Source organism: Bacillus cereus group sp. RP32 (assembly GCF_040459735.1).
Taxonomy (GTDB): Bacteria; Bacillota; Bacilli; order Bacillales; family Bacillaceae_G; genus Bacillus_A; species Bacillus_A wiedmannii.
On the sequence record NZ_JARVHO010000002.1, the window covers coordinates 288,358 to 346,028 of the forward strand.

Sequence of the window (57,671 nt, forward strand, 5' to 3'; positions counted from 1 at the left end):
AGACGCTAATGAAGAATTGGAAAGCTTCCAGATAAATTTACTGGGGGCAAACTACGAAGAATAGGAAGACTATCTAAATTAAGAAATGATCTACACTGAAAATAGTATCTAGTAATACTGAAGGCTCTCATCCATTCTTAATCTCTTGAACCAGTTTCTTCATTTACTTTAAAGAGGTGGAGAGAAAATAAGCTAGCCTTTTGTACATCCAAGCGGGGATGCTTAGAAAAATACTTCCTTTTTTTCATCACTTTATTTTGTCTTACCCAATATAATTGCTTAAGTATTAATATTGACCTTACTCTATTACAAATAAAAATTGCACCCTTCAATTATCCACTAATCCAAGAAACAGGATAATCGATATTTTTTGTTGAGTATCTATAATAAAAACTAGATTTTCACTCCTATATAATATTATCATAACATCGTAATATGATATAATATTGTTGTACAGCGGAAAAATAAAATATCTATTCAACTAGATATTTTATTAATAGATTAAAGAAGAAGCAATATAGCTCCATATACATCCCTTCAAAAGACAATTCATTTTAATTGTTTTATTCATTTTCCGTAGTTTTTACTCTATAAAATTTAAACTATGTAAAGGAAGATTTCTTTAAAAAAATTAATAAACCCGCTAATTTGTACTTTCATATTACTTATAATAACTAGTGTACTATAAGTAATACGTAATAAATTATATGAAACAGGAGTTAATATCATCACATGGACTTAACAAACATTTTTCAAACTTTAAATATTACATATTACGTTGCTGCAGGCCTACTATTATTAAAAACATGCACAATACTTAAGGCTTCTAGTATAGAAAAGCTTTTTTTCAATCAAGAGAAAATTTTACTTATCCAAATACTTCATATTATTATTTTCACAATATTCATAACACCAATCACGATATTATATTTCTATATATTTTCTGATAGATCGTTAAATATATCGGATATTAATGAAATTATAGGCTTTATTATAGTTTCACTTTTAGTAAGTACGATACTTGTGCTTGAAATATACATCCCTTACCTTTCTGATCCACTAGGTAAAGATGCATATTATATTAAACAAGATGATGATTCAAAAATATATCTAATAAAAAGTCTAAATAAACTTGAAATTTTAGGCTATAGTCACCCACGTTTAAAGAAAATAGACAAAAATAACCCTAACAATAACTACACAAGAATTCTAAAAAAAGAAGACGTAAAAAATACTGTGATATTTAGGGAACGCTATCAGGATAGTTTATTAGATAAAATTAAAAAATGGATAAGTTAATTATCAAAAAACTATCAAATTTATTTATAACTCTATTTACAATTTATTAAAAGCAGTATTAATTGCCCATTAAGTATTAAACTACATCTAACACTCAATGGGCAATTTTTTAGTTATTTCTTATGTATTAAATCATATATTGAAACACATTACTTTATGAAAAATACGGATTAACTCTTTCCTTATTCCAAACTAGTTATATTATTCCTTATAATAAGGATATACATATTTCTTAATACACCTCAAGGAGGCATTTATTTTGAACTATGGCTGGGCTGGAACTATTGAACAATTTAAAGAATTAGATTTAAAGTTTTTCATTAAACAATTGCAATATCATGTTTATAACACCAATGCAAATGATCCCAAAATAGCTTCTCAAAAGAGAGCATGGATTAATAGTTACAATAAACTACAAGATTTATTTAATCGATTTCCTAATTTAGATGCATCACTTATTTTTGAATATGAGATTTTACGCGGAGGTGGCCGTCGTCCAGATATACTTTTATTAATCAATGGTTATCTAATAGTCATCGAATGTAAAAGTTATAATCACGTTTCACCTTCTGAATACATTCAAACATCGCTTTATATGCGTGATCTCCAGCATTATCACTCAGCTATTCAGCAATCTAACATGCAAGTCATAGGTGTTCTACTGCTTACAAACTATGAAGGTGAACGATGGGAATTCCAAAAAGATTATCAAGTAACCCTTTCAACAGTTGATGGATTGGAAAGTATTATTAAACGAATATTAGATAAAACAGAAGTACCAACGTTGACGCTAGAGGAAATAATCAATGGTTTCTATGAACCTTCGCCTTCTATGCTTGAAGCTGCTCGTTCAATTTTACATAATGAACCACTCCCTGACATTAAAGCAATATCAAGCAGTAATTTTCCAAAAGTACAACAAACTATACGCACAATTATTCAGGAAGCACAAAATACAAATACCCATCACTTAATCTTAGTATCTGGTGAGCCAGGAGCAGGTAAAACATATTTGGGACTGACCATTGCACATGAAATGAAAAATGCAGTTTATTTATCTGGTAACGGGCCATTAGTAGACGTATTACAAGATACGTTGAAAAATAGAACGTTCGTACAAGGTCTATATGGATATAAAATGGATTTTCTGGAAAAGAAAATGATTCCAAAAGAACAAATTATCATTTTTGATGAGGCACAGCGAGCATGGGATACAAAAAAAGTCGACCAATCACTCACTCGAAGAAAGCGAGAAACCCAACACTTAAGTGAACCGGATATTATAATGAATATTACGACACATAATAAGCCGTGGAGTGTAACAATTGGCTTAATTGGGGAAGGTCAAGAGATCTATTCTGGGGAAGAAGGCGGTCTCCCTCTGTGGAATACTGCGATCGCTGGAAAAAACGTTAATGTTCACTCAAAACACCCTAATTCTGTATTTACAAATGCAGCACATTATAGAACTCATTCTCAGCTACATTTAAACTCATCTTTCCGTGCTCATGCAGCTTTAAAATACTATGAAATTATTAATACTTTATTAGATGTTAATTTTGAACAAACGAAACAGCTTATTCATAACCTACCAAAGGAACATTATCAGCTTTTTATTACGCGTGATTTAGACAAAGCAAAAATCACTTTAAATCAGCTTTATCAGGATGATACAAAAACAGTTGGTTTCGTCTGTGCTGGTGGCGCCGATCGTCAAAAAGAAGTCCCTGTTCTACCACGAGATGAACGATATGAAAGGCCTAGTAAGATCGCTCAATACTTTAACTATCCCGGGTCTCAATACTATTGTAAAACCCTCAACTACAGCTCAACTGAATTCCAAACACAGGGACTTGAACTAGATATGACGCTCGTTCATTGGGATGATGATCTTTATCTACAGAATGGGGCTTGGAAGGGGCAGCACTATCAATGTGGTGTCGAAGATCCGTTCCAAATTAAACTCAATGCATATAGAGTTATTTTAACAAGAGGTCGAGATGGAACAATTATTTACATACCACCAAAACCCATTCTAGATGAGACTTGGAACTTACTTAAAAATCAATTAAAAATCCCTGAATTAATGTTTTAAAATCTATAATGATAGACTATATTCTAGATTCCCTCAGAATATAGTCTATTATTTTTCTATTTCACAGCAACCAGGGAATTAGTCTTAAAAGACTTAAAACATTTGACTCTTATATGATAATAACGTTCTTTTAGAAGGGGTTTTCAAGAAAATATTGGTTAAAACAAAAAAAGCCGCCTCGATTAAGAGCCGGCAATTTCCTTAAATAATATAAATAAAGGGAGACTAGCATTCAATGAATATAGGAATACATTTTCACGCTCCAGAAGATGAAAACTTTAATTTGTCCATATTAAAATTACTAGAACTTTTTTAATTCTAACAATTTCATTTGGCAAATAGATACTGCCGAAATATACCTAAAAGACTCTGATGGTAACTTTACATTTGAACAATTACTCGGCGACGAACGTTCCATAACTGAAAATAAGTTAAAACAAACTTTAATAAACAAAAAATACTTTTTAGTCTTCTTAACAATGTGTGCTTTTCCTGACATGAAAAAGAACAGCCCAACATGGATAAGAACAGCATCAGATTTTAATACTAGTGATTGTGAATTTTTATTGAATATAGTTGATGGTTTTGATATTAGTATTTTATGTAAAGATGGGCACTTACTTCAGAAGTTACATCAACATGTTCAAGACCTAGGTTATTTAGATACTAAGTATTTAACAGAACGTACTGCAGGAACTTTTTAACTAGATCTTAAAAAGAAGGATTCAATACTCCTATTAAATCCTTCTTTTCCATTACTCACTACTTCACATATACATAATAAGAACTAGCTGTAATATAGAACACATTACCTCTACTATTCTTCACTTTATATTGTGGTGAACCATTTACAGATACTTTATCAACGATAGTGAACCCTAAACCTTCACCGATAGTTCCTACAACATCTCTATCAGCCCAGGAAGCTTTTGAATAGAATCGTAAGTCATTCACTTTAGAGACTACACGTTTTCCTTCCACAGATGAAGATTCTTCTTTATAGCGAATGTATGATGAATCGTTATAAACCCACTGATTCCCTCCAAGATTTAACCAGTTTCCTACTTTACCCCAGACTTTATATGATTCACCCTTTTGTAGCTTACGAATGACATCATTGTTTGTGGATGGTCCAGATCGAAGATTTACATTTAAACCATCGATATAAGCTACTCCTGTTACATCCGTTACACTTTCAGATGGTTGTTGTGGTTTTACTTCCATAGTGACAAAATGACCATTATACGCCTTTAAAACATCAGAACGGAATTGAGCTTCTGATACACCATGTGAAGCAAGATACCCCTGTGGATCCTCATGATCTGTACCGCCTAATTTGTATGTGATATCTTTATGAGTCCATAATCCAACACTCGGATGGATATTTCTATCTTTTAAAATTTTCGCAAGTAACTTTATATATCTTTCATATGATTTTTTGAATTTAATTGGGTCACTAGTCTCAGAAAGTTCTACATGTACAAATCTAGCATTTGCCGCTGGACCTGCACCCCATGCACGATATTTAGTAGAAGCGATTTGAATTGTTTCATCCCAATCCGTTGCATAATGAACGAATGCATTTCTCCATGTTCTAGCTTCATAATTTCTAATATTGATAGCAGGTGCTTCTGGTGTCGCTGTGGAATGTGCTACTACTCCCTCATATGCACCCACACCATATCTGTATCCTTGCTTAGGTAAATCTGGAATAATCATTTCTCTATCTGCAAAAGCACTTGCGGAAGAAGAAAATAAAATAATACACATGATAAATAACGCGCTACATTGTTTCATTAATTTTTTCATTTCGTATTTTCCCCTTTAATATTTGCATAAACAAAAAGAGCACCTCAATTGAGACTGCTCCTTTTGCTATCATTTTTTATATTTGTCTTTATTTAATTTTTTTCTTTTCTAGATTTTGATCTTCTAATTTTCGCTTCAATTTCAGAAGATACACTTTCTAACAACCAAGTAGGAATCCATTTATCCCAGCCAATCCGTACACAATTGGCTGTAAAGCTATTAAAAATATGATAAACTAAACCACCCGTTACCATAAAAAAGAAAAATTCTGGTAGTTTAAATGCAATATCAAATAAATGCGCTAAAGAAGGTAATAAAAAAAGCACCACAGTTCGTGCAATGCCCTCAATTCCATATTGTGATGAATACGTACCATCTAATTTTGAAGCCTTACTACCAGTTATCCAATCTAATACAACTACCCATACCAAAATGATAATCCAAATTAAATTAGATTTACCATATAAAAAATTAAATATAGTTCCCAATCCACCACTAATTACAGAAGCAACTTTAAATTGGGTGGTATTAATAACATCCAGTACATTTAACGTTTTTACAAGTTCATGAATCCGTTCCAAACTTTCACCCCCCTTTTTACACTTCAAAGCAAAATAAAAAAGCCTGCTTTGGCACGCTATTGTATAAAAGATTTACATATTCATTTTCTTCCACGCATACTCTAGTGGTTCAGTTCGTGGTGGCTTCATTACTTCTTTTTCAGAAGTTTTGCTTTCATTTCGGGAGAAGTTGAACATAACCCCTTTGCGTATAGAAGTTTTCCTAACCCCTGTAAGATACATGTCACTTATTCCTAATTTTGAACCTTTACGTATTTGTGGTTTACGTTGTACGGTTGGATACAGTGTTTTTGGTTGAATTACTATGCCTTTTATTGTCATAAAATCACCAGCCTTATTCTACTCTTAATGCAATGTTAAACTCCGGAAATGAACTCCATACATTTGAGTAGTAGGTGTTAAATAATTTATATTTCTGCACTTCTTCATCTTGAGAAATTTCAACTATATCGCCAGTGACAAAATTTGAACCCCTATATATGTAAACGCCATCAAATTTTGCTCTTAATCCATCTACGTTATCTCCCATAAAAAATGATGTAAATATTATATTCCCTTCTAAAGATGGTGCCCTTAAAAATACCTTATCCCAAATAAAAATAGGAACAGAAACATTTTTTAATCCCTCATATATAAATTTACTCCTAGCAGCCACCAGTGCTGAATAAGGGTCCCATTTTGGACAAGTGCTCACCAATACACTAAAAGGAGAAGATATAGGTGTGAATTGTTCTTGTTGATATTGTTCATCTGGAATACCAAATAATCCTATTACAGTCTTCCCTTTTCGTTCTGGAAGATTATCATCGTTTTCATAAACACAATAAATAACAATGTCTTTATCAACGTATAAATATAGATCCACCATAGCAATCACTTTACCAATAGAAGTAACATTAGTGGAGTTAGTTGTTTTCCCTTGATGAAAACATAATGGATAGAACGAACCAGGTCCTCCAAAAGTAACATCTTGCTCTTTATCATATCGTTCAATTAATCTAAAGGTTGCATCGGTAAAAGTACAACTAGGATTTCTTATATCATAGCCCTTATATGTACCTGCTATAATATCTTTGCTACTTGCAGTGGCGACATCAAATGGACGTAATTCTATAGAATGGTTCTTCATACCATCGTTACCATTTGAGTACATAACATAAATGGTATCCTTTGATGGTGCAGCAGCATTTAATTGCTGCCATCCAGCCTTTTTCATTTCATCAATAATCTTCATAAAGACTTCTCTTCGTTCTAGTCTGTGTAACTTACAAATTTTATTGGTCATTTTATATATTCCTCCTTAACTTAAACGTATTGCTTTCATGGAAATATTAAAAGTAGAGTTTGCTACGCCCCTATTTTCTATATAAAGATGTACCTTGTTTGTATGATCTTTATCCTCACAAGGAATAGCCAAAATATCATATGTTCTTTTTTCTGATAAGCTTTTATAGATTTGATTCCCATTCTCTTTTTGATCGTACATAAATAACATTGCTTCAACGTTTGAATCATTTATAACTTGAATGGTACGAATATCGTATTTGTTACAACCTACATCCAGCGGAGCATATAGAACTTTCCCTGGTTCAATTGTAATTTGTACATTCCTCTCAATAAGGATTGATGGCGTAATCTCACTTTCCGATGTATATCTATATAATTTCATTACAGTTCCCATATTGTATTCATCTCAATTATGTTTTAGATGAACATTAAAATAAATTGGTTCAAATGTTAGGAAATTTGTATCCTTCACAACCTTTACCCAAAAGTCACGCGTACTTTGTGCGGCTATTGAATCAATCTGTATTTCATTCAAATAGTTAGTACCATCTAATGAAATAAGTGCCCAGGTGTAACCAACTTTCTTCATATATTGCTGGATTGATAGTTTTATATTTGTAGCAGCACCAATGTTATCATTTACGATAGTCATTTTTACAATCCGCTCATTATTCAACATGTAGCCTAAATTCGTTGGATCAGTTGTATTTAATTCTTCGCTATTCATTTTGATTTGTAGGGATGAACCCATACAATACATATCTCCACCATAGAAGGTACCTTGTTTCTTTGCTAGTAGTTCGTTTTCCTCATCATATATTTCTATGATTCCCTCAAACTCTAAGGAAGGAAGTAAAATATCAATGCCTGTATGAGCTGCAGCTACGATGTTAGTAGAAAGGATATTATCTGCAGTATCTTTTAATACAACCTTATAATTTTCATATAGCTGGCGCAGACGCAACATGTTACTCGTTGTCATAATAATTTTATTGATGTCTAGCGGTACAAATCCCTCTGCAGTTCCTCTTTTTAAAACCACACCTATTCGTTCAGCTGATAATGAATCGTTATTCGCATAATCAAAGAATGTATCTGTCTTTATGTAGAAGTCCCATTGGTCTTCCTTACATATTGCCATCCACTCTGTATTGCTTTGAGAACTATTAGCAGAATAGGATTCCAGGAATTCAACCCTATTCTTTTCATTTTGATAGATTAGTAAGCCGCCTTCATCTCCTTCTTTTGTAGGAGCATAATCCGCAATAACTTGGATTGCAAAGTTACTTTGTGGTTTATCAATTAATAGCAGTACATCTTTATCTGCAGAATGATTCATCCGTAAAAATCCTGGTTTAACCACGTTGTTAAACGCAGTAAATGGAGACATTAGCCATTTTGGATTTAAGGAATCAAAATCATTTACAAATATTTTTCCACTTTCTTTTTCGTATAAGGATACTTTTGGTTTTTTTATTACATCTTGTGAAATCAATTCGCCATTCTGAATATCAACAGCATCAAATATAAAGGCTGGTGTGGAAACTTTAACGGTATGAACTCCATCTTTCAAATTTAATTTTTGGAATGCTAGTCCTTGAATGGCGTAGGTTGGATGATATCCTTTAAAGGTTTCAGATATACCGTCAATTGTTATAGTTGATTCTACGTTAAAAGCAGGGGTATTACTCAAAGTAGCTATAAGTCGAATACCAGTTCCTTTAAATGTGAATTTGAATTCGGCAGCTGCGCTATTAAGAGTGTCCTTAACATGAAGCGTCTTATTATAATTATCTAATGGATTATTAGTTGATATTATCCATGGACCGGCATAACTAATTAATGGATCTGCATCATCAAACCGTTTCCAACCAGGTTCGGGTTCTTTTAGTACATCACCCACTTTAGCGGGAGTGATAAGAAATCCGTCTGCATCAATGTCGAGTGCATCGAAATTTATATTGATCCCTGACAATACAACTGTATGAAAACCCTTAGTTAAATTAATTTTTTCATATACTAATGATTGGAATTGCGCATCACTTCGCTTATAACTAAATGTCTCCTGGGGTTGATTGTCAATTGTAATATTTCCTCTGTCGTATGAGGTGGATAATAAACCTATAATTCGTAAACGTGTCCCGTAAAACTGGAATTGTACAGTTGCTAAATCTTTATTGCTTGGACAATAGTGTGTAGAACCACCATAGTAATCAGATTTTGTATTCACACCCCATGCTCCGGAATACTGGAAATTAATATCTGTATCGTCAAATCGTTTCCAACCGGGGTCTGGCTGTGTAAGTACATCCCCGACTTTAGCAGGAGGTTTTACAATGTCTCCACCTAAGATATCAAATGCGTCCATATTCATTTTTGTACCACTTAATTTAATCTTATGGACACCGTCATTCAATCCTGTCTTTTCAAAAAGTAATGTCACAAATGTAGTTCTAGGCAGATTACCGATAGCCTGAGCATACTTCCCGACAGCTACACCATCAATTTCAACAGATACATCAGGCCAGTCACCATTGTTATACAGGCTAGATACTATTCGAATACCTGTCCCTTTGAAAGTGAATTGTAATGAACCAGGACTGTCAACAGTTCTAAAGTTATTTGTCTTATTATAGTAGTAAGCAGCTTTGTAACTTACTGCCCAACTGTCTCCGATATAAGAAATAAGCGGATTAACATCATCTACTCGATTCCAACCTGGTTCGGGTTGAAGTAATTGGTCCCCTATTTTTGCACTTAAATCTGCATAATCAATAGCAGATAACATTGTATAAAGTTGCTTATCATTTGAACCATCAGTGAAACCACCATAAGATACCTCTACCTTATGGGTGCCTTTAGGTAGGTCTAATTTCTCAAAACAGACCCTAAACATTAATGTATTATTTGAAATTACCGAGCCTTTAATCCAATTCCCACCATTTATTCTTACTTTTATGTTATAACGATGTGCTCCATAAGCCGTTTGCATTATTCTAAAAGCTGTTCCGGTAAATACAAATGAAAATATATCATCATTTGTATTTTGGGGTCCATAAAATGTAAGCCAACAGTTTTCTATAGAAGGATTATCATTTCCACCTACTATAGACCAACTAGCACTTGGGTATGTATCCGTATCTCTTACACCTTGAAAAAAAGTGTTAACGTTATCGAGTTGGCAATACTTGCGATTCCATCCAGATTCCGGTTTCAGTAAACTATTACCTAATTGGGTTGTTGCCATTCTATCACCTTCACTTTATCTCGTTTTCTTCCAGTTTGAATTTGTCCACCAAGATTGGCGGCTATGACGTAGCCATAACTTCGGATCATCATTCTCTTTTTCGATAACTATTAATTCATCTGGTTTTTCTGTATCAAGTACTCTCTCCAGTTTGAATTGTTCAGTATCCTCTAGAACTGATTCTCGTTCTGGTTTGCGTTCAAATCGCTCATATTCCTCTGTAACACTCTCTAATTCGTGTTCTCTATCAAATGTATCTGATTCGCTAGTAACAGCTTCTACAACATTCTGTCGCTCTAATAATTCATATTCACTAACGATTGCATATTGTTCAGATTCTCTTGCTAAATCTATAGTTTCAATTACTTCTTTATCAGCTGGTGTGATATCAGAGATAACTCCGCCTTCAAATTCACGTATACCAATAAAGGCTTCTTGTTCTGTAATAAGAGCTTGTTGTGTATTTTGTTTATAAGATTCGTCTAAATTGATACATTGAGCATCTAAGGTAACCGGAACGATGTTGGAATCTACTTCTTCATTTACTATAGTTATAAGTTCCTTTTCTACTTTTTCGGATACCGCTGTTTGATCTATTTGCGTTTGCATTATTCGTGATAGTTTAGAAGCATCTTCAAAAAGCGTAATGCGTGTTTCTAGTTCCTTGTGAATACGACCAAACAAATCAAATTCAGGCAGGTATACAGGAATCCCTATACCTTCAAATAAATCAAATTCTTCTATGGAAGCCGGTAATTCTTTTATTGTTTTATTAGCAATAACATCATGGTCTTCTATAGTAATGAGAATATCTTGTGCTTTTAATACGGATGAAATGCTTTCAGATACATCTACAAGTACTGGCGAATCTTCCTTTTCTGCACTAATTAATTCAATTACATCCGCTTGCGATTCATTTAATAAGCGATCAGCACCGTCTATATGTGCAATATTTGCAGTTGATTCGGTTAATCGTATAAATTCCTCTTTGCTGCTTTCTATCACTTCAAATGTATTTTGTATTTTTAGTGCAGTGGTACTTGCAGCGATATCTTCAACCGATAATATACGCGAAGTAATTTTACTTTCTTGTGAATTTGTAACTTCTGCTGTAAATACATTTTCTTTGCAGATACTTGTTTCGGTAAGTCTTGAACAATATTAGTACCCTATCGGAGAACGAAGCCGTAGCAAACGAAAATAAGAGCAATAGAGTCATAGATAATGAGCTAAATAGTTTCAATGTTTTTTCATTGTGTATATTCCCTTTTTAGCCAAACAAAAAGAGCACCGTCTTTTGACAATGCTCTACTTATGTAAGGCGTGTATTTTTTTCTGTTTTTCTTTTCTTGCATCAGACCTTTGGATCTTTGCTTGGATTTCGGATGCTATACTTTCTAACAACCATGCAGGAATCCATTTTTCCCAGCCGATTCTTGCACAGTTTGCAGCGAAGCTATTAAAAATGTGGTAACTCAATCCACCGACTACCATGAAGAAAAAGAAGTCAGGTAGTTTAAGAGCAATATCAAACAGATGTGCAAGAGCCGGTAATGATAAAAGCACTACGGTTCTCGTAATGCCCTCAATTCCGTATTGGCTGCTGTATGTTCCATCTAGCTTTGAAGCCTTACTACCAGTAATCCAGTCTAACATGATACTCCAGCAGTAGATTCCAATCCAAATTACATTCGCCTTACCATATAGCAAATTAATTAACGTCCCTAGTCCTCCGCTTATAATGCCACCCACTTTAAATTGAGTACTTGTAATGACATCAGATATATTCAATGCCATAATGAGTTCTTGAATTCTTTCCAAGTTCTCACCTCCTTTCAATTTTTGGCCAAAATAAAAAAGCCTGCTGCTGCACGCTTGGATTCTCTTGTTTACGTATTTAATTTTTTCCATGAATGTTCTAATGGCTCTTGTCTTGGCCGTTTTATGTCATGATTTTGTTGGTTATTAGGTATTTCTATTTTAGGTAAAAATGCCCCCTTCCGTGTATGTGCATTCCTATTGGCTACAGTTAGATAATTACGTAATATCATTCCTTTAAAAGTAGCCATAATCAAGAAACCCTTATTACAATATCTGATGGTAACGAATAGGTGTTGGCCACATTACTAACACAGGCTAAATATCTATATTTTTGTATCCCTTCATCGGTTGGAATTTCAATGAAGTCTCCTTGAGATAAATTCGTTGTTCCGCTTAAATAAAATATTCCATCTAATCGTCCTCGGACACCTTCATCCTTAGTCTCTACAAAAATAGGAGACAAAATATATGATTTATCAATTGTCGGGTTCTTCAAAGGCGTAAAATAACTTGTGGTGGACCTATATGGTTTAGTTGAAGAAGGAAATGATTCAGGACCCGCAAACATCCATCCTTGATTTTGAGCCGACACAGAACTAGTAGTTGCTCCAGAGAAAGCTGTTGATGCTGCATATATTGCCCTTGTAAATGGTTCATGTGATTCTTTTAAATACAGGTCATCCGGAACGCCTATATATGAAACAACGTTGTAACCGGATAGATATTCTGGTGCAATTGTAGCAACAATAACACGTTCTTTATCCGCAAAAATGTATAATTCAAAAATCGCATCCTTATCATAAGTTGGTCCTTTTCCCTTTGTAAAACCGGTGTTATATCTTCTACCAAAAAACCAGCCTAAAGGATTGGATTCAGTTATATTTATCCGGCTATTTGAGTTTTCGTCGTAACCTTCAAAAAAGCGAAAGAATGGATCTGCGTAGTCTGATTTTCTAATATCATAACTAGAGTTTGTTGACGGGGCAGATTCAGAATTTCTTCCATCAAACGGGATAAGTGCTAAGAATATATTTTTCTTATTATCATTACCATCTGAATACATATCAAAAAAGTTATTTTTAGAAGATGCTCCTTTATTTTTTTGTACCCATCCAACTCTAAGCATCTCATCAATAACTGTTTGGAATATGTCTTTTCGTGCAACTTCAAAGCGATTGAAAATTTTATTTGTCATTCTACATCTTCCTCCTTAATTTAAACGTATTGCTTTCATAGAAACATTAAAAGTAGAGGTTGCTACGCCCCTATTTTCTATATAAAGATGTACCTTGTTTGTATGATCTTTATCCTCACAAGGAATAGCCAAAATATCATATGTTCTTTTTTCTGATAAGCTTTTATAAATCTGATTCCCATTCTCTTTTTGATCGTACATAAATAACATTGCTTCAACGTTTGAATCATTTGTAACTTGAATGGTACGAATATCGTATTTGTTACAACCTACATCCAGCGGAGCATATAGAACTTTCCCTGGTTCAATTGTAATTTGTACATTCCTCTCAATAAGGATTGATGGTGTAATCTCACTTTCGGATGTATATCTATATAATTTCATTACAGTTCCCATATTGTATTCACCTCAATTATGTTTTAGATGAACATTAAAATAAATTGGTTCAAATGCTAGTAAATTTGTATCCTTCACAACCTTTACCCAAAATTCACGCGTACTTTGTGCGGCTATTGAATCAATCTGTATTTCATTCAAATAGTTAGTACCATCTAATGAAATACGTGCCCAGGTATAGCCGATTTTCTCCATATATTGCTGGATTGATAGTTTTATATTTGTAGCAGCACCAATGTTATCATTTACGATTGTCATTTTTAGAATTCGCTCATTATCCACCATGTAACCTAAATTCGTTGGATCTGTTGTATTTAATTCATCGTTATTCATTTTGATTTGTAAAGATGAACCCATACAATACATATCCCCACCATAAAAGATAGTTTGTTTCTTCGCTAGTAGTTCGTTTTCTTCATCATAGATTTCTACGATTCCTTCAAACTCTAAAGAAGGAAGTAGAATATCAATGCCTGTATGAGCTGCAGCAACGATGCTAGTAGACAGGATATTATTTGCAGAATCTTTTAATACAATCTTATAATTTTTATATAGTTGACGCAGACGTAACATATTACTCTTTGTCATAATAATTTTATTGATGTCAAGCGGTACAAATCCCTCTGCAGTTCCTCTTTTTAAAACAACACCAATTCTTTTTGCTGCTAATGAATCGTTATCCGCATAATCAAAAAATGTATCTGTCTTTGTGTAAAAGTCCCATTGATCTTCCTTACATATTGCCATCCACTCTTTATTGCTTTGTGAACCATTAGCAGAATAGGATTCAAGAAACTCAATTTTATTCTTTTCATTTTGATAAATCAGTAAGCCGCCTTCATCTCCTTCTTTTGTAGGAGCATAATCCGCAATAACCTGGATTGCAAAGTTACTTTGTGGTTTATCGATTAAAAGCATAACGTCTTTATCTGCAGAATGATTCATACGAAGGAATCCTTTTTTTACAGCAATGTTAAATGCATTTGATGGTGACATAAGCCATTTTGGATTTATGGAATCAAAATCATCTACAAATATTTTTCCGCTTTCTTTTTCGTATAGTGAGACCTTAGATTTTTTCTCCAACTCTAAATCTAAATAGTCTATTGCATATAGAAAAGTAAAACGTCCTGTATTACTTCCACTTGCACGTATTGTCACTGTATGCTCCTTATTTTGTAAATTCAAATCTTCATAAACTACTGTAAACTTTGATGTATAAGCGGCAAGGTTAACGGTTCTAGAACTGCCATCAACCGTAACCAAAAGATATGCGCTTTTTGGTACCGTATCATGACCCGTAATAATACGAAATCCTGAACCAAAGAATGTAAAAGATAGCACTGGAGAAGGTACTTCGGAGGTTGCGTACCACGCACCTCCTGTTTCTGCATATTCATCACTACCCACAGCGAACCAGCCTTTCGAACCATTAAGGTTCACCCCCTTAAAGAAAGTATCTATATTAGCTGGTTGACAATTTTTTCTTATCCAACCACTTTCGGGGTTAGATAAAATTTTCCCGATACTCTTCATTTTCTCCACTCCTTATCTTGTTTTCCTCCAGTTTGAATTTGTCCACCAAGATTGACGACTATGACGCAGCCATAACTTCGGATCATCATTTTCCTTTTCAATAACTATTAATTCATCTGGTTTTTCTGTATCTAGCACTCTCTCAAGCTTGAATTGTTCAGTATCTTCTAGAACGGATTCTAGTTCTGGTTTGCGTTCAAAACGTTCATATTCCTCTGTAACACTTTCTAATTCACATTCCCTATCAAATGTATCCACTTCATTAGTCGAAGCGTCTATAACATCCTGTCGCTCTAATAATTCATATCCACTAACAATTGCATATTGTTCAGATTCTCTTGCTGCATCTACAGTTTCAATTACTTCCGTATCTGTAGTTATAACTTCTTTATCCGCTGGTGTGATATCAGAGATAACTCTGCCTTCAAATTCACGTATACCAATAAAGGTTTCTTGTTCTGTAATAAGAGCTTGTTGTGTATTTTGTTTAAAAGAAGCGTCTAAATCGATACATTCAGCATCTAAGGTAACTGGAACGATGTCAGAAGCTACTTCTTCGGTTACTATGGTTAGAAGTTCTTTTTCTACTTTTCCGGATACAACTGTTTGATCTATTTGCATTTGCATAATTTGTGATAGTTTAGAAGCGTCTTCAAAGAACGTAATGCGTGTTTCTAGTTCCTTGTGAATACGACCAAATAAATCAAATTCAGGAAGGTATACAGGAATTCCCATACCTTCAAATAAATCGAATTCTTCTATGGAAGCCGATAATTCTTTTATTGTTTTATTAGCAATAACATCATGGTCTTCTATAGTAGTAAGAATATCTTGTAGTTTTAATTCGGATGAAATGCTTTCAGATACATCTACAAGTACTGGTGAATCTTCCTTGTCCGCACTAATTAATTCAATTGCATCTGCTTGTGATTCATTTAATAAGCGATCAGCACCGTCTATATGTGCAATATTTGCAGTTAGTTCGGTTAATCGTATAAATTCCTCTTTTCCGTTTTCTGTTGCTTCAAATGTATTTTGTGTTTTTAGCGCATTGGTACTTACGGCAATATCTTCAACCGATAAAACACGAGAAGAAATTTCGCTTTCTTGTGAATTTGTAACTTCTGCTGTAAATACATTTTCTTTTTTTACAGATACCTGCGTATCAGGAAGAATAGACTCAAGTTCTTTTACAATCAGTTCGGAATTATGAATTTGTACGATATCAGCATACTGGTCATTTATTCTTTCAAATGTATAAGGTTCGCTGCTTTCTGTAGCAAATACATCCATATGTTTATTTGAATCCTCTATCATAATAGAATCAGCATTAAGTTCCTTCATCCGAATAGAAGAGTCAAAATCTATACGAGTAGCATCTATAATAGGCTCTCTTTCTGCAGTTGTTAAATCTTCACTTGGAAGTAGATCGGCATTTTCTATTATTGTCTTACGTTCAAAATCATGCTGTATTTCGATATTCGTTGCCAATTCTCTTTGAATTCTAGCGAACAAGTCATAATCCGGAAGATAAACAGGAGTGCCCATACCTTCAAACAAATCGAATTCTTCTAAAGAAGCCTTTAATTCATGTTCAGTTGCAAATGTTTCGTAATCATCTGGGCAACGAGTCTCAATGCTTTCTCGTTTTGTTTCACCGATATCCTCTGTGTTAATTAATGCATCGATAGTTGGGGAAACGATATTTGATACAGCGCCCTCGTTATATTCTCCCTGTATTTCCCTAGTTACAATTGAACTTACATCTTGATAAAATTCTTCGCCATATAGAATACGAGCGACTTTTACCCATTCTGGTAATTCATTGATGCCAGCCGCTACGAACTCACGTAATTTATTTTTCAATACATCCTGTTCTATGATTTGAGCTGCATCGTGTTCTTTGGTTATAAGTTGTGATTCATTTGCATGATGCACAACTGCGTCGTTTCTTTCATTTGGTCTTTCGCTCTCTACCCCTTCGATATGGTCTATATCGAAAATTCGTTCATGTTGTATGGATTCATCTGCAGAAATAAGTTGCACTGACATACTATCAGTACGTTTAGATTGCTGTGTTTCCATTTTGGCCACTTCAATAATACGATTCAATTCAAAATCAGTTGAGTCAGAAATAGAAGCATCCATTTCATTTTGTCTTAGTGCTTCTTCAATGACTCTGGATAAGATTCCCTTAGCTCGTACTTTCGTACCAGTGACTGCTGCATTATCTTCCCTAACCGCCTTGTGCCTTGCGTAAGGAGCGATGCAAATCGGATAATAAACATCATTCTTATTTTCTGTGTTTGCTGGAGTAATAGAAAAAGAGTAGGTTCTCTCATTTCTATTGGGTCCAGAACCAACTGTGACAACATGACTTTTTTCTTTGGTACATATAGAAGGGGAAGCAATAGAATAAACTTTTTCACTCATTCTTCTGCTACCCCCTTATTTTTAGATATCTTCTTTGTAGATCGCTAAGCCAATTGGATTGAAAGGCGTTGCTTTTGCTTGCGTCATAGGTGAAACAGGTGTGGTCGGTAATGTATAGCGGTATAATTGCGCCATTTCATAATAAGCAATAATTTCAGCATCATTTACCGGTGGTTCATTAAATGTAATGGTTTTATCATCGGAATTGTACACATATTCTTCCTTTGGTACCTCTATACAAGATCGTAGTAACTTTAAGGTATCGCCTTTAGGTTTATGTTCTAAGTGAAACACTTTACGCGCCCCGTCACCTTTTCCTAAAACTTCATTAGAAACTGTTTTTTCAATTTCTAATTCATCAGCTTGCTGGATGTTTTTCGGATGAACTGCATAGACATCATCTAATTTACCTACATACCCATCATTAGGATGAACAATATACACTTGAGATAGATGATATTTACCACTATACACAGACGGATTAAAGCGTCCCTGACCATTATCAACATCCATATTATGAGTAATGAAAGAAAGATAATGATGTTGGTACATAGAGCCTGTATAAGATTGTGCTAATTGTACCGTTTCATTACCGTTACTTGTACTTTCTCCGTAATCTATCGTTGTATTTCCGACCTTTTTATTTGCAGAATATACAAATTGGTCACCAGTACGACAACCTGCTGCGATTATCATATTTCTTCGCGGAGCATTTTCAAATGTATACATTCGGCCGATATAAACAGGGACGAATAAAGCACGAACGGGAGCAGGTGTTGGATCTACACGCATAAACATGGCTATACGGTCTCTATTGGCATTTCCATACATATAAACAACAGAATCTCGTTTCCAGTCTCTTGTAAACCGCTTTTCTGGAGTGAAACTAATCGGTGTATATGGTGAAGGATTAGCGAAATTCAACGCTGAATACACTTCACTCATAATGCCTAACATATCTTCTGTATCAAAAGATTTAGTTGCTGTTAGTGTATCTATGGTTCCATCTGCTTTAGGTTCAACTGTATAGAAGCCAGCCATTTTAATATTATCCGTACTTGCAGGTGCCTTTTTAAACACAATTTTTGATTCGGTAAATGTGTATTCTTCTGGTGAAATAATGGCATCATTTTTATAAAAAATGGTGCGAGACTCATCGAAATTAGGGAATGGATATTGGAACTCTGTTTTTGTTCCATTCCCATTCCCTAATTTACTTGCTTGATCTGATAGTTTTATTTCTTTTTCGATAAAATACTGACTGTAGGTGAAGAAAATCATATCGTTAGAAGGTTCATAGGCATCACTAGCAAGTCTACATTCATATGTAATTTTATCGTTCTTCGCTGGCGCGTCAGTAAACTTAATTTGTCCAGTGCGAGCATTCACTGTATAGCCTTTTTTATCTTTTACGATACTATTTATATAAATAATAAGGGAGCTTTCTGTAACTGGAAATACAGGCATTTGAAAGTCTTTCTTTGTACCATCACCTATACCTAATTTACCTAATGGAGAATCCGCTGTAATGTATCGATTATCGGTAAAATCTGATAGATTCGTATCGTATGCATTTGCTACACCTAGTTTTCTACGTTCTCCATCACTTCCAACTGCTTCAAATAAACGAACATCGATAAACTTACTAATTCCACTACGAATCCTGAAAAATAGTTTTCTATCCCATCCGTTAGTAGTAAACATTTTTTCTAAGTCATTCGGTAATGTTTGCAAATACGTTATTTTATCAAACCACATTTATATTCATCCGCCTTTATCTTGTTTTTTCGTAGATTCCTAATCCAGCTGGTCGATAAGCAGTAGCAGGTAACTTTGTAATTGGTGAAATTGCATCGACCGTAAAGAAACGATAAATGTCATGGGTATCTGGACAAGTATTTTGTCTTACTTTCAATTTATCTCCATTTAATAAACCTAAAGGTGATAGTAGAACGATATAAGGCATATAACCGCGAACACCTTCCTCTGGATGAACAATATACGCTCGTGACGTATGGACTTTATTGCTGTAAACAGAAGGATTAAATTGATATTTATATTCATCATTCTCATGATTTTGCCATGCGTTTGGATACTGGCCACCAGTTGTACTTTTTCTATCTGGTGGCATCATGTTAGATGGAACATTCCACGCTAGATAATGAGCTTGATATCTTGCTCCAAAACGTGAACGTTTAATTATGATGTTATCAATACCGTTACCTGGGCTTTTTGGATATGCCTTCGTTCTCGGCATATATTTTTTTACATCCCTAAATGGAGTTTTACTTTCAAAGTTATAATTATGGGAAGACGCTTCTGAACCTTCATCGTAAGCGGTGCCTGCCCATAGAGCGTCGGCAATTGTGTCATCTGCTGCATAACTTTCTAATTTCCCCATATAAACAGGAATTACAGGAACAGAGTTATTATCGAAAGCAGGCGTTCTATCAGCTTGTATTAGAAGAACCACACGGGATTTATCTACTTGTCCCGTAATACGAACCATTGAATCCGGCCACCAATTCGAATCGACATTTATATTTGTTAGTTTAGGGTTTCTAAATGAACATTTTACCCAAGGGGACATCATCAATTGAGGTGAATCTTCATATTCGTAGGAATTTGTGTAATAAACTACCCCAGTATTAGGATTTACGTTTCTATTTGAAGTTACCTTTACTTCAGCTAATTCAACATCCATAATAGATTGAAATTCACTACCGTCTTGAGCGCCCATTTGAATTATGCTATTGTCTTTATAATTTGGAACCTGTTCTATCATGTATAGATACATACAAGAACGATCTTTATATCTTGGATTATCTTCTACATAAGATTGAAATTCTGTTTTGCCTTTATCTGTAGATAAATCAATATTTAGTTTTGTTTTAGTCTCCCAAGCCCAAGTTTGAACGATTCCGTACATGCCACCATCTGAATTTTGTAAGACAACATGTTTTGCACACCAATAATTATACAGCTTAGTAATGTTATCTTTGCTTCCTTGCTCTTTTTCCTTATCAATGTATTTATAAAAGGTTTTGACTTTCTTCCAACCGTTTTCAGTCATTAAATTTATGAGTGAATTATGAAAATCTGCTTCTGTAACTATTTTTTCAACGTATGCCATCTATTTCACGCTCCTAATCTCTTAATCTCTCAATAGTTGGTAATTAAGCCATATAGTTTTTTTATCTGCGGATGCATTGTGGTATTCGAACTTCACTTCAGCATTAGCAGGTATAGGTTTTACAACAGAGAAATTAAATCCCTCCGGCACATCTTTTACATAAACCTCTTTAAACACTTGTTGGCCATTAATAAATAAATTCCAGTAGTCCGAATCACTGTAATGTGAAGCAGCAACAGAAAAAGCAATCATTTCTGTTTCGAATGGCAATGAAAACTTATCTACATGAATGTCATCATGAATACCAACTCTTCGCCCTTGTATGAATGGTTCTGTTTTTGTCGGGAAGTAAGGCGCGTCGAATCTTCCACCAGCCATATAATTAATTGCAAAACTCATAAGTACGCCTCCTTATCTTAAAAAGTGCAATTCAAACCAAACAGTTTTAGCAAGAATTCCTTGGTTATGGAATCGGAATACAATTGTGTCTCCTGCTTTAACCGTTTTATAAACCATAAAGTGCATCCCTTCTGGAAGACGCTTTGTATAAATATCTTGGCAAACAGTTTGTCCATTCACGATTAAATCCCATTTATCATCTAATTCGTAAATGGAAGAACTAACACTAATTGCGTAAATCTCCATATCTGCAGGTAATACATATTTCACTTCATCCGTTTTATATGATGTAGAATCCATAATGAATCCAGGTACGAATGGTTCCGTTTTTGTTGGATGAAAAGGTGGATCTAATCGACCACCAGCTAAATAGGTTGTTTCAAACAAGAGTAATCACCCTTTTTCTTGTATTAAAAAATTCCCGTGCATCATTACGACACATCGGGAATTGCTAAATCAGATAGTATACCGTTACCTTTATTAAGAAGTCTCGGCTGCACACGCTCTAATTGCTTTTGTGCATTGTATATTAATTGTATCTCCATTTCTTTTCCTGTTACTTTATGAGAGACAAGAACCTTTTCTAGCATGCTGTGTGCATTAAAAGCTAAATCATAGTGTAAATATTTATCTCCATCGACTGCAGATAAACGAGCACCATCACGAATAAGCGTATATCCTTCGGTCATGCCTTCTTTAAATACGTCATTTGGATCATTACCAGGAATCGGTTTTCCACCGCTGTAAAATTCCCTATCAATTAACCCTTTCATTAAATACATAATAGGATCATATAAGTTCTTTTGCATTATCATTGAATCACCCCTAATTTACCCTCGTAACAGACCAAGTTTTTGCTGGTCGTTGGATATAATAGTGATCTTTGTTTTGATTTACCCTAGGAAATGATAAATCTGGTAACGAACCATAATCAAACAAGATATTATTTTGCGTATCCAATACTTGCAAACGTCCTGTAAGAATCCCTTTTGGGTTTCGTACTGCTTCAAATACGATAGTATTCACACCATATTCAAGTGGAATATCAACATATGTCGGATTGTTCCGGATAAAATAATTTTCTTCGATTAATTTATCATTACAGTAAATATTTAATAAATCGCCATCCTCTACATCCCAATCCCAAAGTTTTAAACGTAATGTATCTACATTTACTGTAATACCAGTTATATCTGTATATGGAGCTGGTTCATACCCATAGTTAACAGATAAATCTAAAGTTTGATAGAATCCATCATCTGCAGATATCATGGTATTAATTCCTTTAACAAAGTAATTCCATTGTTGACCAGAATCTCTATTGTAAACAGAAACCACATCGAATAATTGAATCCTTGGATCTCCAATGACTGCTACTGTTAATGTTCTGAACTTCTGGATTGCTTTTAAATGATAAGCAGCAGCAACCGCTCGCCTTGCAAAGAACGTTGTCGCCCAAGGAACTTCTATCATTTCCTCTCGTAAATCACCCTGCGATACATTTTTTAATAGAAACGAATTAAGAAATCCGTTTGCATAATCTCCACATTTAACAACAATGCTGTTACTTATATCCTGGTCAGTTAGCTGCATATCTAAAGAGACAAGGTTTTCGCCTTCTCTAAAACTAAACTTTGCAGGTTCATTAACTGCATAGTCTGGCATTTTCATAAATGTACAACTTCCATCTGGTTCATGTTTAATGTAGTGGAATGTTGTATCTATAATATCCCGTACAATTTCATCCCACTTTTGAAACCTCTTTCCAGTTGCCCCTTCAACAATCCAACTTTCATTGGTCCCAGGAATGTTTACCCTACTTCCGTGTAATGTAACTCCTGCTTTTTTAAGGAAGAATTTCACTACATCATATACATTTCCAGTCGGTGCAACAATTTCATCTGACCCCGGCGTTGGAATTACTGATTTTTGTAGAACCTTTTTATAAGATGTTGTGCAGGTAACTGATATTGTGCCGCTTTCGGCATTCACCTTTACGTCAGATACAAAGCCATGTATATAAGGTAAAACCTCTTCACCGTGGCCAATAGACACCTTAAATTCTGTCTGTGGATACAGTTGATTTGTATTTGTTACTTCACTGTTATAAAACCATTCTTGAATAGAAGAAAACTTACCATACCAATTATCAGGAGCCATTTGACCGTATTCATTTGCAAAGGTAATAGTAAATGTACTTGCGAATTGGTCTGCGTTCTCCTGGACTTCTAAACTCGTTACACGGTGTTGAATTTGGACGTAAGAAGAAGAGTCCCTTTTTTTCATAAAAACAATTAAATTAGGGGAGTTATTCCCTAATTGGAAGTGACTCCCCAACATTCTAATTAAAGATACAGAACCTTCCCTCATATGCCATCAACTCCAACGCCTGCTTGTGCTGTTGATATTAATTTACATTTTGCTAGTACTAATGTGCCTTTTCGTATAGTATCCACTTCATTAGGTGGTATAATACCTCCGTAGGTACCATAATCACCAGTGATAATATGAGTACGATATATTTCCCTCATGAAATCACGCCAATATTTTATATCTCTAAATAGAAGGGTAAATTCTACTTCGCATCCTTTATTGCCAGCACTTTGAAAACGCGGATACCCATGCATAACATTGTGAGTTTTTAAGCCGTCTAGTGACTTTGGCATCTTTGTTTGCTCAATCATTGCAATGTTAGGAACATGCCCAAATGCATGATAAGAAGCTTGGCTTACATAGGCTATATCAGAATCACCATAACCGATTGTTGTAAATTCAATTGTTTGTGGGCCTGCACCAACAAATATTTCTCGTGCTTCCCAAGCGTAAGAACCTCTAGCCCTAAACCGTTCAATACCATTTACCCGAACAATAAAGTATTTATTCGGCAGCATACCATCTGAACCAATAGGAACCTGGGACATAAAATGAAAGTTATATGTCCCTGGCCATCCAAAAGTAATGGTATATTTTATTGTGTTTTTTAACTCTACTATATCTTCAAAGAGGTAATATGAACCTGCTTTTCTATGCAATGTTTTTAATATACTCATACATTCCGCACCGCCATTCCCATTAGATCGTCAGCAACTACGTTTTGTAGTAATTTTCTCATTTTCACAAAATCCTCTGCGGTTTGCAATTTTTCAACAGCAACTTTGAATGTAGCATTTTGAATTGTAACACCTTTATCTGTTTTCTTTTCAACAGAAGATTGCCCAGCAAATGGATGTGCAGCTTTTCCAATCATATCAGCAGAATGTGCCCCCATTTGTCCAATTCGGGTAGATACATCCGTTACTAGTTGCATCGGTTTTGGTGGAACAACTGCTTTATTTAACAATCCAGAAGCCTTGTCTACAGCCGGAATCATTTTTTCCATCCCTACACCAAGACCTTCTGTAATATATCCGCCGTATTCCATCATTAGACGCGAAGGAGATTTTATACCAAAGAAACTTTTAACTGCTTTTGGTATTCCGTCTACAACGCCTTTAGCTTTATCAACAACCCAGCCAGCCATAGATGTCATACCTTTACCAATACCAGCAATAATATCTTTCCCCCAGCTTACAGCGTCGTTTGCTATCCCCTTAACTATAGAACCAACTTTACCGAATACATCCCTTACTGTATCAACAATGCCGTCAAACGCTCCGACGATAGCTTTTTTAATTGCTGCAAAGTTACTTACTATGAAATCTCTAATAGCACCAACAACACTAAATATTGTGTTTTTTATCTTATTAAAGTTATCCACCACAAAGTTAACAAATGTCCGAACAGCAACTATTATTGTTTCTTTAATAAAATTCCATGCGGTTACAATAATAGACTTTACGATATCCATTACAGTCGTAATTGTGTTTTTTATAAAATGAAATGCTGTAACCACAAAATTCTTTATAGTCTCTAATACAGTTATAAAAACTGTTTTTATTACATTCCAAATCGTAGAAATAACCGTCTTTATTCCATTCATTACAGTTGTAATTATGCTATGAATTGCTTGAAACACACTACTTACAACTGATTTTAAGAAGTTTAATACAGTCGTAAAAATTGCCTTTATTCCATTCCACACTGTAGAAATGACGGTTTTTATCCCATTCATCACAGTCGTAATTATGCTGCGAATTGCTTGAAATGCACCACTTATAAATGTTTTCAAAAAGTTTAGCACCGTCGTAAAAACTGTTTTTATAATATTCCAGCCAGTTTTAAAAATATTTTGCCATGTTTTAATAGCAGTAGAAATATAGCTTTTAATAAATTCTAAAGCAAACTTAACAACACTTTTTATTACGTTTAGCACTGTATTAAATATCGTTTTTATTAAATTCCAACCAATTTCAAATGTCTTTTTCCATATGTTGATATACATTGTAATTACAGTAGTAATTATTTTCCATGCCCCGCTAAGTATTTTATCTATAAACGATACCGCAGATTGGAATACTTTTTTTGTTCCTTCCCAAAAACTTGAGAAAAACTTTGACAAGCTATCCCATACTGACTTCGCAACTTTAACGATAGCATCCCAGGCTTTAGAACAAATATCACTGATCCATTGCACTGCCTGCTTTGTATATTTCACAATTGAATCCCAATTTTTATACAGCACATATACTAAAGCAACCATTGCAATTATCGCAAAACCCCATGGGCTTAATACTAATGAAAACATTGATTTTCCAAGACCAGTCAATATCTGTGCAAACTCACTAAAAACTTTAATTAGTTTTAAGGCATCTTTAATAATCGCCGTAATTGCACCCGGTATTTGCATTAATGTTTTAACTATATTTACAAGGCCACCAATGATTTCACTCGCCTTAGATATAAGACCAGAAACAGATTTGATTAACTCAACCGTTTGCTTCAACGATGGTATTACTATATTAGAAATCTTCACGACTTGTTGAGCGATAGGTTGAATAGTTCCAGCCAAATTCTTTGCATCTTTTTCAGTTAACCCAAGCATATCCTGTAGTTTTTTTTGAGAACCTTCCAAATCAGTAGCAAATTGTAAAGCTTTGCTATTGACTTGTTCTATTGGTTTTGTAACTTTATTTGAAATAGTGTCACCAAACGTTTGCATTTGCTTGCTAATATTCCCAAGAGAATCTGCTGATTTTTGGATTTTTTCTTGCATTGTATTAGAGGCTTTTTGCACTCTCTCTTCAAATTTTTCTACACCTTTATATGCCTGATCCGCTTTGTTACCAATCTTCCCAAAAACATTGGTCGCCCCGCTACCAAATTTTTGAATTTGGCCATTTATTTGATTAAGTACTTCTGCTGGTTTTTGAAATTTTTCTTGTATGTTCTTAGAAGCCTTTTGTAAACTTTCCTCAAACTTTGCTAAATCCTTATAAGCTTCATCTGCTTTAATTCCAATTGTACCAAACAACTGGAATACTTCTGTAAACATTCACTCCCCCCTTTCTAACTAGGAAGTTTTTTATTCCTTATCGTCTTCAAACTGAAACTCTGCAATCAGCTTATTTGCATGGTCGATACATTCCTCTTTGGACCAAACTTCCATAGTCTCATTTTCTTCCCCATCTGACGTAGAATCCGTAAGTCCAAAAGCTTGCAAATAGTCATGAAAAGTTGTTCCTTCTTCTAATTGCCTTGTTTGAAATCCGATAAAGGCCATCTTTTTCCATTCATTTAATTCTTCTTGCTGCTCTTCCTGACTAATAAAAGAAAATAGGTCCATTAAACGAGAATACGGTATGGATAAGACATAATCATCTGTCCATCCATACCGTTTTTGGACTTTATCAAAAGCCCTTAGCATATTTTGCTCTGTTTCTTCTATGTATTTATTAGAGTCATTTTCTACATTTCTTGTTTGTTCCACTTGAGACTTTGAGATTTGATTAGACCCTTGACCTGATTGAAAAAAGACATTAAATCTTCACTTTCTAATAATCCTTCAATAACTGCTACCATGGCTTCTGGTGGTAACTGATCGAATTCTTCACGCTTAATCTGTAATAGACTAGAGAAAAATTCCGAAAACTCATCTTCACATTCCGGAATCATAGACAATAATTGAAAGACAAACTCTAAACCCTTTTCTTTTTTTTGTTTTTCAATTTCATTTAACTGTTCTTGTTGCTCTTCATTCATTTGGGCCAATTGAATTTTTTCATCAATTTCATTCTTTCCTTTCCCAAACTCCATAAAATCAGTCATTGCATGACGACCAACTTTAGAAATAATCTTAGTAAAACGCCAAACATCTTTTACATTTAAACGTCTCATCTTCATCTTCTGACCTGAAATTGTAATTTCTGTACTATTATGCATCATTTTTTCTAGCATTGTTGTCATATTCAATATCTCCTTTTATAACCTAAAAATAAAACCTACAACTTATTTACTTGTTGTAGGTAATTTAGGTGCTTTTTTCTTTGGTAAATAAATTTCATAAGGGGGTGTATTAGGCGAACTTTCACTATAATGACCAATAAATTTGCATTTAAGTCCTACAGTTCCTTTACCATCTTTTAAATCAATTTCTACAGAAGAAACTACCATTGCATTTCGGATAACAAAAATAACCGGAATATCACTTCCTGAAACTACACCTACTATTGCAATATCACTATAACTTGCGTCTTTAATTTCATTGGTTGGTTTTACAATGTTATAATCATTATCAGTCGTACTATCTACATCTACGCCTGGTAGAGCTAACTCTAAATTTTCTTTCGTAAATTCTACTAGTGTAACCTCCATATGTGGTTCATCTTTTAATAGCCATTTTCCGCGAACTAGTTTTCCTAAAACACCATCAATATCAGCATCATAGTATTCTCTAGTAAACCCCACTTTACAGCCACCTGTAGTAGCTCCTAACATCTCACCTAGGTCTTTTACACTTTTAAAACCTTTATACATTACACCCGGTCCAATAACAAAATTATCAGTTGTACCCTCACGTACACCATTAATAAGCTTCCAACTCATTTTTTTCCCTCCTTAATATAATTCCATTCTTCCTACCCGTACAAGAAACTTAATACTAATATGAATAATTGATGGATCTTCATCTGGAACTGTAATACTGCCTGCTCGATGAATCGTAATAATACCAGAATCTCTTAACAATCCCGCTTCTCTGTCTAACAAATGTTCTATTCGCCTTGAAATTACATCCGCTTTTTCATAATCACCTTGGCCACAATATATATCAAAAGTGAGGATCATACGATCAATTACCTCTATATCATCCGGATTATTAGATTCAATTCTCATTACCACATAAGGCATTTTCATATCATTTTGTGCAGTTTGAAATGTTAGAGCGGGCTCTCCTTCATATTTCGATAGATTACTTTGCACAATTGTATCTTTCTCAATAATATTTCTAATTGTTGCAATCGCTTTTGTCGTCATTGTTCTCCTCCCAATGTCCTTTTTAATTCCCCACGCTCTTTTTCAAACGTTTTTAAGAAAAAAGGTCGGGCTTCTACAGTACTTGTACCATTTTCGACATACACCGCTCTTTTTAATTGACTTCCAATCGTTCCCACTACTTCGTTATCTGTAATATGTAAGCCATATTTAATAGAATCTTGTAATTCTCCCGTTCTAGAAGCAAATGTCTCTCCTGGTTTTGAAGCAATATATGTGCGACTTGATCGTGGAATTTTATACTTCACACCATTGTGACTACCTGATACTGTTTGTTTCATTTCTCGTTGCAGTTGATTGCAAGCACTTATAATTCTTTCTACCATTATTTTATTAAGTTGTTCTTTAACCTGTTCTACATTACGTGTAACCATGAATTCCGATGTATTCGTCATTTTATTCCAACAACTCACAATACAATTCAATATGGTGATCTAAAAATGATGGATTTCTTGGTTCTCCTCTTACCTCAAATACATAATCATGAAAATAGATTACATCATTTGTATGGATGTTATGTTCTGCAGAAGTATAAATTTTAAAATTCGGCTCAAAATTTTGTTTATTTCTTTTTAACCTTTCATTATCTACCGCTGTGTGTGTTGTTACACGACACTTCATTCTTTCATAAATAATGACAGGCTCTTCTTTAAAATTTCCTGCCGACTGTTTTACCTTTTGATTCCTTTTCACAGTTACTTCATGTATATATAATTCTTCCATATCTAATGTTCACAGCCTATTCTTTCATTCATAATGCTATTAAAGGGTTTCTACTTCGGTATTTTTTTAATACTTTTAAAATCTTTTTATTAACAGTTTCCTCATCTAGCGATTCAATATTTATTTCATATGAATAATCTCCGATATTTGCTGATTTTTTCATATTTTCATATTGTAGATTTGTTCGAATTACCGCATAACACGTCATATCGATGATGCATTTTTTCATTAAAGTCAAAAGCCCATCATAATCTTGTATTGTATACTCAAACTCATATAATTGATTCTCACTTAAACCATATACAGTGCAGCCATCAGAAAAAACTGAACTGGTAACTTCTTCTCCAGAACCAATATGGATTACCTTGATCAAATTTTCTGCTCGAAAAGAAAGCCAAGCCAATTTACTTGTTCTAACTTTCTCTTTCATTGGGTTACTTGGCTTACTTCTCAAATAGTTTTTAGTAATCAATTCATATTGACTAATGAGCTCCTGGATTACCGTATCGGGCATTCGTTGAACATTCACCCTGTTCTTTATGTCCTGTACAGTAATTTCCATCCTTCCACCTCTTTTACTTCTCTTTCTTTTTAACCTCTATACTATCTATTAACTTAAAATGTCCTGTACTCAGTAAATAGTTTGCTTTCTCATTTGCAACCTTTTCCTTTACTCCGTTAAAAAAAGTATAGCCATACGCAGTATATGTACCGCCTAATTTCAATTCTATAATCTTCATATGCAAATTACCTTACTTAATTCCCAAATTTATCAGGTATATTAGTAAGAATTGCTACTGCGTCCATTTCTTGAATAACTGCATCATCATCCAAATGAATAACATAGAATCGCTTATCTTCCATAACAGCAGATTTACCTTCTACAGTCTTACGAACTCGCGTGTCATACGTATTTACCGCAATAAAGTTTTTAGGATCTGCAAAAATAATTACATCATCTTGAATAGAAGGGACTGTGACAATCTCATACCCCAACGGCTTATTAACTTGATCCCCTGTACCTAATAACGCAGCATCGCCTAAGCCAGTTGAACGAGTTGTTAAATATTCAATCCACTTCTCTCTACGAGCAGGTGACATAATCCACTTTAAACCTTCATTTTTATATTTATTAGGCATCGCCTTAGATAAATTAAAGATTGAGTCTTTACTAAACCCAGCGCTAGCTTCAGCATCTCCCGTTCCCGTCACTAATTTAAAATGATCGACAATATGAGATTTACTTGATTGTTTAATTTGTTTTAACCAGCCATCATTAATTTGAAGAAATGGGTCCTCTGAAGTTACATCCCCATTCCAATGAAGGTCTTCAAGGTCAATACCTAACTGAGTTGACATTAATGTCATAACAGTATCTTCATATCCTTCACCTTCAATATTTTCTCGAAGTAGCTCCTCCGTAATTTCCCATGGTAAACGAATAGAAATTGTATCATATTCAACTTTCGACGTTTCTACACCTGCTCGATAGCCATCATCACTATTTTCCATTTTCCTACGCAAAATTCGACCACCGATTGCAATTTTATCTAATTCACCTTTTTTCGCTTTGCGAATCTCTTTACGATGCAATTGAGAAAATGGAGTTGCATCAAATACCATTCGGAAAAATTCTTTACTTTGTTCCGGATATAATAGCCCCGCTTTCATTCCTCCTGTTGTCATTGTACTCTTTTCAATTCGTTCAATACGTGCTAATAATTCTTTATTATTCATAGATTCATTTCTCCTTATCTTTATAGATCTAATCCTACCCATTTATTTACTGGTTTTCTCATCTCGTTTGTTGGTTTGGCATCAGCACCAAGACTTTTACGAACTTGTGCTGATCGCTCAATTACTTCAAGTCTCTTTGAAATGGGGTCTATTACCTTCTGAATAAATTCACTTGTCTTTTTAGATTCTCTGTCATTTTCTAATTCATTAGTATCATGAGTTGATTCAAGTTCTTTATTTAACTGTTCTTCCAACTCCTGTAACCTCTCGAGAAAAGGACCCATTTCTCTCTTTACAATGTCTGCAATTTCATCTGAATTTTGATCTGCGTTTTTTTGTAACTTATTTTCTTTAATTTGGTTCATCAAAGAAATCATTTCATCAAATTTTCCATCATTTTTCTTATATAAGATTGTGCCTGCTTTATTCATGGAGTTAATTGTAATATCTTCCGGCGAGAAATCTGTATCACCACCCTTCATTGTATTTAAAATGTCCTTCATTTCATCTAAGGTGGAATCCATCCGCTTAATATCTACATTTCCCTCCCAAATCCCAACATAAAATACATCTTCAAACAAATTAAATACCTTTTGCATCTTAGAGTTTTGTTTATTATTTAATGACTGATTATCCATCTCCTGAGTTTGTTCCTCGTCATAATGTGACTTAAAAAAACTAAACATCTTACGAATTACACCTTTCTCATCTTGTGTAAACTCATCCATTTGTGGCATCTCCATTCTTTCTCCAACCCCTCCCATCGAAAAGCCTGTGATTTTCCCTTTTTTGATCTCTTTCCATGTTTCACTATCGTCTACTCGAACAGTCATAAGCCATGTTCCTTTTTTAATATTCTGTTTCCCAACAACCGTATTATTTTTAGAAATCCAGCTTTCTACTACTGTTCCTTTTCCTGCCAACTCGTCATGGTTTTTATCTATGTATCTATATTTCTCTAAAAAATTATAAGCCGCTCTTTCAATTTCTTCGGCCGTCATGATATCACCATGTGCATCTTCTATATTTGGTTCATAAACAACCCCTGTTACAAGCTGTTTTTCATCTTCCCTCTTTAAAATAGGAACATTTTTCAAAACATTAGAGCTATTCATGTTCATACCCTTCATAATTGCAAATGGCCTACCATTAGCCCCCTTTGTTACTAATGAAACATAACTAATTTCTACATTTTTCAATTCATTTGGCATAATATATTCCTACTTTCTAGCAAGACTACTAAATCGAATTTGAATTTTCATTTAAAAATTTATCTCCTTCTAGAACTGGTTCGTATCCAATAACTTTTCGGCATTCATTTCTTGTTAATATACTCTTTTCGTATCCATCTATTGCATATTGCATATCACTTGCTCGATCATCTGTATCAATTTCATTTAATTGAAACTGCCAGTCCAATTCCCCCAACGTTTCTGTAAACTCTTTAAATAATTGTGTATTTAATCGATGTTCTAAAATTTGTTGACCTGGTTCAATAATTGATCTTTTATACATTTCATTCATTTCTTTTGCTGTCGTCTGTCCAAGTGATCCTGTCATAGCCCAACCAATTCTATATGGTGGCACTCGATGAGCTACACAAATTTCCATAGCATTATCTTGGCGATATAAACGAAAGCTCGCTTCTTTGACATCAGGCCCTAATTTCTCTAAGCGAGCTTTTGCCCCTTCAGGGACAGGAACAACTGCTAACTTATGATGTTCTCCTTTGGTTTCGACAGAGAAAAATGTTTTTAATTCTCTTTCAACTGAATCATCTATTTCATCAACACCCTCAACAAACAAAACAGCATCTGGAATTGTTTTACCAGTAAAATAATTAATATTGTAATCTCTTACAGCTTGTGATCCTACAATGGAACCAATGGAACTCACATAATCCGGAATACCATAGTATGATGATCTAGAACCAAATTTACGAATTACAATAACTTCACCAGCCTTTTCTTCAGTGTCTAATAACGAGTTTTCATCTAAGCTATCACTAATCATTTCTCCATCTACTAACCTAAAATCAGATGGATAACTAAATCTCTTAAACCATCTCTCCTCATTATTTACAATCTGTGCAAATCGAATCTTATCTTTATGCGCACGTACCGTATGTGCTGGAATATGGTGAATCTGCGCTGGTTCCCCTTTCAAATTACGAACAACCTCTATAATTCCCCAACCTACAGTTTCATAATCCTCCCAAACTGCCCTAAGTATTTCGCTACTTGTCATTTCATTGTTGCAATATCTCATAAAACGTTTTAATTCTTTATATTGTTCTTGATTTGCCTCTGTCACTTCATCTAGCGGTGCAAAATCAAATCCCATACCAGCAATATCATTTACTTTTGCACTAATACATGCCGAGTGAATAGGGTTACTTTCTCTCAAATTTAATAATACTTGCATATCATATGGAGGCTTTACTAGTTCTTTATCACCGTACACTTGTGCAAATGGATCAATTGCCATTTGTTTACTTTGAAGTTCCTCATTACGTAAAGTCGTCTCACGACTTTGTAATTTAAGTACCTTCACATTTTTAATTGCTTTTTTCTCAACCATAAGATTTATGCCTCCTTTCATATACAAATCATTTATTCAATGTTTTTCATAAAAACTTTACCAATATAAAAAAACTGAACATTACATGTTCAGCTAAACTCTTTTTATTTTTCCACCCATTACTTTTTTTTGCTTAGTAAAAAAGTATTCTAAGGCTTGTGACGTTGTATCTACTTGATCATTATGCTTACCAGATGGGAAAGAAGCTAATTCATCTATATAATCATATACCCAAGATTGTATTTTAGGATTAGGTATATATACATTTCCAGATTGAAATTCAGGGGATATCGCCTCAGCACGTGTTTCTTTTGAACCCTGTGGATTTATAGGAATAATACCACTTATTTCATTCTTCAATGAACTAATAATCGCAGGACCATTTGCTTTTTTTTCAACTAATTTCGGAATGGACTTTTTAAACCCAGAATTCCGAAGGATCGACTCATATTTATGATGAAAAACAACAAATGCTTTCTTTGTTTCAAGGAAATTCATTTGCGCCCTCACTTGATCAATTAAATATTTGTCTCCATCTATTTTCCCCCAGATCTGTCCAACCACAAATGAACTTTTATTTGTGGTGTTATCAAAAGCCATATCCCAGGAAGTAATAATTTGATCAAATTGTTCCCAATTTGGTAATACATCATAATGTTGAAACCAGTTCCTTTTAAAAATATTCCCTATATCACTTGATGGTTTTTGTTGCCATAATGATAACCATGAACGTGCAGAGGAAAACTTCTTTTTATCTTCATAATAATTTTGGCCATAGTGTTCAACCCATAAGCCTCTTCCTATTTCTCTGTTCAATGGATCATTCCTTGACTCTGCTATAGCGGGAATTGATAACACAGTCCATTTCTCCTGTTCTTTCTCTAACAATCTACCAGCTAAATCGTCCTCATGCCATCGCGTCAAAATTAGAATTACCTTTGCACCTTTTTGTAAACGTGTAGATAAAGTATCTTCCCATTCATCCCATAGTCTATTTCGGTATGTAATTGATTCGGCCTCTTGGCGATTTTTAATAGGGTCATCAATAATTAATAAATCTGCTCCCTCCCCTGTAATCGAACCACCAACTCCTACAGACAACATTCCACCAGAGTGGTTATGTAGTGCCCAATCTGTTACGGAACCTTGCCGCTCATCAATTCTAATGTTAAATATTTCTTTACCAAACTCTTCAATCTTAGCACGATTTCTTCTACCAAACTTTTCAGCTAAACTTGATGCATAAGATACCTCTATAACTCTCTTATTTGGGTAATTTCCTAAATACCAACTTGGCAATGTTTCTGTTATAGACTGTGATTTTGAATGCCTAGGTGGCATAAACACCATTAATCTATTAGTCGATAATTTCTCTTCAATTAAATCTTGGCAAATCTTTGTTATTAATTTTGTATGCTTTGCATGTTTATAGAATCCCTTATGTGTATACTGAACATAGAAAGGGGTAGTTCACTTTTGCCAATTCCTTAAATGTATTTTCATCTATTAACTTATGTACATTCATCCGTGTCATGATTGTAATTCTCCTCCTTGAACTTTCTCAAATAATTTCATAGCTAAATCAAGCATTTCCTCATCACACCCAATTTTCATAGCCATTTTATTATGCTCTACTTTCATTTCTCCTGAATGATTTACGTTTGCTTGCAATTGATCTTTTCTTCCCCATTTAGTTGGGAATTTTCTTTCTAATCTCCATGCTGCGGCTTTCCAATTAGATTTTGCATGCTCCCCAATTGTCTCAACGTCTCTAGCTTCACTAAATGCTAATGCCTGATCAATTTCCATGACTAACTTCACATAAATCTTATCTTTTCTCGGTACTACTTCACCTGTCTTTTCACTCGTTTCAATTGCTCTACGCCCTTGTTTTAACCAAACATAAACTATACTTCTACTAATTCCAACTAACGCACATGCGGTTTCAATATAATTCCCTACTTTAATATATTGGGTCAACCTATTTATCAGCTCATCATTCAATTTCATTGGTCGCGCCACTAGCATTCCCTCCCGTTTTAACTCATCATTTGTATTTCTTTTTCTAAACACTCGATACATATTGTTGTTATATTGTCGTCAACTACCTCACGAATTAACATTTGATCACAATACTGAATTGTGATTGGAAATTTCAAAACCCACAAACATTTTTCAAGGCAAATTGAACATATTGGCATAGTATCTATATCTTGTTCTAACATCTAATCGCATCCTTCTGTAGTTTTTCATGTACTACTGCCTATTTTGTAGTAAATAAAAAGATGCCGTCACTTTTAAAATCTCTCATTTAATTTATAGATATCCTTTGGATCACTCTTTCTTTTTGCTAGTATCCATGCTTCATTTTTTATATTTCATTTAAACTTATTTTATTACTCTCTATTTATAGGTGGCACTATGGTGACAAGAATGTATTTGTAAATAAAAAAAAGCCTTAACTACTTTCGCAGAAAAGACTTTTTCTTACTTGTTTAGCAATTTTTATTTCAGATCTATATAGAATCGTTTTAATTGTACTTCTTGAAACATTCAAATATTTAGCGATTTTCTCTTGTGTAATTCCTCTTCCTCTTGACATGATATATATTTCTCTTTCATATTTTGTCAAAGTAGAGAGCGCATCTTCTAGTTTTATTCTTTCCCATTCTGAAATGACACTTTCCTTGTTTTCATCATCCCATTCATATGTTGTATCAGTACTACGAAAATACCTTTGCATTAACAAGGAATCATATGATTTTTCTCGTTGGTAAGCAGCTCTACGTTCCATTCCCCTGCGATTACCCGGCATCTTTGCATTCTTCATCCACTCCAAAGCATATGTGACATCACTAATCATACTTGTTAATATTTTAATCTCTTCTTCTTTTGCACTTATTTTGGCATTCTCTAACCTACATAACGTTTCTTTATATTGGATAATTAAATCTCGCATATACCATTCCCACCCTTATAACAAAGCAAAATTGTTAAAAATAGAGACCCTCTAAATCTACATTTAATTTCCATTTGTTTTTTCTCACCAAAAAACTAAAATTATTAAAAAAATCTTTCTTAATACTATTTGTCATTGCTACTTTGTACTTATATGATATATGTATATAACGATTCATTTTTATCTCTTTTTCATCATTTTTTTACATAAAAATAACCACCTGCTTGTTTACACAGGTGGTTATAATCCATATTAAAAACTTATTTATTATTAGTAGTAATCTTAACACTCCTCAACCTCAATCCCTAATGCATATGCATAGTTGTAAAAAGCAGTATTTCTTTTTCTATAATAATCTCCCTCGGATAAATTCAGCTCTTTCATAATCTCATATCTATTAACTCGATTCTTTAACAAGTATTTTTGAATAATTATTCTATCACTTTCAATATCTAGTTTTTCTAACCCTTTGTTCATCGCAATAATATAATTGATCCGCTCTTCTTTCGCATTTTCTTTGAATATATTTTCTTTCGAGAGTATCGTTTCGTTAAAATAATTACACTTCATAAATAATCTGTATTTCTTTATAGCTTTCAGTACATTTTCTTTTGTAGCTTCTTTATTTAATACTGGTAATTCTATATTTAACATGTTAAGCCCCTTTCTTATCATTTATCATAATTTGAATTACATATCTCTAAATCATTACAATGATTTGCTATTGAGGCTTTTAGCCTTTATGTATTATTTCATACATTGTATTGCTAACATTTATTTTCTTATCCTTATGATTTTTGATTAATTTTTTTAACTCATCACTATTTAATTCGTATAATTGTTTATCCTTATATTTGTAAATTCCATTTTCAATAAGTTGATTAATTAAAAATAACTTCATCTTGCTACACCACCATATCTTCAACGAAAAATTGAATCTCTATATCTTTTGAATTATAATAACAAATTGCGCCCCCATTAATCGGAACACACCCTACTACTATTTGAGATTCACTTCCACTTTTTACAATAGCTACTTTATACAATTTATTATCTCTTTCAACTACATCACCAAGTCTAAACTCATTTATTTTACGCCCTTTGATAGCGAATAATTTTGCCCGTTCAAATAATAATTTTTCACTTTTTTCAGCTTTCCTAATTTTTATTTTCGTACTCTTTTCAAAATGACCATAATTATTAGAGAACTCCTCTCCATTAATCCAGAACCAACTACCATGCTTTATTTCTTTTTCATTTTCTTTACAAAATTCAACGATGAATTTTTCACTTTTTTCATTTTCAATATACAATAATTCTCCTTTTCGAATAGTTTCTCTACAATCTATAAATTCATTCTCAAAAAAGAAATTAATTTGTTGATAACTTTCTTTTTTACCTAAATAATCAGCAATTACTCTTTCACCTTCTATTTTCCAACACATCGGTGTCTCTTGTACTGTTGTAATCCAATTTGTTTTCATTCGTTTAATTGCTTCAAATCCTTTATATGTTCTCATTTTCAAGATACCTCCATTTAATTATTTAAAACATATTAATAAACTTAAAAACTGCTTTCAATGTACATACGTGTAATTTCTGATCAAATGCTCTTTCCATTCCTCATATTCTTTCTTTACTTCCGAATCACTTCACTTGCTTGCTAATTAAAAGAACCGATTCATACAGTACAAATTTCTTGAACAATATGTTTTCATGTGCATCTATATTTCCTACACAATATATATTCTTTTCTTAAAAAGGTAATTTTCTCTTACGCTTATCTCTTGTTTTTTTAAATTCTATGTGTCGATATGTATTAAACATACGAGATGTAACTCTTTCATCGTACGCTTTTATAATTGCCTCACCTGTTAAATTCGTTGTAATAATTGTTTTTTTCCCTTGTCGTCCATCAAACAGTTTAAATAACACACGATTTACAAATGCTGTTGCTTTTAGATCATTAATATCCATATCCCCTAGCTCTGCTCCTAGATCATCAATGACTAATAAATCCATAGAAATTAGCATATTTGTTATGCTATGCTCTGTTTCACATGATTGCGTATTAAATGTCGAACGTATGTAATCAAAAAGTTCTGAACTTGTAACATACATAACTTTATCGGAACTTTGTTCATTCATTTCATGAGCTATAGAGTATGCAATATGACTTTTTCCAGCTCCAACTTTACCCACGAGAATCAAATTAAATCGAATATCATTTAAATAGTCTGTAAGAGCCTTTTTAGCTAAAATTAAATTGTTTTCATCCTCTTCACACTCTGATATAAATGTCGAAAATCTAGCTAATTTAATAGTTTCATCTTTAATAAGACTATGATCGTAAAATATACTTTTACGTTTTCTTTCCTCTTTTTCATAACGAAAAATATTCATCTCTTTTTCTAACCTTCTATTTTCTTCTTCTAAACGACATACTGGACAAATCGTTTCACCCTGAATCTCCATCAATCTTACCATTCGCTTCCTCTCCTGATTACATATCACACATGTTTCAGAAAGGAAGTTCATTCTCTTCGAAAGACTTTGTACTATATCTGTTACCTTTGTTAAAGCCATTTGATTTCACCATCTTTCTCTGCTGCAAATATCCCTCAAATTTAGTTCCAAATAAGGTTTCTGGTCTTAAATATTTTGCCTGTTCTGTATAAAGCCATTCTTTCGCCTTCGTCTCAATAACTTCTTTAAATTCATTTATATTAAATCCCTCTTGTAGTCTAGATTTAATTAACATTTGTGTCTTTTTAGTTGAAATACGATAACTTGTATTACATACACTGTTGAGATAATTAATTATCTCTACTATATCTTTTTGAGTGGTATTCTCTGAGTTAATCTTTTGTGTAGTCTCTGGTATTGGTTGAGACATATTTTCATTTTCCATTATGACAATATGTTCTTTTCGTTGAGACAATTTGTCACAATCGTTATCTATTTCTAATTCAACTAGTCTGTTATAATTTATTGAATACCATTTTGTTTTATCAAACTTTAATTTGTTATAGTTACCACTTACCAATAAATTAAACTCTTCTAGATTTTTAACAATCCGTTTCAACGTTCTTTCATTCCAAAACGGGAACTGTTTATGCCAATTTGTAATGCTATTATAGACCCAATAACGATCATCATAATAATGTTTCGAGCGCTTGAGCCAATAATGTATTTGTTGAAGAAAAATTGCCTCGTTTAACCCAATCTTACTTGCTAATCGAGGTAATACTAATAGTGGCTCATCCTGTATTAGCAAACTACTCATTTTATCTTCCTCCAGAACTTTTTCTTAAAATCAATATATTAAATTTCTTATATGTTAAAGGTTTTATTCTCCAAAACCTTTAAATTTCCCAACCTATTAATACTTGTATAGCTTGATTAGCTTGCTTCCTTGTAAGATCACTCAGTGATTGAATTTGAAGTTTTTCTTTTAATTTTTTTTTGATTTCCTCTTTTGATATTACTCCATCATATTTCAATGCTATTATATGCATTTTGGCATAAATCATTTTTAACTGTTTATTCGAAAGTTTTTCCGATTCAAAACAACTAGTATTACTAAATTCTTCATTTTCATTAGTACTCTTGCTGACATATCCTTGTTTTTTTGTTACTTTAAAAACCATGTTTAATCCTCCTCCCTACAATAGACTTTCCTATAAGATTTGTTTTTTAAGACAATAGTCTTTCTTTTCTTACACCTCATTCTCTGTTAGCCATTTTAATAAAAATGCCTTCGTTTCTTTAGCCGGAAAATACCATTTCCCGCCCACTTTAAATTTTTGAAAGCGCTAATCAAAAAAAGAATTCTTTTTGATTAGTATTCCCGACATGCAAGTTCTTTTTTTAAATTCACTTGTATCCCAAAATACAAATTTTGCATCCACTTCTTTAAGCTTTTCTTCTAATTTTTCTAAATATAATCTTCAGATCGCTCTTTCATCTACTTGAATTTTTAGCATGCTATATTTCATCTCAATTTTTTTATACCAAATACACTTTAGCTTTTCATTTTTTTGATCTCTTTCCTGCTTTTCCAAGTAAAAAACTATATATAAAGTACTTTTAATAATAGGATTATTAGATATTTAGTTTGAAATATCCCCAAAAAACATCCTATAATCCAGATATAAATACGTGCATTTTTGTCACAAATTAATTAAAAAAAAGATCAGGGAATAACTCTTCTATAGATTTCTCTAAATAGCACGATAACATATGTGCCTCTTTCAGAGTGAATTCACTTTTATTATGTTCTTTTGCCCAATATGTACGTGGAGAAACATTAAGAAAATCAGCAACTTCTTCAATAGTTTTTCTCTTTAATTTTCTTTCTAAAAATATCATCTTGTGCATTTTTGTCACCTCTTTTCAAATTCAAATATAGTACTACGTGACAAAACAGTCAAGAATTTTTTTACCAAATAACGAAGAAAGTTGCATTTTTGTCACACCAATTATATAATCAATCAAGACGGAGGTGACAAAAAGTCATGAAATCATTCGGTTTAAAATTATCTCAATTGATGAAGAAAAATAATATGACAGACGAACAATTAGCTGAATTATTATCTGTTAGTAGAACTACTGTTTTGCGGTGGAGAAATGGTGAAAGAAGCCCTAAAATGTCAAAAATATCTCAAATCGCTAAGATATTAAATGTCTCTGCGACCTACTTTATTGATGAAAATGAATCCTATTATCCTGAAGATCAAGCAATTACCAAACGGAATATTCCCATTTATGGTACAATCGCAGCTGGTAAACCAATTGAAGCTATAGAAAATGTAATTGGTGATATACAGGTACCTGATATCATTTTAGATAAATATGGATTTGAAAAACTATTAGCACTTCGTATAAACGGAGACAGCATGAATAGAATTGTACATGATGGACATATAGCTGTACTTGAGAGGACAACAAATATAAATAATGGCGACATAGCCGCTGTACTTATCAACGGATATGACGCCACTTTAAAAAGAATTTACAAAACCAATAATCGAATTATCCTAGAACCAGATTCTTTTAATCCTAGTATACATCCATTAATGTTTGATTGTACAGATATAGAAAATTGCCCAGAAATAAAAGTAGTTGGAAAATACATTTGGAGTTGTGCACCAATTCAATAATATATCATCAATAAATTAAGTTATTTTTTAATAAATTTTAAAGTAAGGGGGCTCCCCTTACTTTCTATAGGAGGAATTTATCTTGGCTAGTTTCAGAAAATTACTATTACATACTAAATAGAATAAACTGGGTATCTCACATATTAAATATTATTATTGATGCAAGATATAAACCCTGAATTTTAACTGTATAGTTTAGAAGAAATACTAAAAAAAAAGAAGAAAATGATGAACTATCAAGAAATATTCTCCTCATTAAAAAATCTTGTTTTATCTTATTACTTTCTTTCAGTATGTTAATTTTCACACTTCCAGTACCCGTCTTTGCACAATCCAATAACAATACAAATTCTGTTACAAATTACTATGTATCTCCAACAAGAAGCGACCTTAATCCCTGGTACATTAGATCAACCTTTTACTACTATTCAAAAAGCTGCTAACGTAGCTAAAGAAGAAAGTACAATCTACATAAGAGGCGGGATTTATAACCAAAAAGTTCGTGTCACTCATTCTGGTGCCTCAGGAATCCCCATTAATTTTCAAAATTACCAGGTTGAAAAAGTCATTCTCCATGGTTCTAAGGTCAAGTTACATGATAACAACAACATCGGAATTGTTCTGATTGGACATGAAGGTGTATCACCAGTAGCTTCTTTAGATCAAGCACGGAATGGAATTGTACGTAACAATATTGTCCATCATAATTCATCTATCAATAATACCAGTTATAATGAATATTCAGCTGATGGTATTTACGTGGATCGCGGGAAGGAAATTATTATTGAGCAAAATCAAAGCTATGAAAACGACCTTGGTATTGAGGTGGCAAGCGAACATGCAGGAAAAAGTGCAAGCCAAATTACCGTTAGAGACAATACAATATCCAATAATATCATGAGTGGTATTGCAATTGGTGGATATGACAGTAAGCAAGGATATGCTGAAAATAACACGATTACGAACAATGTAATTTATAAAAATGATACAAAAGATCAAGAGAGTGGCCAAATAGAATTAAATTATGATACCCGTAATAATGTAATTACCAATAACCAAATCTATGCAAGTAATAGTCGTATCTTTATTAGCAATAATTTTAGTAAAAACACAGGAAACAAGCTTGATTACAATCAATACTATGGTGAGTTCGATCAAACTAATGGCTAATGGCTTATGGCAATGGAAAAGAAAAACGTATAAAGGATTTTCATCTTATCAAGCGGGTATGAATCAAGAAGGAAATGAACAACATAGTGTATTTAGCAAATTGTCTCCCTCATTCAAACTTATTTTAAAATGAAGCAAGTTTACTAAAATGACTTTATCTTACCACACTTCAAATCCCCTCCCCTATAATGGCAAGGATGAATTAAAAATTGTAATTTTTCCACGCTTATAAAAACTCTTCATTTATTCTTTAAGTACATAGGCGTATCTATAATTATATTAGTAAGCTGCGGCCAATTTCTCCTAATATTAAGTACTAATACCTCCGCAGAAATTAATCTATTATTAATTCAGGAACAAGTATATTGAAAATATGACCCCTTATTTTTAGTATTTCTTTTTATATTTAATAGCTCCTTCTCCAATATGAATAAGCAACTTTTATTATCCCTAAAGAAATAAAGAAATATAAGAGGATATTCACAAATTGTTCTGCTGTAATATATTGAAGCATGTTAAGGAGAAATAATATAACTATTCCCAGATAAAGAGTATTATATAAAAAATTAGTAGTTTTATACTGAATATCTAAACCTCTCTCATCTCTTGCCTCTTGGCTTTTTTGAAATTTAAACATATATAATTCACTTAAGCATGATAAAACTATAATAATAATTACAGCATACTTTATAAATTCCATTTGTTTATTCCTCCTTAAATTCGAAAACTTCCTCTAACGGTTTTCCAAAAGCTTGGGCTATTTTAAATGCAAGAATTAAAGAGGGATTATATTTATTCCTTTCCATAGAAGCGATAGTCTGTCGACTAGCACCTACTCTCTCTCCTAAATCTTGCTGTGTCCAACCTTTTTCGGCACGGCAGACAACTATCCGGTTGTTTAACAACTACCCCCACCTCCTACAAACACTTTATCCTAATTTTAACATTTTGTATATAATTTTTAACATTTTGTATATTAGTTTTTACATTTTGTTAAAAATTATATACAAGGATCATTTAATATTTGCATGAAGTAATTTCTTTAAACAATTAGTATTCTAGAAAATTGCTACTAAAGAAGTTACTGTTTCTTTTATTCCTCTAAAAACTGAATCGCTTTACGATACTCCTCCAACCGTTTTAAGTCTTTATCTGTTATCCTAGCAAGTCGTGAGCGGTCAGAATTATGTTTTAAGTCTGCAAGTTTGACAGTACGGGCAAGAGAATTTTCTTTCACTTTGCTCAGATACTCAAAATAAGGCGTGTATTTCTCTTTTGTCAGTACCTGCACTGCCTCAACTATATTATGAGGTATACCAGCACTTAACAGATCATTAGCAGTTATCTCAGTATCTTCCAGAACATCATGCAAATAAGCAGTAGCTTTCTCTTCATTCGTATTTACAAAGCTAGCAACTTCCTCAGGGTGTTTGATGTAGTCAATTCCTGCTTTATCCACTTGTCCAGCATGGGCAGTTTTAGCTATCTCATGAGCTATCTCTATATAATAAGGTATCATCACAAAAGCTCACTTTCTATTATCATTTATCAGTACTGTATTCAATAATTTCTTCGGTTATTTTCACACAATGAAACACAATAAGCAAGTGTAAAAATAAAAAACGCCTTCCTTTCCCTTCTCCTATGAATCTACAAAAAAATCCATTTAAAAAATAGAATATGATCCCATGATTAAGCATGCTGATTTACTCCATACAGAAATGAAACAACAAATAAAACGTGTCTCAGAGGCTTCTAAAGAACATCAAAAAGAATATAAAAAAATGTATGAAGAAATAAAAAGGCTCAAGGAAGTATCAAGATAGCAATTACCGATGAAATTAAAAGTAATTTAAACAGATTGAAGAATCCACAACAAAAACTAATAAAGCAAAAGTAAACAACATATAGATTTAAATTATATTTCTCAACAACCAAAATTACTTAACGTAGTAAAATAATAATTAGATTGGCATTCAATACCATATTACGATGGTTCAAGTCGCAAGAAGGCACCTTTAGGTGTCTTTTCTTTTGTTTGAAACACATTCTGCCAAAATACCTGTATCTTTGTTGAATTACGACTCATATAATCCAACAAACTTCGTATATATAATTTGTTACCCTAAATGGGTTGACAATACGAACAGTTATAGGAGGATTTTGTGAATGGTAAAAACAGCATGTGTAAGTATGATTACTGGGATTCTTTTAATATGTTCAACAGGATGTGCCACTCAAACTGATTCTATTACAGCTAAAACTCAGTCAATAGATGATGGGACATATACAACAAAAGAAATCACAGACGCATTTCCTGTAGGAACACCCATAACTACTTACATTCAAAAAGAAGAAAAACTGAACGTAAAACATCTCACCAGTATTACACTTACAGATGGTGGCGTCGGTAGAGTTCTGGAAGCAACAGATGGTTTTGTTATCGTATGTGGGAATGAAAAAGGAGTTTTTGATGTGTTAATATTTAAAACCATGAAAGATGTAAAGAAATATGAACAGAGTTTAAAGGGATAATTAATATCCTTCTTATGCCTTTTACACAGACATTGTCCTCTTGCTCTTGCTATGGCTTTTTCTAAGTACAGTATAATTGCGTCATGAATACACACACGTTATAATAGCCACCTAATTACATATTAAGAGGTGCAGAAAATGAATAAAACAGAATTAACAAAAGTAGTAGCAGAAAAAGCTGAACTTACACAAAAAGATGCTGCTGCAGCAACACAAGCGTTATTAGATACAATAACAAATGCGTTAGCAAATGGAGAGAAAGTACAGATTCTTGGTTTTGGTACATTTGAAGTACGTGAAAGATCTGCACGTACAGGACGTAACCCACAAACAGGTGAAGAAATGCAAATTGCTGCTTCAAAAGTACCTGCTTTTAAGGCTGGAAAAGAATTAAAAGAAGCAGTGAAATAATTATACATATTGAAAAGGGTTTGATATTCATATCAGGACCCTTTCAATATCCTTTTTGTTCAAAAAACAAAAAAGTATCATCCAATATGGATTAGATGATACCTCCCCATTTATAAACGTATTATTTCTAAGGACACATCATGCAAAGTTTATATAAATAATATAAAAGCATTATATATATTCTCTTTATTTATATACTGCTAGTTTTTGTAATAGTTGTTCTTTTATAACCGGCCATTCGCTTGCAATAATACTATATACAACTGCATCCCGTACATAACCATTTGGCAATTGTCTCTCGTTTCGCAATACCCCTTCTTTTACAGCACCAAGCCTTTCAATTGCGCGCTGTGCTTTTTCATTTCTTAAATCCGTTTTTATTTGCACACGTAACATATGTAACTCTTCAAAAGCATATTTCAATAACATATACTTACACTCAGTATTTATACTTGTACGATGTACACTTGGATGATACCATGTTTGCCCAAGTTCAACCGTTTTGATATCATTTGAAATACTGTACAAACGTGTACTACCTACAATTTCATTCGTTTTTTGATCCACAACAACAAATGGTAAATCAGTTCCCCCTTCAAAACCTTTTATTGCTACTTGAACATACTGCTCCATATCTTGATAGCTATCCATTTTAGCTATTAAATACTTCCATATTTCTTTATTTCCTTCTACTATGGTAAATAAGCTTTCGATATCATTTACATGCATTAATCGTAACATGGCTCTATCATTTACTAATTCCATAAACTATTCCTCTTTTCAATAGATGCTCCAATAGGTGGCATTTCATAATCATTTTTTCAAATGATTATGAAATTGGATATAAATCGAATGATTTGCTATAAGCTTAAAATCACTAAACATTTCCTTGCCCTTCTTACTATAATTTTCACGTAATTATATCTATTTTAAAAGGTCCGCCATATATATATTCTCTTTAACTAGTGGTATGGTTTGACACACCATTCCTACAGCTTTTTTTAACAGCATAATGTTATTTTAAACTTACATTGCTGGCTGTACTCCATCGCTATCAACCTAAGAGGAGGAAATACAACAAAAACAAAAAAACGATACAAAAATAATAAAAAAGCTTATCATTAAGTACTAAAGGATAAGCTTTTTTGTCTATATTTATTAAATTTTATTAGATCTCTTCCAAGCTATTACTGTAATAAGATATTGAATACCAAATAAGAAAACGAAAAGTATAATGAATTTTGCTATTGCTGCTAACCATCCACCGAAATCTTCAGGGAAGTAATATTTGTATGTAGTAGCACATATTGCTACAAAACACAAAATAAAGGTATCACTCATTTTTTCTTTTAATTTTTCTTTTAATTGCTCTTTATTATTAATATCTGTTTCATAAACACCAGTTAGAATAGATTTAATAAAGAAGAAAATCATATAACAAATTATAATGGCTAATGAAGCAATCCATTCTAGGAAAGGGCGGTGTAGATATGCTCCCCTTATAATAACATCAATAAAAGCTAAAAGTAGGACAACAATTCCAGATTGAGCCCAAATTTTCATTTCGATTTGTTGAATTCTTTCATCTGAGTGTGTATTGAGTGAAAACCATTTTTTAGTTTTTCCATTTTTGAGTTCCTCCCAAAATAATTTATCTAAACTCTTATCTAATGTTTTAGCTATACGTATACAAAGTTTTAAAGAAGGGTTAAACTTATTACTTTCAATATGACTACTGGTTTTTCGTGTAGCGTTTACAATATCGATATACTCCAGTTGAATTAGACTTTTTTAACTCTTGCAATTTTCTCTTTACTTATAGACTTTAAATACGTCTCATTAGTAAATGATAACTTCATATCATAAATCTCTTGTTCTATATATTAAATTATTAAATACATAAATGAAATATATATTTTACATTAAGACATATATACATTACCATTTTCTTTATTTTTGTATCTAAAACTATCCTACAAATATAAGAATAGAAATTTTTTTCTGTAGACACCTTTTTCTTTTAGTTATTTTCGTATCCCCAATGTAACAGCAAGGTATTTATATATCCGCGTTTTGGTGTACTTTCATTTGAAATGCAAATACCAATACATTGCAACTTCATCGCTTTCTTCATGTATTCCTTTATAGATAAAAAAGTCGAACCCACCTATTACAAACCCACATTTTTCATAGAACTTACATGCTGCTACATTATTATTTTGTGTTTCAAGCATTAAACCTGGCATATTATTTTCTTTTGCCCACTGTGTTGCTTGCTCAATTAACCTTCTACCAACTCCAAGTGAACGATATTTTTTATCCACCTTTATATCTTCTATGTAAGCATAGTGATTCCAATTCTTTTTCAATACCATTACTCCTATAATTTGATCATGTAAAATTGCAATGTAAATTACTTGATTAGGATTATTTATATATTCAGTGTACGCTAGTTCATCATCATATTGATCTTGTAAATAACTTTTCTCATAAATTGGAACGTCTTCTACTGTATATTCTATTTGCTTATTTATTTTTGAAAGAGAAAGAATTAACCTAGAGTTCACTATGAAACTATCATCAATCTCCGGTAAATTGTCTAAATCATTTACTTCTAATTCTCTAATTAAAAGGTTCATCGTATTCTCCTTTACTGGGTACCTCCAATTCAAATTATTTCCCCCAGTTCTTTCTATGGTCCTTATTTGATTCTAATTTACTAACTGACTAACGTTATGGCAAATCAAAATAATAAAACCGCATCTCCAATTCTTAGATAACTATCTAATACATTGGAGGTGCGGTTCACTTAGTTCGTTGAGGGTTTATCTAACCTCTTTATTTAAAAATTACATCTATCATACTAATTTAATAATATATTCCTGAAGCCAACTATTAACTTGAAGTAAATAATCTATTATACTTCGTGCATCATTACCAGAAATTACCTTACCTTTCCCTTCTGCAATAGCACGAACTCTTTCTATATTAATTAATGGCAAAATAGATGATTGAGAATTGTTCAACACATGTAACATCCAATCACTAAAACCTTGTAGATAAGAGGCATCCTTTGTGCTTGGATATGCACTTTTTTGCGATAACGTACATCCTCTGGAAGTACATTTTCAAAAGCTCGACGTAAATACCTTTTTCAATATTGTCTACGCTTTTCATTTCGAATGGGACATTCCATAAGTATTATACAAGCCAGTAATCACAAAATTGAACTCGTCTTTCAAAGCCAGCCATCATACTTGTAAGATTTTTTTATTCTAGCATAAATGGCAAGAATAGAAGAAACCCACACATTTTAAAAAACTTTATCAAAATGTAAAGGTATCAATTTTGGATTCCTTAAGTTTTTATAAAAAAAATTGATTATTTTATGTGATTCACTTAAATAAACGCAGCTGTCATTTTAACTATAATCCTTTATAATCAGTATATAAATTTCACTTTTTAAAAGAAACATTTTATCCAAACGCCTAACAGGACGAGAGAAAAAGCCTAACTCATATTAGTAATTTTTCCTGTTTCTGTTGATAAATTTAAAAATACAGCCTAGCACACTTAATGCCAGCACAAAATATAACAATAAATCTGGTAAAAATTCTAAAGGAACAATATCTATCGATTGAAAAATAATAATAGCAATGATACCTAAATATAGGATGTTGTACAACACATTATTTGTTTTATATTGAATTTCTCTCCCTCTTTCATCTTTGGCTTCATCACTTGATTGAAATTTTATTACATACATCTGACTGATGAATATTATAACTAAAGATAAAGATGTTAACCATAACATAAGTCTCACTCCTCCTGATAATCAAACACGTCAGTTATTGACTTTTCAAATATATTTGCAATTTTAAAAGCAAGAATTAGAGAAGGATTATATTTGTTTTTTTCAAGAGTAGCGATAGTTTGACGACTAACCCCCACTCTTTTTGCCAGTTCTTCTTGAGTCCAACCTTTTTCCGCTCGACAAACTACAATTTTATTATGTAACAATAGCAACACCTCTTAAAAAGTTTGTAATTTATTTCTTACAATTCGTAAAGTATTTTTGACAAAAGGTTTCTTGAAATTTAAAATACTGATGAAAAATATCCCTTTATATAAAGAGATAACGTGATGCAACTTTTTTTATAAATAGTTAATTTTTTTTAAAATCCACAGTAGAAAGCATAAATGTTTCACAAGCTTTGCGTAAAACTTCAAAAATTTTTATTTGATTGCTTCCAAATCCACTTGTATCTGCAAATGCCAACCTTTCTTGTTTACTATCAATCAATTTAAAAAAGAAAAATTTTCGTTTAAGGTCTACTTTAAAATCTTAAGTTGATGGCCATGTAGCGGATCCCTACTAATGTTCTTGCTTTTAAATTATTTTCAGTATATTATATTCATATGTTAATATTGAAATTATGGTATACAAAAAGGAATCAAATCTATTAGTAATATTTAAATCCTTTTCAAAGATAAAAAGATTTTACCAAAACGTAATATAACTTATGCTTATTTTTTTAATAGAAGTTTATTTACTTTCTATGATAGGAGCTAGCCGTTCTAAAACATAGAGAAATAAGGCACTATACATAGCATCTGACAAACTTGAGAGGTTTTGTGTGTAGTTTGCTCATCACAGATAAAAACAAAAGAGTCTTACCTATCTAGGCAAGACTCTACTAGGTTAGTTATATAATATTTACATAACAACTAAGAAACTAAAAACGTATAACACCAAGTAGCAGAACCCTAATATTCCTCCTACAGCTAATACCTGTTTAGCCCAACTTTTAATTTTCAGATTACTGTAAATCACTTGTACTCTTTCCATATTTCCTCCTATTAGGGAAAACCCTTAAAGACTCACACCTCGCTATGGTACCATTAAAGAATGACTAATAGGGCCTAATTTTTGTCCAAACGTATAAATATGCAATATTGCATACAAAAATGTATTGTTATAAATGTAAGCGCTTACTATAATAAGTTTATAAAGATTCACACATCTTAATACAAAAACAGAGGAGAGAATACTATGGAAATCGCAATGGCAGTTTTAAAATTTATTGGTGGAGCAATCCCATTAATTCAAGAACTTCTAAAAGCATTTATGTAATTTCATTCTTTAGCAATTCTTTATAAATATTATCATACAAATGATCTGTATATCAAAAATGAATTGATTTACAGATCATTTGCGTGAGTAAGGTCCCTTTAACATGATTGAGGGGCTTTTTTAAATTTTTAAACATTTACGGTTCCGTCACATCAAAATCAAGTTAGCAAAATAAAAATATGCCACCCATTCCTAGGAAATAACTCATTCATTTCTCCCTTCGAATAACTTTTTTACAAAGAAAAAAGACCTTGTAAATTACAAAGTCTTTTTCTTCTATATAAACTTTCAACTTTCATATTAGAATTAGTTAAATCCCTCCACCGAGCTCTGTGTTAGCAGGTGCTCCTCCAGTATTTCCATGTGATTCTAACTTGGGTGCAGGTGTATCTCCCTTATTGTAAGCAGGAGCCCCTCCTGTATGCCCATCCGACCCTAACTTCGGTGCAGGATAATGTCCGTGAGTATAAGTTGGTGCTCCGCCATGATCTCCATCAGCTTCTAACTTAGGTGAAGGAGTATCTCCTCCATTAAAAGAAGGTGTTGGATAATCTCCATATCCATAAACTGGTGCTCCTGTGTGCCCATGAGTATAGGAAGGCGCTCCCCCTGTATGTCCATGTGCATAACTCGGAGACCATCCCTCTCCATGAGTATAAGAGGGTACTCCACCATGATTTCCATGTGCATATGCAGGTGCTCCTCCGTGATCTCCTACAGAGTCAGCTTTAACAATTCCTCCGCCATTTCCATGAGTAACACCAAAAATTCCAAATCCTAAAACAGATAAACTTACAACTGCTGTACCGATTTTTCTTTTCATAATCGCTCTCCTCTATATGTATTTCATGTTAATTGAAATGAACATATTATGGATATCAGTCATGATGAAAATTCGACTCATTTCATTACCATATATTTATACTTCTATGTATTTTTTTGTAAAACCTTCTTGAACTCTGAAGGAAATGGGTATTTTTTGTGATTTTTCAAATGTAGTAACAAATTATCCTCTTCTTGAACTACCCCCACTTCGTTTAGAAGTGGGGGTAGTTCAATTCAGCTAACTTTGCAAAAGAATTTGATCAAATATAATTAATTATTGATTAACCGCTTTAGCCACAAGGACTGCGTATGCTTCTGCACCTACATTGGTTAAATGCACACCATCAGGTGCAAAGTAGTCTTTCTTTCCAGCACTTGCTGCATACCAATCAACTAGAGTTACATTAGGATATTTAGTTACTGTTACTTTCAGTCTCTCGTTCACAATTGATTCCCACGGACGTGGCACTCTCGTATTAATAAATATTATTTTACGTTCGTTTCCAATTAATTTTATTAATGAAACAAGTTGCTCAGTAGTAAAGGCTCCATTTGTACCTAATCCGATAATGACATAGTTTCCTAAATTCCCTTCATTTTTTAACTGTTCAACTACTGGAATCGCTTTTGACAGCTGACGGCCAATTTGCGCATCAATCCTAATATCAGGAAAAGTATTTTTTAGATATGGAGTAATATCAATCATAACGGAATCGCCTATCGCAGTAACTGTGAGTGGATTTTTAGGGTGTGCAGAATTTACTTCTTTTGATTCCCCTTGATTTAGAGGCGTTTCTTGATTTGGTTTTTCCCATACAGCAACTGGATGTGGCGCCGGTTGTGTTTGTACTGCTTCCACCTTATCTTGTTGATAATTCCCCTTAGCCTTACTAGCATTTGATAAGCCTAAAACTGCTATTGACGTAAAGAATAATGAACAAACTAAAGCTAACTTAACACCTAAAGTGACATTTTGAAGTCTTAAGTTCTTAAACTGAATGTTGCGGAGCGCACCTTGTCGGATTGGTTTTTCGATAAACTTCCATGAAATTTGCGCAATCAATATTATTAGAAGAAATTGAAGGATTGCTCTTATTATTGAAAAATCCCCCGTATTTACTTTTGGAGTCGTTAATGTGAGAATTGGATAATGCCAGAGATATATGCCATACGATCTTACCCCTACCCAACGTAAAGGTCTAAATCGTAAAAATTGAGCAATGCGACTAGCTGGATGAGCTAGATTTGCCACTAACAATGCTGTTGCAATTGATAAGAGAACCATTCCTCCCTTGTATAGAAATGGATCATATTGATTGGTCTTCCAAAACATAACCAAAATAATAATAAGAGCAATGCCCCCCACTACATCAAGGATGAAACGCGCCTTCGGGATAATTTTATTAGCAAGCCTATTGCTTGGCCAAACTAAAGCAAGTACCGCCCCGATAAGTAAGGAAAAGGCCCTCGTATCTGTACCATAATATATTCTGCTCGGATCAACTCCAGGTTCATACAAAATTGCCATTGCCAAAGCTGAAGCAAATGCTCCTAGACAAATCAATAAAATCATACGAGATTGTTTTTTTATGTAGTAAAGTCCTAAACTAATAATAAACGGCCAGACAACATAGAATTGTTCCTCAACTGCTAACGACCAAAAATGATTTAATGGAGAAATCTGGTTAAAATTATCAAAGTACGATAATTTATGATAAATATACCACCAGTTACTAACATAAAATAATGCCGCTAATGAATCTCCACGCATTTTTTCAAGTAAAGAGCTATGAAAAATCGTAATCCATGCCAATGTTATAACGAGCATAACAAGCATTCCTGGAAGCAATCTTCTTGCCCTACTAAGCCAGAACTTTTTCAAATCAATTCTCTTATTTCTCTTCCACTCCATGGCTAGAATATCTGTAATTAAATAACCTGAAAGTACAAAAAATACTGTAACTCCTAAAAACCCTCCAGGCATCCAATTAAAATTAATATGATACAAAATAACACCTAGTATAGCTAGACCCCTTAGACTGTCCAACCCTACCATATAACGACTATTTTTTTTAAAAGGTTTAGTCATCCTACATTCACCTCTATTTCTTGGAAACTAGGTTAATAATAACGTCATAAAATGCTATTAATTTCCTAAAATCGTATAAGCTAAACCATTACAAACATCATTTTGTAAGGCTTTTTTTGATATTTACATGCACAGCAATACATACTTTATCACGTTATCTGGCTCTGTTGTGCAAATTTTTATAGTAGGTGTTTTTCCTCTTCCTAAAAAAGAGAAATATGCCTAATCAAAAATTTATATACTGTGTGTCTTAAAATAAAATTTTGATACGTTTTTACAGACATATCAAGGCCTTTGACATTTCGAATATAATCGATAACCCATATGTAAGAGGTTTTATATATAAAAACATTATAAAAAAAGGATATGTATAATTACATATTTCTCTTACTGATAGAGCGTCTCCATTTTGGAAAAATCCTTCTTTAATATTTTTAGTCTCTTTGTTAGCTTGATAGCGAAATGGTATGGCAAACAAACCATTGTCGTATCGGAAACATTTGCTTCAAATCAATTATGTTTTTGTTATGGATATCAAAACCAAGACGTTACTAATCTAAACCTACGAAAATGGGATTACTCTTCTTGTTGTACACACCATAATCGGGAGATTTCCGCAAGTATCAATTGGAAGAATGAAGCGATAAGGCTTCTAACCACAATAACTATGGTGATAACCTACTAATAAATTAGGACTCGATTGAGCCCCTTACTTATTAATTTCCTTCTTCTATACAAAGTAACTGTGGGAGTAATTCAACAAGGAGATAATCTTCATAAAGTAAAATTACTGGGAGTAAAGAAGGGGATTTTCGTGTTTATAAGAGCAACAAAAAGAACTTGTAGGAATCTCTACAAGTTCTTTTCAGTTTAAGGTGAATATACGAGATAAACAAACTACCTTGAAAATTTATCATAAATACTACAGGGGTAATGCTTTGATAAGTATATTATATAACAAATATTAACATCCAAAGGTTTTAATTTTGAAAATTATGTGAATTGAGAACAAAGTATCTTGTTTTATGATTTTACCGCTAAATTATTTATAAAACTCTCTATAGAATTTGCTTGGAATATACGGAAATACGGAGATTGAATATCGTAATGTTTGTCAGTAATGATAAGGATTGATGGAAAAAATTTAGAAGCTTTCGGTTGCCAATATTCATTATGCCATTCTTGGCTATGGAAGTATAATTCATATCTATTTATCTTATCTTGCATTATTTTTTTACTGTACACTGACTTTTGAACTTCAATAAAGAATGGAGATCTACGCCAAATTGTAAATGCATCGGGTTCCATGAATTCTTTCCCATACTTTGGTTCAACATCGAATAGTTCAGGATGTTCATAATGAACGAGTTGTTTATATGAGTCCACAATACCAAGGAAATGAGGAATTTTTTGACTCGTTTTTCTGATAGGATTGGGTCGCGGAAAATAAATGTATGGGTGTTGCAATACGTTAGCATCAACATGACCGTCTCTTCTTAATCGTTTCATAACGGTATTACAGCAGGTTATCGCATTCTTTAAGCCTTGAAAATGCAAGTCAATAATATCGTCTCGGGACATACATCTAAATTGCTTCAAATCATTCAGAATTCCTTTATCTCTACTCTTCATCATCTAACACCCCAAATAATGGAATTTCTACTTGCGATGAATACTTGAGTACCCTCTCCTCTTTAGACATGCAATATGGTTCAACAATTTGTTTCGCCTTACTTAGTTCCAAATAAGGAGCTTGCACTTTCTTTAATCCATTTCGTTTAAAAATCATTTGGCCAGATTGCTCTAAATACTCTGAACCAGAAGTACCCATAATATTACTATTAATCACACTATCACATTTAAAGCCCATTCTTACAGTCATATTAAGTTTTAACTTACCATCTAACACCTTGGCATCTGGCCTCTGCATACTAAGCAAAAGAAAAACCCCTAGTGATCTCCCGACTGCTGAAATCTTTTCAATCGTAGTCATGCACTCTTTTTCATCTTTAAGCATAGCCACTTCATCAATAGCAAGTAGGATATATGGCTTTGGATGATTTGGATTTAATTTGTTGTACGCATCAATATGATCAACTTCATATTTTTCCATAAGTTTTCTTCGTTCCCTGATTTCCTTCCATAACTTGTGAAGCATTATTTTCATTTCGATTTCTTCCATACAAACTTCTTTTACATGCTTCACTCTACGTAAAAAATGAAATTCAGAGTTTTTTAAATCACCAAGATACAAATGCAACGTATTAGGAGACATATATTGAATGAGTGTGGATAGCACAACACGTACCATACTACTTTTCCCACTTCCCGTTTCTCCTGCGATTAATAAGTGCGGTGAATTGGAACCAATCATGTCGTACGCAATCATTTTTCCGTATTGGTCCCTGCCGACCACAACAGGTAAACCGTAACCTTCTAATTGTGTCTGCCATTCTCTAAAACAATAAATATACGGCTTTAGCCCAGCATTCGAATGAAATACATGTAGGACAAACTTTTTCACATCCCCTTCAATTGTAATATTCCGTCCTAATATTTGCTGGAAACAAAACCACTTCTTTTCAATCTTCTGTGGATCTAATCGGTTTGGTAGGGTAAACACATATCTCACACTTTCTTTTGAAGAAGAAACAGTATGTACCTTTGGATAAATAGGCACTTTTCCCCCGCGTGTTTGATGTTCCGTATATAAACCTGCTTTTCCGAACACCTCCATAAGCTGATTCCTTAACCTTTGCGTACGAAGCCACTCCTTTATAATCCCCATAACTCCCTTCCCTCCTTAAAACATGATTACAATACGAACAAATAAATACCCAATCAAGCAAACTCCACCAATTCGCGTTCCATGATAAATACCTTCACTTACAAATTTAGCTGCTGATATATAGTCATGTCGCACCAAGTATTTTTCTAACATGACTGCTCCGATTAAAATCGTTCCCATAACTCCTAATGCAATGTAAGTATGTAATACCTCATCCGACATATGAAGGAATGCGAAAGGACTTAATGAATTGTATTTACGTATTTTTTTTTCTTTATCTTTGTATAACCGATCCATAAACTCGCGAAAAGGAATTGCTTCTTTACTAGCACGCATTTAAATGCCCCCTTTATAAACAGAATTTAGAATGTAGATATTACATAGCTTCATCTACTTAATACCGTGGTAGTTTTACCTTGGTAGATATCTTGATAAATACTGTGGTAATCATTCGCAACTTACTTTGGTAACCTCGTATTCTTCTACCTTAATAAATAACGTGGTAGCTGCTTTGATACATCATATTGTGGACAGCTTGTACATTATGTAAAAAATTTTTTCCGTCTATGCGAATAGTTTTTTACATTTATGTCCACAATGTTGAAAATAGGTTCAGGAGGGATTTAAGTGTTTTGGAAATTCGGAGGTAAAAACCGAACGAAATTAGGTAATTTTTTAGATCGGAATGGCTTCACCCAAAATGATTTAGAAAAGACCGCGAAATTAAGTCGTCCTACAGTTTCAAAGGCGTGCAATGATAAAGAATACATACCTAGTCCAACTGTAATGAAAAAGATTTTAAAAGTTATTAGGCAAATAAAACCCAACGTTAAATCCACCGACTTTTGGGATATGTAAAAACTGGCTAACTAGAGTCAGTTTTATTTTTTTATAAAAAA

Annotated in this window: 60 protein-coding genes and 9 pseudogenes; 10 read left to right on the forward strand and 59 right to left on the reverse strand. The window is 33.2% G+C overall.

What is annotated here, in order from left to right:
• Nucleotides 1-732 precede the first annotated feature (732 nt).
• From QCI46_RS28755 to QCI46_RS28765, 3 genes and pseudogenes are all read left to right on the forward strand, one after another.
• Nucleotides 733-1,299, forward strand: a complete 567-nt coding sequence (locus tag QCI46_RS28755) for a hypothetical protein (RefSeq protein ID WP_098255230.1) — start codon at nt 733-735, stop codon at nt 1,297-1,299.
• 259 nt (nt 1,300-1,558) lie between these two features.
• The gene (locus QCI46_RS28760; RefSeq protein WP_353842069.1) at nt 1,559-3,394 is read left to right on the forward strand and encodes a DNA/RNA helicase domain-containing protein; all 1,836 of its coding nucleotides are present in this window, start codon (nt 1,559-1,561) and stop codon (nt 3,392-3,394) included.
• A 235-nt stretch (nt 3,395-3,629) separates the two neighbouring features.
• A pseudogene (locus tag QCI46_RS28765) lies at nt 3,630-4,098 on the forward strand (DUF2691 family protein).
• 58 nt (nt 4,099-4,156) lie between these two features.
• Here the strand turns inward: QCI46_RS28765 and QCI46_RS28770 are convergent.
• The 43 genes and pseudogenes from QCI46_RS28770 to QCI46_RS28980 form a co-directional block, all read right to left on the reverse strand.
• Nucleotides 4,157-5,203 carry an N-acetylmuramoyl-L-alanine amidase gene (locus tag QCI46_RS28770; protein WP_353842070.1) on the reverse strand — a complete coding sequence of 349 codons (1,047 nt, stop codon included), beginning with the start codon at nt 5,201-5,203 and terminating at the stop codon, nt 4,157-4,159.
• Between the two features lie 92 nt (nt 5,204-5,295).
• A complete protein-coding gene (locus QCI46_RS28775) occupies nt 5,296-5,784 on the reverse strand; it encodes a phage holin family protein (RefSeq protein WP_309260422.1) in 489 nt (162 codons plus the stop codon).
• Between the two features lie 72 nt (nt 5,785-5,856).
• Nucleotides 5,857-6,105, reverse strand: a complete 249-nt coding sequence (locus QCI46_RS28780; RefSeq protein WP_353842071.1) for a hypothetical protein — start codon at nt 6,103-6,105, stop codon at nt 5,857-5,859.
• A 13-nt stretch (nt 6,106-6,118) separates the two neighbouring features.
• Complete coding sequence (locus QCI46_RS28785; protein ID WP_353842072.1) at nt 6,119-7,069, reverse strand: hypothetical protein; 951 nt, start codon at nt 7,067-7,069, stop codon at nt 6,119-6,121.
• Nucleotides 7,070-7,084: 15 nt separating this feature from the next.
• The gene (locus tag QCI46_RS28790; protein ID WP_098230556.1) at nt 7,085-7,465 is read right to left on the reverse strand and encodes a DUF1998 domain-containing protein; all 381 of its coding nucleotides are present in this window, start codon (nt 7,463-7,465) and stop codon (nt 7,085-7,087) included.
• 12 nt (nt 7,466-7,477) lie between these two features.
• On the reverse strand, nt 7,478-9,439 hold the full coding sequence (locus tag QCI46_RS28795) for a hypothetical protein (RefSeq protein ID WP_353842125.1): 1,962 nt from the start codon (nt 9,437-9,439) through the stop codon (nt 7,478-7,480).
• An 894-nt stretch (nt 9,440-10,333) separates the two neighbouring features.
• Nucleotides 10,334-11,446: pseudogene (locus tag QCI46_RS28800) on the reverse strand (hypothetical protein); the annotation flags it as partial.
• An 8-nt stretch (nt 11,447-11,454) separates the two neighbouring features.
• A pseudogene (locus QCI46_RS28805) lies at nt 11,455-11,622 on the reverse strand (N-acetylmuramoyl-L-alanine amidase); the annotation flags it as partial.
• 4 nt (nt 11,623-11,626) lie between these two features.
• Nucleotides 11,627-12,139 carry a phage holin family protein gene (locus QCI46_RS28810; RefSeq protein WP_353842073.1) on the reverse strand — a complete coding sequence of 171 codons (513 nt, stop codon included), beginning with the start codon at nt 12,137-12,139 and terminating at the stop codon, nt 11,627-11,629.
• Between the two features lie 250 nt (nt 12,140-12,389).
• Entirely contained in the window at nt 12,390-13,334 is a 945-nt protein-coding gene (locus tag QCI46_RS28815; protein WP_353842074.1) for a hypothetical protein, read from the reverse strand.
• A 15-nt stretch (nt 13,335-13,349) separates the two neighbouring features.
• Nucleotides 13,350-13,730, reverse strand: coding sequence for a DUF1998 domain-containing protein (locus tag QCI46_RS28820; RefSeq protein WP_071731731.1), 381 nt, complete (start codon nt 13,728-13,730; stop codon nt 13,350-13,352).
• Between the two features lie 12 nt (nt 13,731-13,742).
• Nucleotides 13,743-14,900, reverse strand: a pseudogene (locus QCI46_RS28825) (hypothetical protein); the annotation flags it as partial.
• 378 nt (nt 14,901-15,278) lie between these two features.
• Nucleotides 15,279-17,699 carry a hypothetical protein gene (locus QCI46_RS28830; RefSeq protein WP_353842075.1) on the reverse strand — a complete coding sequence of 807 codons (2,421 nt, stop codon included), beginning with the start codon at nt 17,697-17,699 and terminating at the stop codon, nt 15,279-15,281.
• Nucleotides 17,700-17,720: 21 nt separating this feature from the next.
• Nucleotides 17,721-19,457, reverse strand: a complete 1,737-nt coding sequence (locus QCI46_RS28835) for a hypothetical protein (RefSeq protein ID WP_353842076.1) — start codon at nt 19,455-19,457, stop codon at nt 17,721-17,723.
• A gap of 16 nt (nt 19,458-19,473) precedes the next feature.
• Nucleotides 19,474-20,832, reverse strand: coding sequence for a hypothetical protein (locus tag QCI46_RS28840; protein WP_353842077.1), 1,359 nt, complete (start codon nt 20,830-20,832; stop codon nt 19,474-19,476).
• A 21-nt stretch (nt 20,833-20,853) separates the two neighbouring features.
• Complete coding sequence (locus tag QCI46_RS28845) at nt 20,854-21,231, reverse strand: Low copy number virion structural protein (RefSeq protein ID WP_353842078.1); 378 nt, start codon at nt 21,229-21,231, stop codon at nt 20,854-20,856.
• 12 nt (nt 21,232-21,243) lie between these two features.
• Nucleotides 21,244-21,618: a Low copy number virion structural protein gene (locus QCI46_RS28850; RefSeq protein WP_353842079.1), complete on the reverse strand. Its 375-nt coding sequence runs from the start codon at nt 21,616-21,618 to the stop codon at nt 21,244-21,246.
• A gap of 44 nt (nt 21,619-21,662) precedes the next feature.
• Nucleotides 21,663-22,046, reverse strand: a complete 384-nt coding sequence (locus QCI46_RS28855; RefSeq protein WP_353842080.1) for a hypothetical protein — start codon at nt 22,044-22,046, stop codon at nt 21,663-21,665.
• A 10-nt stretch (nt 22,047-22,056) separates the two neighbouring features.
• Nucleotides 22,057-23,601 carry a hypothetical protein gene (locus QCI46_RS28860; RefSeq protein WP_353842081.1) on the reverse strand — a complete coding sequence of 515 codons (1,545 nt, stop codon included), beginning with the start codon at nt 23,599-23,601 and terminating at the stop codon, nt 22,057-22,059.
• Nucleotides 23,598-24,281 carry a hypothetical protein gene (locus QCI46_RS28865; RefSeq protein ID WP_098961796.1) on the reverse strand — a complete coding sequence of 228 codons (684 nt, stop codon included), beginning with the start codon at nt 24,279-24,281 and terminating at the stop codon, nt 23,598-23,600. Before QCI46_RS28865 ends, QCI46_RS28860 begins: the two co-directional genes overlap by 4 nt.
• Nucleotides 24,278-26,662 carry a phage tail protein gene (locus tag QCI46_RS28870; protein ID WP_353842082.1) on the reverse strand — a complete coding sequence of 795 codons (2,385 nt, stop codon included), beginning with the start codon at nt 26,660-26,662 and terminating at the stop codon, nt 24,278-24,280. Before QCI46_RS28870 ends, QCI46_RS28865 begins: the two co-directional genes overlap by 4 nt.
• A 30-nt stretch (nt 26,663-26,692) precedes the next feature.
• A complete protein-coding gene (locus tag QCI46_RS28875; RefSeq protein ID WP_483299036.1) occupies nt 26,693-27,097 on the reverse strand; it encodes a hypothetical protein in 405 nt (134 codons plus the stop codon).
• Nucleotides 27,076-27,573: a hypothetical protein gene (locus tag QCI46_RS28880; protein ID WP_353842083.1), complete on the reverse strand. Its 498-nt coding sequence runs from the start codon at nt 27,571-27,573 to the stop codon at nt 27,076-27,078. The genes QCI46_RS28875 and QCI46_RS28880 overlap by 22 nt, the downstream gene beginning before the upstream one ends.
• 42 nt (nt 27,574-27,615) lie before the next feature.
• Nucleotides 27,616-28,212 carry a hypothetical protein gene (locus tag QCI46_RS28885; protein ID WP_000118565.1) on the reverse strand — a complete coding sequence of 199 codons (597 nt, stop codon included), beginning with the start codon at nt 28,210-28,212 and terminating at the stop codon, nt 27,616-27,618.
• Between the two features lie 12 nt (nt 28,213-28,224).
• Nucleotides 28,225-28,641, reverse strand: coding sequence for a hypothetical protein (locus QCI46_RS28890; RefSeq protein ID WP_000208342.1), 417 nt, complete (start codon nt 28,639-28,641; stop codon nt 28,225-28,227).
• Nucleotides 28,638-29,054, reverse strand: coding sequence for an HK97-gp10 family putative phage morphogenesis protein (locus tag QCI46_RS28895; RefSeq protein WP_002175907.1), 417 nt, complete (start codon nt 29,052-29,054; stop codon nt 28,638-28,640). The genes QCI46_RS28890 and QCI46_RS28895 overlap by 4 nt, the downstream gene beginning before the upstream one ends.
• A 1-nt stretch (nt 29,055) precedes the next feature.
• Nucleotides 29,056-29,382 (reverse strand): hypothetical protein, encoded by a 327-nt coding sequence (locus QCI46_RS28900; protein ID WP_353842084.1) that lies wholly within the window; start codon nt 29,380-29,382, stop codon nt 29,056-29,058.
• 28 nt (nt 29,383-29,410) lie between these two features.
• Nucleotides 29,411-29,944: a hypothetical protein gene (locus tag QCI46_RS28905; protein ID WP_000406978.1), complete on the reverse strand. Its 534-nt coding sequence runs from the start codon at nt 29,942-29,944 to the stop codon at nt 29,411-29,413.
• 13 nt (nt 29,945-29,957) lie between these two features.
• The gene (locus tag QCI46_RS28910; RefSeq protein WP_000691127.1) at nt 29,958-30,122 is read right to left on the reverse strand and encodes a YqbF domain-containing protein; all 165 of its coding nucleotides are present in this window, start codon (nt 30,120-30,122) and stop codon (nt 29,958-29,960) included.
• 16 nt (nt 30,123-30,138) lie between these two features.
• Entirely contained in the window at nt 30,139-31,119 is a 981-nt protein-coding gene (locus tag QCI46_RS28915; RefSeq protein ID WP_098961799.1) for a phage major capsid family protein, read from the reverse strand.
• Nucleotides 31,120-31,139: 20 nt separating this feature from the next.
• Entirely contained in the window at nt 31,140-32,330 is a 1,191-nt protein-coding gene (locus QCI46_RS28920; RefSeq protein WP_353842085.1) for an XkdF-like putative serine protease domain-containing protein, read from the reverse strand.
• A 28-nt stretch (nt 32,331-32,358) separates the two neighbouring features.
• The gene (locus QCI46_RS28925; protein WP_353842086.1) at nt 32,359-33,699 is read right to left on the reverse strand and encodes a phage portal protein; all 1,341 of its coding nucleotides are present in this window, start codon (nt 33,697-33,699) and stop codon (nt 32,359-32,361) included.
• Between the two features lie 93 nt (nt 33,700-33,792).
• Complete coding sequence (gene terL / locus QCI46_RS28930; protein WP_353842087.1) at nt 33,793-35,040, reverse strand: phage terminase large subunit; 1,248 nt, start codon at nt 35,038-35,040, stop codon at nt 33,793-33,795.
• Nucleotides 35,041-35,229: 189 nt separating this feature from the next.
• Complete coding sequence (locus QCI46_RS28935) at nt 35,230-35,727, reverse strand: hypothetical protein (RefSeq protein WP_069603977.1); 498 nt, start codon at nt 35,725-35,727, stop codon at nt 35,230-35,232.
• An 11-nt stretch (nt 35,728-35,738) separates the two neighbouring features.
• Nucleotides 35,739-35,924, reverse strand: coding sequence for a hypothetical protein (locus QCI46_RS28940; RefSeq protein ID WP_154131926.1), 186 nt, complete (start codon nt 35,922-35,924; stop codon nt 35,739-35,741).
• A 233-nt stretch (nt 35,925-36,157) separates the two neighbouring features.
• Complete coding sequence (locus tag QCI46_RS28945) at nt 36,158-36,658, reverse strand: sigma-70 family RNA polymerase sigma factor (RefSeq protein WP_353842088.1); 501 nt, start codon at nt 36,656-36,658, stop codon at nt 36,158-36,160.
• Between the two features lie 282 nt (nt 36,659-36,940).
• Complete coding sequence (locus QCI46_RS28950; RefSeq protein WP_353842089.1) at nt 36,941-37,312, reverse strand: ArpU family phage packaging/lysis transcriptional regulator; 372 nt, start codon at nt 37,310-37,312, stop codon at nt 36,941-36,943.
• A gap of 79 nt (nt 37,313-37,391) precedes the next feature.
• Complete coding sequence (locus tag QCI46_RS28955; protein WP_262787300.1) at nt 37,392-37,559, reverse strand: Fur-regulated basic protein FbpA; 168 nt, start codon at nt 37,557-37,559, stop codon at nt 37,392-37,394.
• Between the two features lie 4 nt (nt 37,560-37,563).
• The gene (locus QCI46_RS28960; protein ID WP_353842091.1) at nt 37,564-38,178 is read right to left on the reverse strand and encodes a hypothetical protein; all 615 of its coding nucleotides are present in this window, start codon (nt 38,176-38,178) and stop codon (nt 37,564-37,566) included.
• A 235-nt stretch (nt 38,179-38,413) separates the two neighbouring features.
• Nucleotides 38,414-39,244, reverse strand: a complete 831-nt coding sequence (locus tag QCI46_RS28965; RefSeq protein WP_098961808.1) for an ATP-binding protein — start codon at nt 39,242-39,244, stop codon at nt 38,414-38,416.
• On the reverse strand, nt 39,180-39,944 hold the full coding sequence (locus QCI46_RS28970; RefSeq protein WP_353842092.1) for a conserved phage C-terminal domain-containing protein: 765 nt from the start codon (nt 39,942-39,944) through the stop codon (nt 39,180-39,182). Before QCI46_RS28970 ends, QCI46_RS28965 begins: the two co-directional genes overlap by 65 nt.
• A gap of 79 nt (nt 39,945-40,023) precedes the next feature.
• Nucleotides 40,024-40,308 (reverse strand): hypothetical protein, encoded by a 285-nt coding sequence (locus tag QCI46_RS28975; protein ID WP_353842093.1) that lies wholly within the window; start codon nt 40,306-40,308, stop codon nt 40,024-40,026.
• 529 nt (nt 40,309-40,837) lie between these two features.
• Complete coding sequence (locus tag QCI46_RS28980) at nt 40,838-41,038, reverse strand: helix-turn-helix transcriptional regulator (protein WP_353842094.1); 201 nt, start codon at nt 41,036-41,038, stop codon at nt 40,838-40,840.
• Nucleotides 41,039-41,175: 137 nt separating this feature from the next.
• Here QCI46_RS28980 and QCI46_RS28985 point away from each other — a divergent pair, with 137 nt between their 5' ends.
• Both QCI46_RS28985 and QCI46_RS28990 read left to right on the forward strand, forming a co-directional pair.
• A complete protein-coding gene (locus QCI46_RS28985) occupies nt 41,176-41,820 on the forward strand; it encodes a LexA family protein (protein WP_242253717.1) in 645 nt (214 codons plus the stop codon).
• A gap of 228 nt (nt 41,821-42,048) precedes the next feature.
• Nucleotides 42,049-43,123 (forward strand): annotated as a pseudogene (locus tag QCI46_RS28990) (right-handed parallel beta-helix repeat-containing protein).
• Between the two features lie 273 nt (nt 43,124-43,396).
• Here the strand turns inward: QCI46_RS28990 and QCI46_RS28995 are convergent.
• The 3 genes from QCI46_RS28995 to QCI46_RS29005 all read right to left on the reverse strand — a co-directional run bounded on the left by QCI46_RS28995 (nt 43,397) and on the right by QCI46_RS29005 (nt 44,509).
• Complete coding sequence (locus QCI46_RS28995) at nt 43,397-43,690, reverse strand: hypothetical protein (protein WP_002204138.1); 294 nt, start codon at nt 43,688-43,690, stop codon at nt 43,397-43,399.
• A 4-nt stretch (nt 43,691-43,694) separates the two neighbouring features.
• Nucleotides 43,695-43,895, reverse strand: a complete 201-nt coding sequence (locus QCI46_RS29000; protein WP_000933886.1) for a helix-turn-helix transcriptional regulator — start codon at nt 43,893-43,895, stop codon at nt 43,695-43,697.
• Nucleotides 43,896-44,083: 188 nt separating this feature from the next.
• Nucleotides 44,084-44,509, reverse strand: coding sequence for an HD domain-containing protein (locus QCI46_RS29005; protein WP_353842127.1), 426 nt, complete (start codon nt 44,507-44,509; stop codon nt 44,084-44,086).
• A gap of 650 nt (nt 44,510-45,159) precedes the next feature.
• On the opposite strand from QCI46_RS29005, the gene QCI46_RS29010 reads away from it, so the two are divergent.
• Both QCI46_RS29010 and QCI46_RS29015 read left to right on the forward strand, forming a co-directional pair.
• Nucleotides 45,160-45,525, forward strand: a complete 366-nt coding sequence (locus tag QCI46_RS29010) for a hypothetical protein (protein WP_353842095.1) — start codon at nt 45,160-45,162, stop codon at nt 45,523-45,525.
• 138 nt (nt 45,526-45,663) lie between these two features.
• Complete coding sequence (locus QCI46_RS29015) at nt 45,664-45,936, forward strand: HU family DNA-binding protein (RefSeq protein ID WP_002144198.1); 273 nt, start codon at nt 45,664-45,666, stop codon at nt 45,934-45,936.
• 186 nt (nt 45,937-46,122) lie between these two features.
• Here QCI46_RS29015 and QCI46_RS29020 read toward each other — a convergent pair whose 3' ends face one another.
• The 8 genes and pseudogenes from QCI46_RS29020 to QCI46_RS29970 all read right to left on the reverse strand — a co-directional run.
• Nucleotides 46,123-46,701 (reverse strand): GNAT family N-acetyltransferase, encoded by a 579-nt coding sequence (locus QCI46_RS29020; protein ID WP_353842096.1) that lies wholly within the window; start codon nt 46,699-46,701, stop codon nt 46,123-46,125.
• Between the two features lie 393 nt (nt 46,702-47,094).
• The gene (locus QCI46_RS29025; RefSeq protein WP_483299038.1) at nt 47,095-47,499 is read right to left on the reverse strand and encodes a hypothetical protein; all 405 of its coding nucleotides are present in this window, start codon (nt 47,497-47,499) and stop codon (nt 47,095-47,097) included.
• Between the two features lie 69 nt (nt 47,500-47,568).
• Nucleotides 47,569-47,795, reverse strand: a pseudogene (locus QCI46_RS29030) (helix-turn-helix transcriptional regulator); the annotation flags it as partial.
• A gap of 225 nt (nt 47,796-48,020) precedes the next feature.
• Nucleotides 48,021-48,575: a streptothricin N-acetyltransferase SatA gene (satA, locus tag QCI46_RS29035; RefSeq protein WP_353842097.1), complete on the reverse strand. Its 555-nt coding sequence runs from the start codon at nt 48,573-48,575 to the stop codon at nt 48,021-48,023.
• A gap of 219 nt (nt 48,576-48,794) precedes the next feature.
• Nucleotides 48,795-49,230: pseudogene (locus tag QCI46_RS29040) on the reverse strand (asparagine synthase-related protein); the annotation flags it as partial.
• A gap of 226 nt (nt 49,231-49,456) precedes the next feature.
• The gene (locus QCI46_RS29045) at nt 49,457-49,750 is read right to left on the reverse strand and encodes a hypothetical protein (RefSeq protein ID WP_353842098.1); all 294 of its coding nucleotides are present in this window, start codon (nt 49,748-49,750) and stop codon (nt 49,457-49,459) included.
• A gap of 5 nt (nt 49,751-49,755) precedes the next feature.
• On the reverse strand, nt 49,756-49,956 hold the full coding sequence (locus QCI46_RS29050) for a helix-turn-helix transcriptional regulator (protein WP_002094847.1): 201 nt from the start codon (nt 49,954-49,956) through the stop codon (nt 49,756-49,758).
• 169 nt (nt 49,957-50,125) lie between these two features.
• Nucleotides 50,126-50,221 (reverse strand): annotated as a pseudogene (locus tag QCI46_RS29970) (AHH domain-containing protein); the annotation flags it as partial.
• A gap of 663 nt (nt 50,222-50,884) precedes the next feature.
• On the opposite strand from QCI46_RS29970, the pseudogene QCI46_RS29055 reads away from it, so the two are divergent.
• A pseudogene (locus QCI46_RS29055) lies at nt 50,885-51,070 on the forward strand (hypothetical protein).
• A 310-nt stretch (nt 51,071-51,380) separates the two neighbouring features.
• Here the strand turns inward: QCI46_RS29055 and QCI46_RS29060 are convergent.
• Both QCI46_RS29060 and QCI46_RS29065 read right to left on the reverse strand, forming a co-directional pair.
• On the reverse strand, nt 51,381-51,893 hold the full coding sequence (locus QCI46_RS29060; RefSeq protein WP_353842099.1) for a hypothetical protein: 513 nt from the start codon (nt 51,891-51,893) through the stop codon (nt 51,381-51,383).
• A 276-nt stretch (nt 51,894-52,169) separates the two neighbouring features.
• Nucleotides 52,170-53,984 carry an acyltransferase family protein gene (locus tag QCI46_RS29065; RefSeq protein ID WP_353842100.1) on the reverse strand — a complete coding sequence of 605 codons (1,815 nt, stop codon included), beginning with the start codon at nt 53,982-53,984 and terminating at the stop codon, nt 52,170-52,172.
• 406 nt (nt 53,985-54,390) lie between these two features.
• Between QCI46_RS29065 and QCI46_RS29070 the strand changes: the two genes are divergently transcribed.
• Complete coding sequence (locus QCI46_RS29070) at nt 54,391-54,669, forward strand: zinc ribbon domain-containing protein (protein ID WP_483299039.1); 279 nt, start codon at nt 54,391-54,393, stop codon at nt 54,667-54,669.
• A 338-nt stretch (nt 54,670-55,007) separates the two neighbouring features.
• On the opposite strand, the gene QCI46_RS29075 is transcribed toward QCI46_RS29070, so the two are convergent.
• Genes QCI46_RS29075 through QCI46_RS29085 form a run of 3 tightly spaced genes read right to left on the reverse strand, consistent with a single transcriptional unit; the run spans nt 55,008 to nt 57,108 of the window.
• Nucleotides 55,008-55,619 carry a replication-relaxation family protein gene (locus tag QCI46_RS29075; RefSeq protein WP_353842101.1) on the reverse strand — a complete coding sequence of 204 codons (612 nt, stop codon included), beginning with the start codon at nt 55,617-55,619 and terminating at the stop codon, nt 55,008-55,010.
• A complete protein-coding gene (locus QCI46_RS29080) occupies nt 55,606-56,772 on the reverse strand; it encodes an FtsK/SpoIIIE domain-containing protein (protein ID WP_353842102.1) in 1,167 nt (388 codons plus the stop codon). Before QCI46_RS29080 ends, QCI46_RS29075 begins: the two co-directional genes overlap by 14 nt.
• A gap of 15 nt (nt 56,773-56,787) precedes the next feature.
• A complete protein-coding gene (locus tag QCI46_RS29085) occupies nt 56,788-57,108 on the reverse strand; it encodes a hypothetical protein (RefSeq protein WP_353842103.1) in 321 nt (106 codons plus the stop codon).
• A gap of 291 nt (nt 57,109-57,399) precedes the next feature.
• Here QCI46_RS29085 and QCI46_RS29090 point away from each other — a divergent pair, with 291 nt between their 5' ends.
• The gene (locus tag QCI46_RS29090) at nt 57,400-57,630 is read left to right on the forward strand and encodes a helix-turn-helix domain-containing protein (RefSeq protein ID WP_000498616.1); all 231 of its coding nucleotides are present in this window, start codon (nt 57,400-57,402) and stop codon (nt 57,628-57,630) included.
• Nucleotides 57,631-57,671 lie beyond the last annotated feature (41 nt).

What these genes read in the sequence shown, in the direction of transcription:
- QCI46_RS28755 (WP_098255230.1), top strand. Translation starts at nt 733, where the DNA reads ATGGACTTAACAAACATTTTTCAAACTTTAAATATTACATATTACGTT.
- QCI46_RS28770 (WP_353842070.1), bottom strand. Translation starts at nt 5,203, where the DNA reads ATGAAAAAATTAATGAAACAATGTAGCGCGTTATTTATCATGTGTATT.
- QCI46_RS28780 (WP_353842071.1), bottom strand. Translation starts at nt 6,105, where the DNA reads ATGACAATAAAAGGCATAGTAATTCAACCAAAAACACTGTATCCAACC.
- QCI46_RS28785 (WP_353842072.1), bottom strand. Translation starts at nt 7,069, where the DNA reads ATGACCAATAAAATTTGTAAGTTACACAGACTAGAACGAAGAGAAGTC.
- QCI46_RS28790 (WP_098230556.1), bottom strand. Translation starts at nt 7,465, where the DNA reads ATGGGAACTGTAATGAAATTATATAGATATACATCGGAAAGTGAGATT.
- QCI46_RS28795 (WP_353842125.1), bottom strand. Translation starts at nt 9,439, where the DNA reads ATGGACGCATTTGATATCTTAGGTGGAGACATTGTAAAACCTCCTGCT.
- QCI46_RS28815 (WP_353842074.1), bottom strand. Translation starts at nt 13,334, where the DNA reads ATGACAAATAAAATTTTCAATCGCTTTGAAGTTGCACGAAAAGACATA.
- QCI46_RS28820 (WP_071731731.1), bottom strand. Translation starts at nt 13,730, where the DNA reads ATGGGAACTGTAATGAAATTATATAGATATACATCCGAAAGTGAGATT.
- QCI46_RS28830 (WP_353842075.1), bottom strand. Translation starts at nt 17,699, where the DNA reads ATGAGTGAAAAAGTTTATTCTATTGCTTCCCCTTCTATATGTACCAAA.
- QCI46_RS28835 (WP_353842076.1), bottom strand. Translation starts at nt 19,457, where the DNA reads ATGTGGTTTGATAAAATAACGTATTTGCAAACATTACCGAATGACTTA.
- QCI46_RS28840 (WP_353842077.1), bottom strand. Translation starts at nt 20,832, where the DNA reads ATGGCATACGTTGAAAAAATAGTTACAGAAGCAGATTTTCATAATTCA.
- QCI46_RS28845 (WP_353842078.1), bottom strand. Translation starts at nt 21,231, where the DNA reads ATGAGTTTTGCAATTAATTATATGGCTGGTGGAAGATTCGACGCGCCT.
- QCI46_RS28855 (WP_353842080.1), bottom strand. Translation starts at nt 22,046, where the DNA reads ATGATAATGCAAAAGAACTTATATGATCCTATTATGTATTTAATGAAA.
- QCI46_RS28860 (WP_353842081.1), bottom strand. Translation starts at nt 23,601, where the DNA reads ATGAGGGAAGGTTCTGTATCTTTAATTAGAATGTTGGGGAGTCACTTC.
- QCI46_RS28865 (WP_098961796.1), bottom strand. Translation starts at nt 24,281, where the DNA reads ATGAGTATATTAAAAACATTGCATAGAAAAGCAGGTTCATATTACCTC.
- QCI46_RS28870 (WP_353842082.1), bottom strand. Translation starts at nt 26,662, where the DNA reads ATGTTTACAGAAGTATTCCAGTTGTTTGGTACAATTGGAATTAAAGCA.
- QCI46_RS28880 (WP_353842083.1), bottom strand. Translation starts at nt 27,573, where the DNA reads ATGACAACAATGCTAGAAAAAATGATGCATAATAGTACAGAAATTACA.
- QCI46_RS28885 (WP_000118565.1), bottom strand. Translation starts at nt 28,212, where the DNA reads ATGAGTTGGAAGCTTATTAATGGTGTACGTGAGGGTACAACTGATAAT.
- QCI46_RS28890 (WP_000208342.1), bottom strand. Translation starts at nt 28,641, where the DNA reads ATGACGACAAAAGCGATTGCAACAATTAGAAATATTATTGAGAAAGAT.
- QCI46_RS28895 (WP_002175907.1), bottom strand. Translation starts at nt 29,054, where the DNA reads ATGACGAATACATCGGAATTCATGGTTACACGTAATGTAGAACAGGTT.
- QCI46_RS28900 (WP_353842084.1), bottom strand. Translation starts at nt 29,382, where the DNA reads ATGGAAGAATTATATATACATGAAGTAACTGTGAAAAGGAATCAAAAG.
- QCI46_RS28905 (WP_000406978.1), bottom strand. Translation starts at nt 29,944, where the DNA reads ATGGAAATTACTGTACAGGACATAAAGAACAGGGTGAATGTTCAACGA.
- QCI46_RS28910 (WP_000691127.1), bottom strand. Translation starts at nt 30,122, where the DNA reads ATGAAGATTATAGAATTGAAATTAGGCGGTACATATACTGCGTATGGC.
- QCI46_RS28915 (WP_098961799.1), bottom strand. Translation starts at nt 31,119, where the DNA reads ATGAATAATAAAGAATTATTAGCACGTATTGAACGAATTGAAAAGAGT.
- QCI46_RS28920 (WP_353842085.1), bottom strand. Translation starts at nt 32,330, where the DNA reads ATGCCAAATGAATTGAAAAATGTAGAAATTAGTTATGTTTCATTAGTA.
- QCI46_RS28925 (WP_353842086.1), bottom strand. Translation starts at nt 33,699, where the DNA reads ATGGTTGAGAAAAAAGCAATTAAAAATGTGAAGGTACTTAAATTACAA.
- terL (WP_353842087.1), bottom strand. Translation starts at nt 35,040, where the DNA reads ATGCCACCTAGGCATTCAAAATCACAGTCTATAACAGAAACATTGCCA.
- QCI46_RS28935 (WP_069603977.1), bottom strand. Translation starts at nt 35,727, where the DNA reads ATGCTAGTGGCGCGACCAATGAAATTGAATGATGAGCTGATAAATAGG.
- QCI46_RS28940 (WP_154131926.1), bottom strand. Translation starts at nt 35,924, where the DNA reads ATGTTAGAACAAGATATAGATACTATGCCAATATGTTCAATTTGCCTT.
- QCI46_RS28945 (WP_353842088.1), bottom strand. Translation starts at nt 36,658, where the DNA reads ATGCGAGATTTAATTATCCAATATAAAGAAACGTTATGTAGGTTAGAG.
- QCI46_RS28950 (WP_353842089.1), bottom strand. Translation starts at nt 37,312, where the DNA reads ATGTTAAATATAGAATTACCAGTATTAAATAAAGAAGCTACAAAAGAA.
- QCI46_RS28955 (WP_262787300.1), bottom strand. Translation starts at nt 37,559, where the DNA reads ATGAAGTTATTTTTAATTAATCAACTTATTGAAAATGGAATTTACAAA.
- QCI46_RS28960 (WP_353842091.1), bottom strand. Translation starts at nt 38,178, where the DNA reads ATGAGAACATATAAAGGATTTGAAGCAATTAAACGAATGAAAACAAAT.
- QCI46_RS28965 (WP_098961808.1), bottom strand. Translation starts at nt 39,244, where the DNA reads ATGGCTTTAACAAAGGTAACAGATATAGTACAAAGTCTTTCGAAGAGA.
- QCI46_RS28970 (WP_353842092.1), bottom strand. Translation starts at nt 39,944, where the DNA reads ATGAGTAGTTTGCTAATACAGGATGAGCCACTATTAGTATTACCTCGA.
- QCI46_RS28975 (WP_353842093.1), bottom strand. Translation starts at nt 40,308, where the DNA reads ATGGTTTTTAAAGTAACAAAAAAACAAGGATATGTCAGCAAGAGTACT.
- QCI46_RS28980 (WP_353842094.1), bottom strand. Translation starts at nt 41,038, where the DNA reads ATGCACAAGATGATATTTTTAGAAAGAAAATTAAAGAGAAAAACTATT.
- QCI46_RS28985 (WP_242253717.1), top strand. Translation starts at nt 41,176, where the DNA reads ATGAAATCATTCGGTTTAAAATTATCTCAATTGATGAAGAAAAATAAT.
- QCI46_RS28995 (WP_002204138.1), bottom strand. Translation starts at nt 43,690, where the DNA reads ATGGAATTTATAAAGTATGCTGTAATTATTATTATAGTTTTATCATGC.
- QCI46_RS29005 (WP_353842127.1), bottom strand. Translation starts at nt 44,509, where the DNA reads ATGATACCTTATTATATAGAGATAGCTCATGAGATAGCTAAAACTGCC.
- QCI46_RS29010 (WP_353842095.1), top strand. Translation starts at nt 45,160, where the DNA reads ATGGTAAAAACAGCATGTGTAAGTATGATTACTGGGATTCTTTTAATA.
- QCI46_RS29015 (WP_002144198.1), top strand. Translation starts at nt 45,664, where the DNA reads ATGAATAAAACAGAATTAACAAAAGTAGTAGCAGAAAAAGCTGAACTT.
- QCI46_RS29020 (WP_353842096.1), bottom strand. Translation starts at nt 46,701, where the DNA reads ATGGAATTAGTAAATGATAGAGCCATGTTACGATTAATGCATGTAAAT.
- QCI46_RS29025 (WP_483299038.1), bottom strand. Translation starts at nt 47,499, where the DNA reads ATGAAAATTTGGGCTCAATCTGGAATTGTTGTCCTACTTTTAGCTTTT.
- satA (WP_353842097.1), bottom strand. Translation starts at nt 48,575, where the DNA reads ATGAACCTTTTAATTAGAGAATTAGAAGTAAATGATTTAGACAATTTA.
- QCI46_RS29045 (WP_353842098.1), bottom strand. Translation starts at nt 49,750, where the DNA reads ATGTTATGGTTAACATCTTTATCTTTAGTTATAATATTCATCAGTCAG.
- QCI46_RS29060 (WP_353842099.1), bottom strand. Translation starts at nt 51,893, where the DNA reads ATGAAAAGAAAAATCGGTACAGCAGTTGTAAGTTTATCTGTTTTAGGA.
- QCI46_RS29065 (WP_353842100.1), bottom strand. Translation starts at nt 53,984, where the DNA reads ATGACTAAACCTTTTAAAAAAAATAGTCGTTATATGGTAGGGTTGGAC.
- QCI46_RS29075 (WP_353842101.1), bottom strand. Translation starts at nt 55,619, where the DNA reads ATGATGAAGAGTAGAGATAAAGGAATTCTGAATGATTTGAAGCAATTT.
- QCI46_RS29080 (WP_353842102.1), bottom strand. Translation starts at nt 56,772, where the DNA reads ATGGGGATTATAAAGGAGTGGCTTCGTACGCAAAGGTTAAGGAATCAG.
- QCI46_RS29085 (WP_353842103.1), bottom strand. Translation starts at nt 57,108, where the DNA reads ATGCGTGCTAGTAAAGAAGCAATTCCTTTTCGCGAGTTTATGGATCGG.